Origin of the sequence: Mesorhizobium sp. M1307 (assembly GCF_040318155.1) — a bacterium.
Taxonomy (GTDB): domain Bacteria; phylum Pseudomonadota; class Alphaproteobacteria; order Rhizobiales; family Rhizobiaceae; genus Mesorhizobium.
Genome location: NZ_JAMYLR010000006.1, coordinates 170,445 through 224,369, shown reverse-complemented (window position 1 = coordinate 224,369; position 53,925 = coordinate 170,445). Strand labels below are relative to the sequence as shown.

Below are 53,925 nucleotides of genomic sequence, written 5' to 3'. Positions count from 1 at the left end.
CTGGTATCCTTGCCGAGCACGACGCGGTGGCGGTGGCTGCCGCGCTGGAACGAGAGGCCGGCGGCCATGCCGACCCGCATGGCGACCTCCGCCGTCATTGGAAACTTGTTGGCGCGCCCACGAATGCCGTCCGTACCGAAATAATGTCCTGCCATGTTCGCCAGCTTCCCGATGGTTCTTTCCGAGCATCTCATGCCATAAAATGGCCCAAGCCCCGTCATCACATTGTATGATTATGGACGACCAATCCTTAGAAAATTGTTGTTTTGTGTGTTTTACGTCACGCTAGTGTGTTGATTTTCAAGTTCCGAGCCCTTGTTGCGGCAGCAGCATCAGAAACATCAACTCAAACCTCATCTGGATCCTTTGGGCTGTGGCAGTGTGGCCTTGAACCCGAATCCGCATCGTGCTGCTCCAGACAGCGGTGGCTCAGGTCCGCCGCAGCCGCCGATTTGACTGGCTGTCATTCGACGCAGTGTCCTCGCTGGGAACCAGCCATAGGCGCGCGCTCCGTGCAATGCACCCGGACGAACTTGGCGGGGAGACGGTCCCGGCAACGAATTCATCACCTTAAAGAAAAGAATGCACTTCTAAATTTGTCTCTACGCTACTTAGCATCTGGCGCAACCAGCCGTTGAGCGCTATTGCTGCACTGGGACATATCATGAACCGCCGCAGGGAGAAAACGCATGCTCATCCACCGACTTGCCACTTTGACGGGTCTTGCCGTCGCGACTTTATTCCTGGCGGCGCCTGCCAGCGCGCTGACCATGGCCGAGTGCAGCACCAAGTATAACACGGCCAAGGACGCGGGAACGCTTGGCGGGCAGAACTGGAACCAGTTCCGCAAGGCCCAATGCGGCACCGATGCTTCCGCCGCTACAACCGAACCCGCGCCAGCCAAAGCCACGGCCAAGGCTGCCGACACGACCAAGGCAGCCGCCGCCGACGATGCGGCGCCGGGCCTGACGGCGAAGGAGTGCAGCACCAAATACCAGGCCGCCAAGGCTGCCGGCACGCTCAACGGCATGAAGTGGAACGATTTCCGCAAGACCCAGTGCGCCGCCGGCGCGACGGCAGCCGCACAACCCGCCGCCAAGACCAAAGCAGCGGCGGCCAGCAGCGATGACGCAGCGCCTGGGCTGACGGCCAAGGAATGCAGCACCAAATACCAGGCCGCCAAGGCTGCCGGCACGCTCAACGGCATGAAATGGAACGACTTCCGCAAGAGTGAATGCGCCGCCGGCGGAACTGCAGCCGCACAGCCTGCCGCGGCACCTGCCAAGGCGACGACAGCCGCCGCGACCGATACCGGCAAAGGCCTCAGCATGGCGGATTGCAGCGCCAAATATCAGGCTGCCAAGGCCGGCAACACGCTGAATGGCATGAAGTGGAACGACTTCCGCAAGAGCCAATGCGGCGCCGGCGCAGCCGACGACGACACCCTGCCGGCTCCCGACGCCAAGTACACCGGCGATCCGCAACCGCCGACCATCACCGCCCCCCAGGGCGTGAAATTCCCGACGGCGATCTCCAAGAAGTATGCAACCGAGACCCCGGCCAAGGGCCGCATGCACACCTGCCTCGACCTCTACTACGCCAACAAGGACGCCAACACGCTGGGCGGCCTCAGGTGGATCCAGAAAGGCGGCGGCTTCTACAGCCTCTGCAACGCCAAGCTGAAGAGCTGACCGGCGCCACCATCCGACGACATGAGCCCGCGAGCCGCAAGGTTCGCGGGCTTTTTTGTTGCTGCCGAACACGTGCGAAGAGCGCCATCCGCGCGCAAGCGGCGCCGCTGCCAATCGGCCCTCGTGGGGGAGATGTCCGGCAGGACAGAGGGCACTGTCCAGGGGACTGTCCCGCCGACATCGATGGTCGCCAGCACGCGCGACGCTTGGTCGAAAAGGAGCCTGAAATAAAAAACCCCGCCTCAGCGGGCGGGTCGTCAGCGCCAATTGGCACTATACCCAAATTAATAGCATAGCTGCCGGCACAAAGCAAGAACAAAATGTGGCGCCACCGGCAAAAAAATGCGAGCTTCATTCTCCGGCGCGCTTTGTCGATCTTCCCGAAATCGTCAACGAGGACGATAGAAGGCCCCATTCCTTCGCGCCCCTCTCTGTCCTGCCGGACATCTCCCCCACGAGGGGGAGATTGGCCGTCATCGTCACTTTCGCCAATTTCCAGCGATGCAGGAAGGGTCGCATTCCCCAAGAGAAAACGCCGCGGTTAGAGCCGCGGCGTTTCGAAGTCGATCTGTCCTGGACCGGAGCCTAGCTTGATGGCTGGGGTTCCATGCCGCCTTCGGGCTCGGGGCCTTTCTTGCGGCGGCCGGACTTCGGCACGGCCGAGCCGCGGCTCGGCGGCGTATCGTCGCCAAGGTCGCGCGCGGGCTTATTGCCGGCGATCAGCTGCTTGATCTCCTCGCCGGACAGCGTCTCGTATTCGAGAAGGCCCTGCGCCAGCGCGATCCATTCCTTCTTTTTCTTGGTCAGGATGGACCTTGCCGTCGAATAGGCCTCGTCGATCAGCCGGCGCACTTCGGCGTCGATGATCTGCGCCGTCTCTTCCGAGATGTTCTGCGTGCGCGCCACCGAATGGCCGAGGAACACCTCCTCCTGGTTGTCGCCATAGGCGACATGGCCGAGCTTGTCCGAGAAGCCCCAGCGCGTCACCATGGCACGCGCCAGCTTGGTCGCCTGCTCGATATCGGAGGAGGCGCCGGAGGTGATGTTCTCCTTGCCGAATTTGAACTCCTCGGCGACACGGCCGCCCATCATGATGGCGAGGCGCGAGATCATGTATTTGTAGCTCATCGAATAGCGGTCGCCTTCCGGCAGCTGCATGACCATGCCGAGTGCCCGGCCGCGCGGGATGATGGTCGCCTTGTGCAGCGGATCGGCCGACGGCACGTTGAGCGCTAGGATGGCATGACCGGCCTCGTGATAGGCGGTCAGCTCCTTCTCGGCCTGTGTCATCGCCGACGAGCGGCGCTCGGCGCCCATCATGATCTTGTCCTTGGCGTCCTCGAATTCGGCCATGGTGACGAGGCGCTTGTTGCGCCGCGCCGCCATCAGGGCGGATTCGTTGACCAGGTTCATCAGGTCGGCGCCGGAAAAGCCCGGCGTGCCGCGCGCGATCACCTTGAGGTCGACATTGGGCGCCAGCGGCACGTTGCGCACATGCACTTTCAGGATCTTCTCGCGGCCGACGATATCGGGGTTCGGCACCACCACCTGGCGGTCGAAGCGGCCCGGCCTCAGCAGCGCCGGATCGAGCACGTCTGGCCGATTGGTGGCGGCGATCAGGATGATGCTTTCGTTGGATTCGAAGCCATCCATCTCGACCAGCAGCTGGTTCAGCGTCTGCTCGCGTTCATCATTGCCGCCGCCGAGGCCGGCGCCGCGATGGCGGCCGACCGCGTCGATTTCGTCGATGAAGATGATGCAAGGCGCGTTCTTCTTGGCCTGGTCGAACATGTCGCGGACGCGGCTTGCGCCGACGCCGACGAACATCTCGACGAAGTCCGAGCCCGAAATGGTGAAGAACGGCACGTTGGCTTCACCCGCGACCGAGCGGGCGAGCAGCGTCTTGCCGGTTCCGGGAGGACCGACGAGCAGCACGCCGCGCGGGATCTTGCCGCCGAGCCGCTGGAATTTCTGCGGGTCGCGCAGGAATTCGACGATCTCTTCCAGATCTTCCTTGGCTTCGTCGACGCCGGCGACGTCCTGGAAGGTGACGCGGCCATGTGCTTCGGTCAAAAGCTTGGCCTTCGACTTGCCGAAGCCCATGGCGCGGCCGGAACCGGACTGCATCTGGCGCATGAAGAATATCCAGACGCCGAGGATGAGGATCATCGGCAGCCAGGAGATCAGGGTGCCGAACAGCGAATTGGAGCCGTCGGATTCAGGACGCGCATTGATGGTGACGTTCTTGTCCTGCAGCCGCGAAACCAGCGACGGATCCCCAGGCGAATAGGTCTGGAAGCCGTTGGAACTGTCAGTGTAGTTGCCGGAGATACGGGCGCCGGCGATGGTCACCGACTTGATCCGTCCCGCCGCGACTTCCTGCAGGAACTGCGAATAGGGAACATCGCTCGAGGCTCCACGCGTCTGCGGCGTCTGGAAAAGATTGAAGAGAGCGATGAGCAGGACCGCTATGATCGCCCAGAGCGCGAGGTTGCGATAATTCGGATTCATCAATTGTCCCGTTGGCGCCGCTGGGCGGACACGCGTCGTGAGAGGAAACTTGGCCCTAACATAGGGAGAGCGTTCCCCCTTGCCAAGCATAACAGCAGGTCTCGGTTAAGCATTTGCCCGTGGTAGGCCGGCACTGTGGCCACCGAATGGCGAGGCTGGAACCGGCGCCGCGCCAAGCAAGGCGGCGACGGCATCGGCCGGCGCCAGATCGAAGGACGGCAGGAAACGGGCGAAGGGCGCGACTGCCGGATATGCGGCGACAGCCGCCGGCATCGGGCCTTCCCCGAGCAAACCAAGGCATTCGCCGTCCCGCCAGAGCGCCGGCTCGGCGGCCAAGGCGGCACGTACAAGGCTTGCCGGCGTGCCATGCCCTTCAATTGCCCGCTTTGCGGCAAGAGCCGCCCCGAGCGGTGCTACCAACAGCGGCGCGATCAACAATGCACCTGAACTGTCGCCCAATGTGATCCGTCTGCGGCAGTCCCAAAGCGCATTGCCGGAAACCGCAACAGCGGGCGGCAGATCCCGCAATTCGCGGTGCAGAAAGATGCCCGTACGCCGGGCATCGATCACGGTCCGCGACAATGTGGCACAAAGCGGCCCGGTGCGGAACCGGCCGAAAAGGGCTTCGCTGCGGGCCTGGTCGGGAAGGAAGGCGGTGCCGCCGGTCGCCGCCAGCAGGATGCGCAGCGCATAAATGGCCGCCCGGCTGTCGGCGGCCGTCGCAAAATCCTGATCGAGGCGGACGAGGCCGGCGGCCGGCCTGGAGGCCAAGCTGCGGATCAGCATGGCCGCGCGATGTCCCAGCTGCTCACGCTCGACCGCCGCCTTTCTGGCCAGCGCTATCGCTTCAGCCACGCGAGGCGCACCATCGCCTTCGGCAAGTGCTGCGCGGACGCGCGGCCGCTCGAAAGCGGTATCGGCATTGGTCGGATCATCGATCCAGGCAACCTGTTCACGCCGCAGGAATTCGCGCAGCTGAGCACGCCTTATGCCGAGCAGCGGCCGCACGATCCAGTGCCGCCACTCGTAGAGGGTTGCCGGCGCCATGCCGGCAAGGCCCCGCCCTTCGTCGCGCGATCCATCGTCGCTTTGCCCTGCATCACTTGGCCCTCCATCACTTGGCCGCTCGTCACGCGCCCACTCGTCACGTGCTTGCCGCATCAGCACGGTCTCGGCCTGGTCGTCGGCGGTGTGGCCGGTCAGGATCAGGCCGATGCCTGCCGCTTCGGCGGCCTCGGCGAGCAGCCGATAGCGCGCCTCGCGCGCGGCGGCAGGCAGGCCGGTCGATGGTTTGTGCCCCGACCAGGCGAGGACGCGATGGGCAATGCCGCGCGCCGCGCACAGCCTGGCCACGGCTTGCGCTTCCGCTGCCGCTTGCGGCCGCAATTGATGATCGATCGTTACCGCCAGCAATTTCGTTGCCGGGGCGTTACGGTCGAGATGGGCTTTGAGGAGGAGGAGAAGGGCGGTCGAGTCGCTGCCGCCGGACACGGCCGCAACAGCGCCGTTGGAAAAGTCGATCTGCGAAAAATCCGAAAGGTCAGGCTCGGTGTCGAGCGTCATGCATGTCGTCCAAAAGTGGACCCGGTTTTGGGGCTACGACATGCAACAGAAAAACTAGCACGCCGCGAGCGCCCTTTCCTGCTTGACCCGCTCCTTGAGCGCGCCGGAAATATCGGGGTAGCGCTTGCCGATCTCGCTGAAGGTGGCACAGGCCACGTCGCGCTGCTTCAGCCCGACAAGTGAAACGCCGAGCTTCAGCAGCATGTCTGGCGCTTTCTTGGCCTTGGGATAGTCCTTGCTGGCAGCGAGGAAAGTCTCGGCCGCATCGCGGTATTTCTGCTGGCCGAGCAGCGATTCACCAAGCCAGTAATGCGCGTCCGCCGCTTTGGCGTCCTTGGGAAAACGGGCGATATGGTCGCGGAAGCCCTGTTCGGCGGTGCTGTAGTCGCCCGACAGGATGAACTGGTAAGAATTGCGGTAAAGCTCTTCCGGATCGTTGGTCGACGGGAGTGCCGCGACCACCGTATCATCGGATTTACCGGCCTTGTTGCCGGCTGCGCTGGCGCCGTTGGCTGGGGCCGTATTCTGCTGCGGCGCATTCGCTTGGGCATTGCCGTCGGCTTCGACGACATTGCCGTTTTTGTCGACGGTGATGGTGCCGAACGTCTTGGGCGGCGCGCCGGGGATCAGCTTGCCGGGATCGCCGTTGGGCGATTCGACGATGACGTCCTCGACGCTCTTGTCGCCGTCTGCGGCCTTGCCCGCATCGGCCGGAGCCGGCGTCCCCGGCGCCTCCGCCACGTTACTGTCGCCGTTGGGGCTGTCGCTGCTAGGCGCCGCCTCGGACTTCTTCTGCTCGGCCGGCTGCTGCGCGCCTTGCGGACCGCCTTCCAACTGCTGGAAGCGGAATTCGTTGTCTTCCTGCTGCTTGCGGATCTGCTCCTGCATCTGCAGGACCTGGAAATTGAGTTCCTCGATCTTGCCATTCATCTGCCGGAGCTGTTCCTCCAGCGCCGGAGTGCCGGTGCCATCCTGTTGCGCGAATTGAACCTGATCCGGCTTTTTCTTTTCGCCGAAAATGCCGGGCAGTTTGATCGTCGGCAGGTGGAAGGAAAAACCGCTTTCCGATGACGGCCCGGTGCCGTTTGCCCCGTCAGCAAGTGCCGCGATACTTGATACGAGCAGCAGCGCAAGCGTGCCGCTCAAGACCGATCTGAAATGCATGTGCCTCTCGCCGTGAAACCATTGTTGCGCGCCTCTCATTCGAAGTAGACCAGTCAACTGGGGACTAGCCAGACGCTCTCGGCTCTTAACAGGACGTGAGACTTCGGCCAAATTTTGTTTGGAGCGAGCAGATATGAAAAAGGCGGCCTTTTGGCCGCCTTTCACACCAAGTGTTGCATTTATGCCGATCAAGAACCGGCGCCGCCCAGCGTGGTTACGGCGCGGCGGTTCTGCGACCAGCAGGAGATGTCGTCGCAAACCGCGACCGGACGCTCCTTGCCGTAGGAAATGGTCTTCAGGCGCTGCGCCGAAACACCCTTGGCGACCAGGAAGTCGCGTGTGGCGGCAGCACGGCGGGCGCCGAGCGCCAGATTGTATTCGCGCGTCCCGCGCTCGTCGGCATGGCCTTCGATGACGATGGCATACTGCTTGTACTGGTTCAGCCACTGCGCCTGGCGCGACAGCGTCGTCTGCGCATCGGCGCGGATCGAGGACGAATCGGTATCGAAGAAGATGCGGTCGCCGATATTGACGGTAAAGTCCTGGGCCGACCCTGGCGTTGCCGCGCCGGCGCCGTTGAGGCCAAGATCGGCGGCGCTGTTCGGCGTCTTCTTCGAGGCGCAACCGGTGATCGCGAGCATAGCGACCAGCGCGATCATGACCGGGTTTGTGGTAAGTGCTGCGATACGGCCCATGCCGCCTCTCCTTCGCAATTCGAGTGATTTCATTGATCGTCCAGTAACCACGTTTGGGTTAACCGACGCTCAAGAAACACGGTTAAAATTTGGTTTTCGGCTGCCGTCCGCAACCGTTCTGCCGAGGGGCGAGAATGAGCGCGGACCGTAGGCGGAAATGCGGCCAAAACATGAAAAAGAGGGAATTGAGGAACTGAAGAACTGAGGAATTGAGGAAAGAGATCACCTCAGCTTCTCTCTGAGATTGACCAGCATTCCGTAGATGCGGGCATAGGATTGCAACCAATCGTCGCGTTGCGCCTGTGTGATGTACTCGAGGTCGAACGCATACGAAATCCAGGTCTCCACCTCACTGCATGATCCTATGGCCATCGAAATGAAGCGTGCGAATTCGGGCTTGGAGTGAGTCTGTTTGGCAAAGCCTTCGGCCAAATTGGCGCAGATCGCCTTGCTGGAACGACGTAGTTGATCGGCGAGCGCGTATTGCTCCATTTTCGGAAAAGCAAGCGTGGCTCTGTGTACCCCAAGGGAAACCGCATAGGCACGCTTATAGACTTCTAAATCCCTCGCGTGCTCGATGTAGACCCCTGCCTTCTCCATTCTTCAGTTCTTCAACTCTTCAGTTCTTCAACTCCTCAGTTCTTCAGTTCTTCAATTCCTCAGTTCTTCTTCCATCACTCCAGCAGCGGCGACCAGGCCGGATCCGAGGCGAAGTTCGCCGTCGGGATCGACTGTTCGTTGCGGCCGGTGAGATCGACCGAAACAAGTTTTGGTCCGCCATTGGAATCGCGGAAGAACATCAGCACCCGGCCGTTGGGCGCCCAGGTCGGCCCTTCCTGCTGAAAGCCGGTGGACAGGATGCGCTCACCCGAACCGTCGGTGCGCATGACGCCGATCTGGAATTCGCCGCCGGTCTGCTTGGTGAAGGCGATGAGATCGCCGCGCGGCGACCACACCGGCGTCGAATAGACGCCGTCGCCAAACGAGATGCGGGTCTGGCCCGAGCCGTCGGCGCCCATCACATAGATCTGCGCGCGGCCGCCGCGATCCGAGGTGAACACCACCTTGCTGCCGTCAGGCGAGTAGGACGGTGAGGTATCGATGGCGGTCGAGTTGGTGAGCCTGGTCGTCGAGCGACTTCTCAGATCCATGGCGAAGATGTTGGAATTGCCGTCATCGCGCAGCAGGCTCATGATTACCTTCTGGCCGTCCGGCGAAAAGCGCGGCGCAAACGTCATGCCGGGGAAATTGCCGACCAGTTCGCGCTGCCCCGTCTCGATCTGCAAAAGGTAAACCCGCGGCTGGCCGCTCTCGTAGGACATGTAGGTGATTTCCTGCCGGTTCGGCGAGAAGCGCGGCGTCAGCACGATCGATTTGCCGTTCGACAGATAGCGGACGTTGGCGCCGTCCTGGTCCATGATGGCAAGCCGCTTCTTGCGCGCATTCTTGGCACCGGATTCGTCGATGAAGACGACGCGCGTGTCGAAATAGCCCTTCTCGCCGGTCAGCCGCTCGTAGATCGCATCGGCGATGATATGGGCGACGCGCCTGGTATTGGCGTCGTTGGCGAAGAACTGCTCGCCCGACATCTGCTGGCCGGCAAACGTGTCCCACAACCGGTACTGGGCGCGAATGCGGCCGTCAGCCTCCTTGCCGACACTGCCGGTGACCAGCGCCTGCGCATTGATCACCTTCCAGTCTTCGAAGCGCGGCGTGGCATCCGGGTTCGAGATCTTTTCAATGAAAGCGCTTTTGTCGATCGGCGCAAACAGGCCGGAGCGTTTCAGGTCGGCACTGACGATGCCGGAAATCTCGGCGCCGAGCGCATCGCCGCCCTCGAAGTCCGTGATGGCGATCGGCAACGGCTCGACATTGCCCTTATTGACGTTGAGCTCAACGAGCGCCCGCGCCGGCAGGGTGACAGCAACAGTCATACCCAGCGCCATCGCTGCGATCGTCAGGAGCGGCTTGAGGATGGATTTCATGTCTTCTCGCTTCTCTTCGCTGATTCTGTGGGAGCCGGGCCTAAAGACCGAGCATCTCCCTGGGGTCAAAAGTGACCCGAACGTCGGACCAGATGTCTTGCTTGCCCGCCGGAACCTGCAAGCCGGCCACATCGCATTTCTGAACCGCGCGCACTGCACTTTCGTCAAACGGGCGGTTTCCGCTCGACTTTTCAACGCTCGGCCGGCCATCCAGCTTGCCGGAGGCGTCCAGATTAAACCGGACCACGACGACGAAATTCTCCGAACCCTCGAGCCCTGCCGGAAGCGTCCAGCAACCACCAAGCTGGGCCTCCAATGCCCCCTGCTCCGATTTCGAAAGCTTCTGGCCCTGGTCCTTCTCGCCGCCGAGCGATGCCTGCTGGGTCGAGCGCTTGGCGCCGCCGCCGGACGGCTTCCGTTTGTCGAGCAGCGCCGAGATCTCGTCGGCATTGAATTGCTTGTCGTCCGATTTCGGCTTGGACGAGGCTTCCTTGACCGGCTTGTCGGCGTCCTTGCGCTCCGGCGCCTTCGCGCTTTCAGCCTGGGCCGGCTGCGGCTTCGGCCGAGCCTCAGGCGCCGGCGCCGAGTCCGGAAGCTGCGCCTCCTCGGTCGGCGGTTGCTTGGCAATCGCCTCGGCGACGGCATCCGGCTTGACCTCGGGCTGCGGATCGATTGCGGCAGTCTTGTCCTGCGGCGGCGTGGGCGTCGGCTCCTTGGCCGGCGTCGGCTTGGGCTCGGTCTGCTTGACAGGTTCGGGCTTGACCTCTTCCTTCGGCTGCGGCACCGGCGCCACCTCCGTAGCGGGAATAGGCTTCGGCTTTTCCTTCGGCTTCGGCACGTCCTCAGGCTTGGGCTTTTCGACCGGCGTCGGCGCGGGTGGCGGAGCCGCCGTCATGTCGACCGGCTGGGGCTTGGGCTCAGGTGTCGGCTGCTTGTCGGTGTCGACGCTGTTATCGCCGACTTTCTGGGCATCGGGAACGATGTCGGGACGCTGCGTCGGTAGCGGCGCCGGCTTGTCGTGCATTACAGCCTTCTTGTCGCCTTGCAGGACCTGTGCCGTCGCTTCCATCGGCACGATCTCGACCGACACCGATTCCGCATCGGACGCAGGCATCGCGGGCGGCGCCGACAGCGTGAACAGCCCGAAGGCGATCGCCACCGTATGCAAGATCACCGATGTGGTGAGGCCGGTCCTCATCTCGCGTTTATTGATCCTGTTTCGGCAGTGTAATCAGGCCGAGGTTCTTGTAGCCTGCGTCCTGGATGAGACCCATCACCACCATCGCGTCGCCATAATTGGTGGTCTTGTCGCCCTTGACGTAAATGCGCTCTTCGTAGCCGGTCTTAGAAATCGCCTTCAGCTTGGCGATCAGCTCCTCCTGCGGGATTTCGGTCTCCTGCACGAAGATCTTGCCTGTGCCGTCGATCGTAATCGTAATCGGCTGGGTATCGGTGTTCATCGCCTTGGCCTTCGTCTCCGGCAGGGTGACCGGCACGCCGACCGTCAACATGGGTGCGGCGACCATGAAGATGATCAGCAGCACCAGCATCACGTCGACCATCGGCGTGACATTGATTTCCGATATCATCGCGTGATGGCGGCCGCGCCGCCTGTGGCCTCGACCACCGCGTCCTCCGCCACCTGCGCTTACAGACATTCCCATGATCGTTCCTCAAGCCTTCTGCGCGACTTTTTCATCGATTTGGCGCGAGAGTATGGCGGAGAACTCATCCGCGAACCCTTCCATGCGCACCGCGATCTTGCTCGCATCCGACGACAGCTTGTTGTAGGCGATGACGGCCGGGATGGCGGCGAGCAGGCCGATGGCCGTCGCCAGCAGCGCTTCGGCGATGCCGGGCGCGACCACCGACAGGCTGGTGTTCTTCGAGGCTGCAATCGCCTGGAACGAGGTCATGATGCCGATCACGGTGCCGAACAGGCCGATGAAGGGCGCCGCCGAGCCGGTGGTGGCGAGGAAGCCGAGCCGCCCTTCAAGTTTTTCCATCTCGCGGGTCAGCGCCAGATCCATAGCCTTGTCGATGCGGGTCTGCAGGCCGAGCGGCGATTTCGCGCCCTTCTCGAAGCTTTTCTTCCATTCGCGCATGGCGGCGACGAAGATCGCGCTCATGCCGGTCGTCTTGCGGTCGGCGAGCGTGCGGTAAAGCTCTTCCAGCGACTGCCCCGACCAGAACACCTGTTCGAAGCGATTGAGCGCCAGCCGCATGCGGGCATAGGCGACGAGCTTGTCGACGATGATCGCCCAGGTCCAGATCGAGGCACCAAGCAGCCCGATCATGACCAGCTTGACCACCCAACCGGCCTGCATGAACAAGGCCCAAATCGATAAATGCGCGCCCGGTTCGGCGAGAGCGATGTTTTCCATGTTACGTCCTTAAAGATTTTCGGGGCGTGGCTGGCGGCTGGCCCATGGGCATCCCTTGTGGTCCGTTCGCGTTAGGCTTGCGGAATAACCCCAAATGCACCGTTGGCGGCCTTTTCGGGGCAAATATTGGTGAAAGGAAGGCGCTTGGATTCTCCCAATCTTAACCAATCCCTTCATGGACCGTTATGGTTAAGGATGGGTTAGGACGTACAGCGCGGCGCATTGCCGCGCCCTGATAGGCCGCCTCGCGATTCTGGCCTGGACCGGGAGCTCCGGGATCGTCCGCCTCTGAACCTTTATTTGCGCGTTCTGGGCATGAAGGCTGCGATCCAGTCCTTGGGAAAGCGCCGCGGCCGCCCGTTCTCGCCGACGATCGCCGCTTCGACACGCGCCGCGACCAGCACTTCGCTGCCGCGCTTCAATTGCTGCGCCATGACGATGCGCGCACCGGAAATCTCGTCGGTGCGCGTGTCGATGGTCAGGATGTCATCCATGCGGGCCGAACCGCGGAAATCGATCTCCATGCGCCGCACCACCCAGACTATTTTCTCGCCATGCTTGCCGTCGGCAAGCTCGGTGTGGTGGACGCCGGCCAGCCGCAGATAGTCGGAACGGCCGCGCTCGAAGAATTCGAGATAGCGTGCGTGGTAGACGACGCCGGAAAAATCGGTATCGGCATAATAGACCCGCGCCATCAATCGATGGCCGAATTCCGTCAGCGCGCCGGAAAGTCCTGCGGACAATGCCGATTCACCGTGATCGTCCATTGCGCTGTCCTTTTGGCCCGACAGGCCCTGTTTCAAGCAACACCTGTTTTGCGCATAGACCGGCGATGATCAAGACCTGGAGGGCTGGGCCGGGGAACTGCCAGCACCGAAGCCATAAGCAGCGGAACTTAGGGTTCTTCCTGGAACAGGCTGATCTGCTGCTGCGCCAGGTCCTTTGGCGCGTCGAGGCCGAGATGCCGCCAGGCATTGGCCGCCAGCACGCGGCCGCGCGGGGTACGCATGATGAAGCCTTGCTGGATCAGAAAGGGTTCGATGATGTCCTCGATGGCATCGCGTGGCTCGGAAAGCCCGGCAGCGATTGTCTCGATGCCGACCGGCCCGCCGCCGAAATTCCGGGCGATCATCGACAGATAACGGCGGTCGAGCGCGTCGAGGCCGAGCCCGTCGACCTCCAGCCGCGTCAGCGCCTCGTCGGCGACCTTGCGGTCGACATGACCGTCGCCGGCAACGCTGGCGAAGTCGCGCACCCGGCGCAACAGCCGGCCGGCGATGCGCGGCGTGCCGCGCGCCCGCCGGGCGATCTCCAAGGCACCGTCGTCGCCGAGCGGCATGGCAAGGATGCGGGCGCCGCGCCGCACGATCTGCTCGAGTTCCTCGACCGAGTAGAAATTGAGCCGCACCGGAATGCCGAAGCGGTCGCGCAGCGGGTTGGTCAAAAGACCGAGCCGGGTGGTGGCGGCGACAAGCGTGAAGCGGGCCAGGTCGATCTTGACCGAGCGCGCCGCCGGCCCCTCGCCGATGATCAGGTCGAGCTGGAAATCCTCCATCGCCGGATAGAGGATTTCCTCGACCGCCGGGTTGAGCCGGTGGATCTCGTCGATGAACAGCACGTCGCGGTCTTCGAGGTTGGTGAGCAGCGCCGCGAGATCACCGGCCTTGGCGATGACCGGACCCGAGGTCGAGCGGAAATTCACGCCAAGCTCGCGCGCCATGATCTGCGCCAGCGTCGTTTTGCCGAGGCCGGGCGGGCCGACGAACAGCACATGGTCGAGCGCTTCGCTACGGCCCTTGGCGGCTTCGATGAACACTTTGAGATTGGCCCGCACCGCCGCCTGGCCGACGAAGTCGCCGAGCGTCTGCGGCCGCAAGGTCTGCTCGGCGTCCTCGCCGCGTCTGTCGGGAGCAATGAGGCGTGGCGAAAGGCTCATGCGAGCAGTTCCATACCGGCAATGGACCTTGCAGCCCGCTGGTCGAACGTGACCGTATGCGAGCAACCGAAATTTCGATTGTGCTCGGCTATCAGCGCATCAGCAAAGTCGACCTGGCTCGAATTCGATCGTTCGAGCGCGATCACGATGGCATCGAAATCCTCAAACACCAGCATCTTGATCTTGAGCAATCTCTGGATCGCGGCCAGTATTTGCTCCTTTGGCTGCCGGTAACGCGAAAGCAGTGACCAACTGAATTCCACCAGCACAATTAAACTCACAAAGCCGAGCTTGTCGCCGCTGAGGCTCTTACCGAAGGCGAGAGCCTTGGCCTGTTGCTCGGCATCATCGTTCAGCACCATTCGAAGCAGAACGTTGGTATCGATACCTATCGACGTCACGCGTCGCCCTCTTTTCCGCCCTGTGGCTTGTCACCAACAACGTGCTGGCCTACGGCCTCCCTCACAGCCGCATCGATCTCTTCCAGGGAAGCGGGACCGCCGGGTGGATCGCCGAGAAATCCGGCTAGGTCGGCGAAGTCGAGATTGCGCGGCGTCCCGACCAAATAGCCATCCATCACCGTCCAGGCGATCGTGTCGCCCGTCTTGAGCGACAAGGCGTCGCGGACGTCCTTTGGAATCGTGAGCTGTCCCTTGGAGGTCAGACTGGCATATGCGCCCATATTCTTACTCCTGCAAAAAATTCTTACCGATCAGATAGTAGTTGGAATTTCACTTTCCAGCAACGTCTCACCGTGCCAGCTCCTTCAGCCCGAAGCGGATCAGCTTCGACGCGTCCGCCTCTTCGCCTGCCGTCTTCAGCGCCGCCGCCACCGCATTGGCGGCGGTGTCGCGCGAATAGCCGAGATTGACCAGCGCCGAGACGGCGTCGGTGATCGGCGCCGAGGCGACGCGCTCGCCGAGCTCCTGCTTCAGGCCGATGGTGCCGGAGGCAGTGCCCGCATAGGCCGGCGCCTTGTTCTTCAATTCGGTGACGATGCGCTCGGCGACCTTCTTGCCGACGCCAGGCGCGCGGCTGACCATGGCGATATCGCGCAGCGCAATCGCATTGGCGAGGTCGGCCGGCGCCAGCGTCGACAGGATGGCCAGCGCCACCTTGGCGCCGACGCCTTGCACATTGTTCATCAACAGCCGGAACCATTCGCGCTCCAGCACCGACTGGAACCCATAGAGCCGCAGCATGTCCTCGCGCACATAGGTCTCGATGAACAGCACCACCGCCTCGCCGGGCGGCGGCAACGCGGCAAGCGTACGCGCCGAGCAATAGGCAACGTAGCCGACGCCATGCACGTCGACGATGCAGAAATCCTCGTCGATCTCGTCCAGCGTGCCTTTTAGCTTGCCGATCATTTGAGCTTGCCGATCATGCCGGGTGGGTTTCCGGAGAGATGATATCGAGGTCCGGGAAATAGCTGCGATAGCGCGCGGCATCGCGCGTCAGCAGGCGATGCCCGGCGACAACCGCATGGGCTCCAATAAAGAAATCCGGCAGCGTTCGTTCGCTGAGGCCGCCGGCGCGGCGATAGCGCGAGTGCGTGACACCAGCGAGGAAGGCTGCTTCCCACGGCAGAAATTCGCGATCCATCTTGAGCATGTCGGCTGCTTGACGAAGAGCCTGTTCGGTCGCAATCAACGGCGCGAGCTCGGACCAGACGATTGCATTGATTACGAGTGCGCCGTCGCGCCGGCATGCGGTAATCGCGGATGCCGACCATTTCGTCTCCCGTCCGGCAGGACCCCAAACGTCGATCAAGACATTTGTGTCAATCAATGTCGAGATCTTCACGTGGGCCCCTCAGCCATTCCACATATTCATCCGCCGTCATGCCTCCCAGATCCAGCGTACCGGCCATACGATCGAGTATCTGGCTGAATCTGCGCGAGGCTTCCTCCTCCGACATGTTTTCGTCGACGGCTATGACACGAGCGCCGTCCTCGGTGGGGACGAACTCCACCTCCGAGCCCGGGCCGATACCGAGATGATCCCGTATTTCCTTCGGGATGGTCACTTGGCCCTTGGTGGTAACGCGCATGGTAATACCTCGTTGGTATTACCTATTGCCCACTGGAGAACAAGTCAAGAACATACTTATCCGGCCAGCGCCGCCATCCTGTAGGCGATGCTCTGCCGGTGATGCGCGTGACAGATGGCGATGGCCAGCGCATCGGCGGCGTCGTCGGTGTCGAAAGTCGCCTTCGGCATCAGCACCTTGACCATCATGTGGATCTGCTTCTTGTCGCCATGGCCGACGCCGATCACCGCCTTTTTGACGGCGTTTGGCGCATATTCGGCAACGACAAGGCCGGCACGCGCCGGCACCAGCATGGCGATGCCGCGTGCCTGGCCGAGTTTCAGCGTCGCCGCCGCGTCCTTGTTGACGAAAGTTTGCTCGACCGCCGCCTCGTGCGGCATCGCGGCATGCAGGATCTCGGCGAGCCCGTCATGCAATTGGCAAAGACGCACCGCCAGCGCGGCCTTGTCGTCGGACCGCACCGTGCCGGAAGCGACGAAGCGCAGCGAATTGCCGAGGCTTTCGACTATGCCCCAGCCGGTGCGCCTCAGCCCTGGATCGATGCCGATGATGCGAATCGCTTCCCCCATCCGTCAACTTTAACCCCGGCGAGCAGCGATGCCAGCGAAATGTGAACAAACCAGAAACAGCAACCGAGTCTGGTTTAGAGAATGTTTGAGAATTCGCTCTGGCAGACAGATAGCGTGGTTTTCGAGAACCGGAGCGGAGCGTACATAAGTACGCGAGCACCGGAAGCGCAGAAAGCTGCGCTAGTCTAGTCGTTTGAATAACTGTTGGCGCGAGCGACAGACGGTCCTCTGATCCTTTGGCGGATGTGACAGCCGTCTCGGTTTCAACCGCGCAATGCTGCCGCAACGACGCTCTCCAGTGGCGTTGTCGGTCGACCGATCAGCCGGCTCATGGCGCCGCCGTCATCGAACAACGCTCCGCGTGAGGCTGCAATGTCGGCATCGGCCAGGATAGCGGCGAGATCGGCGGGCAGCCCGGCGCCTGTCAACACACCCTCATAGGCCGCCCCGGCAAGATCGTTGTAGGCGATCGCCTTGCCCGATTGCCGCGAGACCTTCGCCGCAAGCTCGGCGAGCGTGAAGGCTTGGTCCGCGGCGAGCTCGTAAGTCCTCCCTGCTTGATCCTCGCTCGTCAGCACCACGGCCGCGGCCTCGGCATAATCCTGCCGCGCCGCGGACGAGAAGCGCCCCTCATTTGCGGCGCCGATGAAGGCGCCGTGCTCCAGAGCCGCCGGGAGCGCCATCAGATGGTTCTCGGTGTACCAGCCGTTGCGCAGGATGACGGCGGGTAGGCCGGAGGCCGCGATGACCTCCTCCGTCTGCCGATGTTCGACCGCGAGCCTCGCGGGAGACGTGTCCGCATGCAGCATGCTTGTGTAAGCGATCAGCGAAACCCCCACCCGTTGGGCGGCCTTGATCACCGACCGATGCTGCGGCAAGCGGCCGCTGACTTCGGTCGAGGAAATCAGCAGCAGTCTATCGATGCCGGCCAGCGCCATCGGGAGCGTGTCGGGACGATTATAGTCCGCCTCCCGCACGACTACGCCGCGTTGGACAAGATCGCGGGCCTTTGCCGGATCACGAACCGCCGCAACGATCCGGCTGGCCGGAACTGTCTTCAGCAGTGCGTCGATCACGAGACGGCCAAGCTGTCCTGTTGCTCCAGTTATTGCGTACATCGTTCTGTCCATTTCGTGGTTGGATGGATTGAGAGCCTCAGATAGCGGCTCTCGTTACCCTCGGAAACCACGTATCTTGTAGTTACCATCATTTTCCGATAACCAACTGGAAACTCTCATGGAAGATGCGCGATGGTCCTCAGGATGCGAACGAAGGTGAAGGCGCTTCCCGGCTGCCCCATGTCGAGGTGCATGGCGCTGCTTGGCGGGTGCTGGACACCCGAGGTGCTCTGGTCCTTGAGCGACGGCCCGCGCCGGTTCTCCGAATTGCGCCGCGATATCCCAGCCATTTCGGCGAAGGTGCTGACCGCCAGGTTGCGCGATCTCGAGGAGCGTGGCGTCCTCGCACGCCACGTGATGCCGACATCGCCGCCGACCGTGGAGTATGAGCTGACGTCATTGGGACAGGAGCTGCTCCCAGCGATCAGGTCTATCGTGGAGGTCGGATCGCGCCTGCTGCTGCGTGATTCTCCCCGCCTGATGATCGCGAGCCCATCCCTTCGCGGTTAGTCTAGATGGCCGCCGGAGTAGAATTATGAAACGGTCTCTCAGCCGCGGGCGAAAGCCGTGTTGAGCAGCGTGATCTGGTCGGAGACCGGATTGAGGCGACGGCTCGACGGCGGCACCTCGGCAAGGCCGCCATAGATCTCCTCGTCCATCCGGCGCACCAGCGCCTGCAGCCGCAGCGAACGGTTGACGAGGTCGATGAAATCCTTCGGCAGCTCGGCCCAGCCGGGCGCCTCATCATGCGCCGAGGCAGTGTCGAGACGCACCTTGGATTTTTCTGAGGCCACCTGATCGCGGGTCATCTCGCCGGAATTCGCCGCCCGCTGCAAAAGCAGCCACGAGGCGACCTGCATCAGCCTGGTGGTCAGCCGCATCGATTCGGCCGCATAAAGCGTCGCCGCCAGCCTCGACAGCTTCTTGGCCTCGGCGCGGCCCTTGCCGTCGAGATATTCGGCCGCCTGCTCGACCAGGCCCATGCCTTCCTGATAGAGCGGCTTGAAGGATTGGGAGAAAACCCGGCGCTCCGCCAGCTTGATGGTTTTCGCGCTCGCCTTCGAAGGCTCGTTCATCGCTACGCCCCTGCACTTGCCTGACAGCCGGCCGATTCGGCTCTTGGCCGCCATATCCGGCAGCCTAAACGACTGAAGCTTGAAAATGCGCTTCGCTGCCAGCGAAGGCAAGCACATGTTTAACAAACGGTTAACGGCCGCATTTAGCCGGAAGGACGCCCATGCCGGCGGACAAAAAAAGAGCCGCGGATAAGGCGGCTCTCAGGAGTTTAACAGGGAGGCGTCAAACAAAGTGGCTCCAACCACTCGGTAAGAATCCAGATCACTGGATGGACATAGTAAACGCCTGTAAAGCTTAACGAAGCCTTAACGCAGGGCATATTTTTCGATCAAGCGCCCAGCATCTGTGCCGTAACAGCACAGCTGACTGGCCACGGCACCCGTTCCCACTACCGGCTGGAAAGTCGGGGCGACGCGCTTGCGCCATGTTTCCTCCAGATCGTGACCGACATATCGAAACAGATCCGCTCGCCGCGCGACATCGTTCCGAAACAGGCGCCGCGGTAAACGCCCGCTCCTCGCAACGAGGCGGAGCAAACCTTGCGCTCCGGCAAATCATCAAATCTCTCAAGGAGCGAATAATGGACTGGTACTCGGCCGTTAAATTTCTGCATATCGTCTCGGCGATCCTCTGGGTCGGCGGCGGCTTCACGCTGATGCTGCTCGCGGTACGCGCCGACCGCGCTGGAAACGTCGAAGGCATGCTGCAGGCGATGCGCGCCACCGGCGAGCTCGGCAACCGGTTCTTCGCGCCGATGTCGATGCTGACATTGCTTTTCGGCCTCATCATGTGCGGCTTCTGGGTCGGCTTTTCCGATCTGTGGGTGCTGATCGGCCTTGCCGGTTATGCGACGACCTTCTGCATCGGCATGTTCATCTTCAAGCCGACTGCCGACCGCATGGCAGGCATGATCGCCAAGGAGGGCGTGACGCCGGCAGTGCTTGCCCAGGGCCAGCGCGTCCTCAGCGCCGCGCGCTTCGACTATTCGGTGATGCTGGTGATCATCGCGGACATGGTGCTGAAGCCGACGCTGCACGACATCACCATTCTGGGCTGCATGGCGTTCGTACTGGCAACCGGCGCCGCGCTCGCGCTTGGCAGGACGCGGCAGCTGCTGCCGAGTGCCGCCTGAGGTGTAAGGAACCGGCGGCGGCCGAATGGGGCCGCCGTCTTACAGGAGGCCGGCGATGCCGTCCCACAGAAGCTTGACCGCGACGACCGCCACGGTCGCATAGGTGAAGGGATAGAACAGCTCCGGCCGCATCCGCCGCACCAGCCAGGCGCCGGCGATTGTCGACAGCGGCGCCAGCGGCATCAGCACCGCCGACGCAGTCAAATTGGTGGTATCGAACTGGCCGAGCGCGAAATAAGGGATGAGCTTCAGCGCATTGGTGACGGCGAAGAAGATCGCCGCGGTGCCCGACAGCACCTTCGGATCGAGCCTGATGGGCAGCGCATAGACCTGAAAAGGCGGGCCGCCGACATGGGCGACGAAGCTGGTGAACCCGGCAACAGTACCCCAGAAGCCCGCGGCGACGCGGTTGGGCTCCGCCGCGTGGCCGGCACCGTGGCGGAGCTGCAAATAGAGCCAGCGCAGCACGAAGATCAGGGCAACCGCGCCGACGATCAGCCGCACCATCTCTTCGGTTACAAGTGCCGCCGTCAGCCAGCCAAGGGCAATGCCGATCACGGCGCCCGGCATCATGTCGGCCAGCATCTTGCGGTCGAAGATACCCCACCACGTCCACACCGAGACAATGTCCATCAGGCACAGAATTGGCAGAAGAATTGCGGCAGCCTGAACCGGCGGCATGGTCAGCGCCATCAACGGCACGCCGACAAAACCGACGGCGCCGCCGAAGCCGCCTTTCGACAGGCCGACGAGGATGACGGCCGGAATGGCCGCGGCATAGAACCAGGGATCGACGAGCAGGCCTGACATGGGAAGGGACGCTGGAGGGAAAGTTGAACTCTGGAATAGACCAGAAATGGTCAGGCCGCGACCGCAAATATGTGGGCCACGCCACCGAAACCCGTCACATGTTTGGCATGTCGAGCGGCGGCGGGCGTCTCCGGATCGGCTGCGCCTTGATGATGGCGGTGCTGGTTTCGGCCTTGTCGGCGATGCGGTCGAGAATCCCGTCGAGCTCGCCGATCGAGCGGACGAACAGCCGGGCAACGAAGCAGTCATCGCCCGTCACCTTGTCGCATTCGCCGAATTCCGGGATTTCCTCGATCAGCTTCTGGACGATGTGCAGCTTGCCCGGCAATGGCCGGATGCGAACGATCGCCTGCAAGGCGTAGCCGAGCGCCTGCGGATCGATGTCGATGGTGAACGCGCGGATGACGCCGCGATCCTCTAGCCGCCGAAGCCGCTCCGAAACGCTTGGTGACGACAGCCCGACCTGCAGCGCCAGTTCCTTCAGCGAGGTCCGTGAATCCTTGACCAGGATATCGAGGAGCTTTCTATCGAGCTCGTCCAGCATTTTACAATTCCAAGAAAAAGCCGATGTTTACCTAATTTAATGAGGTTCGTCCTGCATATCACCGGCTAGAAGTCATGGAAAGACCCGATCCGCTGTGGGATTATAAAATCTCAACGGGTTTCAGGAGCATCCATGGACAACACGGTACGCGGCACGATCGAAATGACGGCGGCGATGGCGATCCTCGGCACGATCGGCTGGTTCGTCGTCCTTTCCGGCCAGCCCATCATGGACGTGGTGTTCTGGCGCTGTGCTTTCGGGGCGGTAACGCTGCTGATCATCTGCGCGGCGCTGGGACTGCTGCGTGGCAGGCTGTCGCTTCGCATCGTCGCGATCGCGGCTCTCGGCGGTGCTGCCATCGTTATCAACTGGCTGTTGCTGTTCAGCGCGTTTTCCCGCGCGTCGATCTCGATCGCCACGGCCGTTTACAACACGCAGCCCTTCATGCTGGTGGGTTTTGGCGCGCTCTTCTTCTCCGAACGGCTGACGGTGACCAAGCTGACCTGGCTCGGCATCGCCTTCGCCGGCATGCTGCTGATCGTGCAGGCCGCGCCCGATGCAGGCGATCATGGTACGGATTACTTTACCGGCATTGCGATGGCGCTGGCCGCGGCTTTCTTCTGGGCCGTTGCGGCTATCGTCACCAAGAAGCTCAAAGGCACGCCGCCGCACCTGATCGCCCTGATCCAGGTCTGCGTCGGCGTTCTCATGCTGGCACCCTTCGCCAATCTCACCCACCTTCCCGCCGATGCGCGGAGCTGGGTCATGCTGGCGACACTCGGCATCGTCCATACCGGCCTGATGTACATCCTCATGTACGGTGCCATCCAGAAGCTGCCGACGCATCTGCAGGGGTCGCTGTCCTTCATCTACCCAGTCGTCGCCATCCTCGTCGATGTCGTCGCCTTCGGCCATCGGCTGCAGCCGGCGCAGATCGTCGGCGCCGCCGCCATCCTGGTCGCCGCCGCCGGCATGAATCTCGGCTGGTCGCTGTGGAAATCGAAGGTGCCTGCGTAGGGGCCGCAAGCGACCGGCGGGGAGAATTTCGGCCAACGGCAGCCATGCGCCGAGCCCCATAAAATCGTTGACGGCAAACGTGATCCCCCTGCCGCCTGTTCAACTCCCGCACTTTGCTCTATGCCGCAATGCAACCATCTTCGCCCGGCATAGGCGATAACCGGGACCGAACACCAATGAATGACGCAACGCCGCCCAACCGCTGCCGCATCGTGCTGATCGCGCCGCCGAACGTGCCGGCCGAGCGCATCGCCGCGGCCTTCGACGGCGGTGACGTCGCCTCGCTTATCCTGCCGGAAAACGGTATGGACGAGGCCTCTTTCCAAGCCTTTGCCGAGCAGATCGTGCCGGTGGCGCAAGCGGCCGGCATTGCGGTCATCATTGCCGGCGACACCCGCATCGCCGGCCGCGTCCAGGCCGACGGCATTCATGTCGAGGTCGGCAAGGACGAGCTCGCCGAAACGATCGAACACTTCCAGGCCAGGATGATGGTCGGCACCGGCGGCGCCAAGACCCGCGACGATGCGCTGGAACTCGGCGAGGTCAGGCCTGATTACATTTTCTTCGGCCGTTTCGGTTACGACAACAAGCCTGAGCCGCACCCCCGCAACCTGTCGCTCGGGCAATGGTGGGCGGACGTCATCCATATCCCCTGCATCGTCATGGCCGGATCGGATCTTGCCTCGGTGGAAGCGGTCGCCGCCACCGGCGCTGAATTCGTGGCACTGTCCAGCGCCGTTTTCGCCGACGGCGTCGATCCGAAGATGGCGGTCGCCGCCGCCAACGCGCTGCTCGACGAAACCGCGCCGCGCTTCGAGGACTGACGTGCTCTCGCGGAAAATCCTTTTCAGCGCCTTTCTTGCAACGGCCGTGACGCAGGCGATAGCGGCGGAACCCGTTCCGCTGCCGCAGCCCAGGCCGGATTCCAGCGAACCTGCCGACAAGCCGATCGCCGCACAATTGCCGCAGCCCGCCACCACCACCCCGTTGCCGTCGGCCGACACCATCAACCCCGACCGCTTCGGCGCAAAGCCGTCCGATGCTGCCTACGGCGCCTTTCAGCGCGGGCTCTACAAGACGGCCTACAACCTTGCGCTTTCGCGCGCTCAAAACGGCGATCCGGCGGCACAGACGCTGGTGGCCGAGATATTGTCGCGCGGCCTCGGCGTGCCGGTCGACGCGGCAGGGGCGGCGAAGTGGTATGCGCTTGCCGCCGAGCAGGGCGTCCCGGAATCGCAATTCCAGTATGCGCTGATGCTGCTCGACGGCCGCTACGTCAAAAAGGACGAGAAGGAGGCCTATGCGCTGATGCAGGCCGCCGCCGAGGCCGGCAACCGCCTGGCGCAGTTCAATTTTGCGCAGCTGATGGTCGAACAGGAGCCCGGCGATTCCGGTATTGCCAAAGCCGTATCCTATTACGAGCGCGCTGCCGCGACCGGGCTCGCCGACGCACAATATGCGATGGCACAGGTCTACGCCAATGGCGCCGGCGGCAAGCCGCGCGACGATGTCCGCGCCCGCGGCCTGCTGGCACAGGCCGCGCGGCAGAACTACGACACCGCACAGATCGATCTCGCAACCTGGATGATCGAGGGGCGCGGGGGGGCCCGCGACCTGAAATCCGGCTTCAACTGGATGAAGCAGGCCGCCGAGGGCGGCAATGTCGCCGCCCAGAACCGTCTCGCCAAGCTCTACATGAACGGCATCGGCACCGACCCGGATCTGATCCTCGCCGGTGCCTGGTATGTTGTCGCCCGCCGCGCCGGGCTCATCGACCAAGAGATGGACGATTTCCTGCAGGGCCTGACCGACGAGCAGACGCAGCAGGCGCTACAACGGGCCAACCGCCTGCCCTGACCGCGGTCTCGCGACTCATTGCACCAGGCTCATCAGGCGGACTCATTGGGTATGATCGAGCACGACCTTGCCGAAGGGAGAGCCGTGTTCAAGGTACCGAAAGGCTTCGGCGGCCCGGCTCCATGGCACGACCCGGTCGATCACCGGTTTCAAACGGTTGACGGCGATAGCGCGGTTCATCTCTTCAAAGGATTCGCGTGAGCCCACCGGTATGCCTCGCGCCCTGACCTGCCGGCGGAAGATGTCGAGCGGGTTGATGGCGCCGTCACTGCCGCCGAGATAGCCGATGACGTTGATCTGGGCGCCGCGCGCCGCTGCCCTCAGCGATTGTGCAAAACTCTGCGGTCCGCCAACCTCGATGATATGGTCGGCGCCGCGGCCATCCGTCAATCCCAGCACGGCCGATGCCCAATCGGGGACGCTGCGATAGTTCACGCCATCCTGCGCGCCAAGTTGCTTTGCCCGCGCAAGCTTCTCGTCGCTGCTCGACGTCACGATGACGCGCGCCCCGGCAGCGGCGGCGAACTGCACCGCAAACAGCGAAACGCCGCCGGTGCCGAGGCAAAGCACGGTGTCGCCGGGTTTGACGCTGCCCTCCGTAAACAGCGCATGCCATGCCGTCACGCCGGCGCATGGCAGCGTCGCCGCCTCGAGGTCGCTCAGATTGGCCGGCGCCAGCACCGCCGCCTGTTCGTCGAGCCGGGCAAATTCGCTGAGCAGCCCGTCGATCGGGCCGCCACGTTGATAGGATGGCTCGGCCATGGCGAAACTGCCGCCGACCCAGCGATGCCAGAACGTGCCGCAGACCCGGTCGCCGATCTTGAACCGGCTGACCTCGGCGCCGATGGCAACGACTTCGCCGACGCCGTCCGACAGCGGCACCAGCGGCAATGCAAACTTCGTGTGATGGCTGCCGCGAACGATCTCGGCATCGCGGTAGTTCAGCGCCGTCGCCTTGACCTTCACAATCATCTCCTGGCGCCCCGGTTCAGGCATCGGCCGCTCGACCATTCTGAGGTTCTCGAGGCCGCCCGGGCTCTGCAATTCGATCGCTTTCATCGTCGTTCCTTTTCAGCTGGGTCCTGCCAGAGGAAAATCGCTTGCCATCCACCGGATTTCAAATTCATAATGTTCAGGATAATTATGCTTCTGTGACATGTTCGGGTGTGTCGTGCTTGAAGAACTGAAAACACTGGCCCTCTTTGCCGAGGAGGGTTCGATTCAGAAGGTGGCTCGACGCCTGCCGTTGACGCAGCCGGCCGTCACCCGCCAGATCCAGCGGCTGGAGGAGATGCTCGGCACGGAATTGCTCGACCGCCGGCTAAAGCCGTCCCGACTGACCCCGGCCGGCGTAGAGGTGCTGGCACGCGGCAAGGACATTCTCGCCGCCGTCGACGCGCTGAGATCATTCGCCAAGGGCGACGAGCCGGAGGGCCTGCTGCGGCTCGGCCTCGCGCATGGACTTTGCGACAAAGCCGTGGCCGCCGCCATTGCTGATGCCGTGGCGCGGTTTCCGAAGGTTTCGCTGCGTCTGAAGAGCGGCTGGAGTCTTGAGCTGGCCGACCAGCACAAGCGCGGACAGCTCGACCTCGCCTTCATCCTGGACGGCAGCAATTCCAAAACTGGAGACGGCGTTGTCGGAACCGAGCCCCTCGGCATCATCGCTGCCGAAAACACCAGCCGGCAAGCCGACGTCAAGACCACGCCCTGGGTCCTCAGCCCTGAACCCTGCGACGCGCGCCGGCGGCTGGCGGCTGCGCTGGCCGAGGGCGGCCACAGGTTGATGGTCGGCGCCGAGATTCAGGACAGCGCGCTGCAGATCGACTGGGTTCGTCGAGGCCAAGGCCTTGGCCTGCTGCCCAGGCGGCTGATGCGGGAAAAGCTGCCTGAGGGCATTGCCCTGGTCGACGCTCCCGGCCTCGAGCTGTCGCTGCGAATTGTCGTGCTGCGTTCGCCGCACCTGCATCTTTTGAGAGAGGTCGCCGACGCGGTGACCGAGGCCGTCACCGCGACTGTCAGGGCGGACTGAGGCCACCACGCCGCGCTGCCGGGCCAGCTTCGTTCCCGCTTCATCGGAAGGCGCTCCTTGCCTCTGCTGGCGATTTGTGGTCTTGGAGGCGCCAAATTGCCCTTTGCGGCGATCATCTCATTTCCGGATCACCTCACCATGGCCAAGATCAATGGCAACGAAATCCGTCCCGGCAACGTCATCGAGCATGATGGCGGCCTTTGGGTGGCGGTCAGGACCAACACCGTCAAGCCCGGCAAGGGCGGCGCCTACAACCAGGTCGAACTCAAGAACCTGATCAACGGCACCAAGCTCAACGAGCGCTTCCGTTCGGCCGAGACGGTCGAGCAGATCCGGCTCGATCTGAAGGATTTTTCCTTCCTCTACGAGCAGGGCGACGCGCTGGTGTTCATGGACACCGAAAGCTACGAGCAGCTCGAATTGCAAAAGGAGTTCGTCGGCGATCGCGCCGCCTTCCTGCAGGACGGCATGATGGTGACGGTCCAGCTCTATGACGAAAGGCCGATCGGTATTTCGCTGCCCGACCAGGTGACGCTGACCATCACCGAGGCCGACCCGGTGGTGAGGGGCCAGACGGCAGCCTCGTCCTACAAGCCGGCGATACTCGAAAACGGCATCCGCGTGCTGGTGCCGCCGTTCATCGGCTCGGGCGAGCGCATCATCGTCGATACCAACGAAATCACTTACGTGCGCCGCGCCGACTGAGGCGTGATCCCAAAGAGTTGCAGACTTTTTGGATAAGATCATGCGTCAAGGCAGATAGGCGCAGCGACAGGAAGAACAGCAATGGCGCGTTCCGCGATCCTCAATGTCATGGTCCAGGCCGCAATGAAGGCCGGCCGCTCGCTGTCGCGTGACTTCGGCGAAGTGCAGAACCTGCAGGTCTCGATGAAGGGGCCGGGCGACTATGTCAGCCAGGCCGACCGCAAGGCCGAAGACATCGTCTTTGCCGAACTCTCCAAGGCGCGGCCCGGCTACGCCTTCCTGATGGAGGAACGCGGCGTGATCGAGGGCGACGACGGCCAGCACCGCTGGATCGTCGACCCGCTCGACGGCACCACCAATTTCCTGCACGGCATTCCGCTCTTTGCCGTTTCGATCGCGCTGGAGCGCCAGGGCCAGATCGTCGCCGGCGTCGTCTACAATCCGGCGATGGATGAGCTCTATACCGCCGAGCGCGGCGGCGGCGCTTTCATGAACGACCGCCGGCTGCGCGTCGCCGGCCGCACCAAGCTGGTCGATGCGGTGATCGGCTGCGGCATGCCGCATCTCGGGCGTGGCCAGCACGGCAATTTCCTCATCGAGTTGCGCAATGTCATGGCCGAGGTCTCTGGCGTCCGCCGTCTCGGCTCCGCCTCGCTCGATCTCGCCTACGTCGCCGCCGGCCGCATGGACGGGTTCTGGGAAACCGGCCTGTCGGCCTGGGATGTCGCCGCCGGCATTTTGCTGATCCGCGAGGCGGGCGGTTTCGTCTCCGATTTCGCCGGGGGACAGGATGTGCTGAACGCCGGTTCACTCGTCGCCGGCAACGAACTCATCCAGCGCGCGCTGTTGAAGACTATCAAAAGGCCACTCTCAGCCGGCTGATAGAGGCACACCGCGCTGAACCGCCGCAGTCGCAAAACCGCAACCAAAGCTTGAAATACTGTCCCGCGGCCGCCCAGATAAGGTGGCGCAGGATCATCGATGACGAACAGCCGGCCCCAACCCCAGAGCGAACTCTCCCAGCTCGACATTCCCTTCATGGGGCGCTGGCATTACTCGCGCGCCGAGATCATCGCCGACGGCATTGTCCACGCCGTGGGCATCGTGCTGGCGATCGCTGCCGGCTCGACGCTGCTGGCACTGGCCGCCTATCGAACCGGCCCCGGCGAATACGTCGCCGCCGCCTTCTATGTAGTATCGCTGCTCACCGTGCTGTCGGTTTCGCTGGCCTACAATGTCTGGCCGGTGTCGTCGCCGGCAAAATGGATATTGCGGCGCTTCGACCATGCCGCGATCTATCTGCTGATCGCTGCCACCTACACGCCTTTCCTGGCGCAGCTCGGCGGCTCGCCGCTGGCCGTTTCCATGATCGTCCTGGTCTGGACCGCCGCGGCGGTCGGCATCGCCATCAAGGTCTTTCTTCCCGGCCGTTTCGACCGGCTGGCGATCGTCTTCTACCTAGCCATCGGCTGGAGCGGTATCGTTCTGGTGGAGCCGCTCGTGCGGACGCTGCCGGCGACATCGATCGCGCTCATCGTTGCCGGCGGCATCGTCTACTCCTGTGGCGTGATCTTCTTCGCCTGGAAGGGCCTGCGTTTCCACAATGCGCTGTGGCATGGCTTTGTCGTCACCGGCGCCGGCCTGCATCTGGCCGCCATGGTCGACTGCTTGGTCATCCACCGGCTTTGACCTCCGGTCGCGGACAGTGGCAATATTGCCAAGCGCCATTCAATTTCGTCACAATTCCGTTTAGAGTCGCAAACACAAATTGATCGGCGGCGACGGCATCGGAAACGGGGCACGGATGACTCTTCTCAGATCCTTCGGCATGGGCAGGCGCTCCGACGTTCTGATCTACGACCCGCACAAATTGTCGAGCCCGCAGGTGTTTCTGCTGACCATGGTGATCTTTCTGTTCATCGTGGCCTTCATCGCCGCCATCCTGACGCGCCAGATCTCGACCGCCTTCGTCACCAATCCCGGTCTCAACGGCCTGATCATCGGCGTGCTGGCGGTCGGCATCCTGCTGGCCTTCGTCCAGGTCGGCCGGCTGTTCCGCGAGGTGCGCTGGGTCAACTCGTTCCGCGCCGGTTCCGAAACCACCGAACCGGTGCTGCTGGCGCCGATGAAGGCGATGATCGGCCGCTCCTCGACGATTGCCTTCTCGACCAGTTCGATGCGCACCATGCTGGATTCGATCGCCACCCGGCTCGACGAAAGCCGCGACACGTCGCGCTACCTTGTCGGACTGCTGGTGTTCCTCGGCCTGCTCGGCACCTTCTGGGGCCTGCTCAACACGATCGGCTCGATCCGCGAAACCATCGAGTCGCTCGATCCCGGCACCGGCGATGCCGCGGCCGTGCTCGAATCCCTGAAGCAGGGGCTTTCCGCTCCGTTGGCCGGCATGGGCACCGCCTTCTCGTCCTCGCTGTTCGGCCTCTCCGGCTCGCTGGTGCTCGGCTTCCTCGACCTGCAGGCCGGCCGCGCCCAGACGCGCTTCTATACCGAACTCGAAAACTGGCTGTCCTCGGTCACCGACCTGTCCTCCGACATCGTCGTTGCCGACGCGGCCAAGACCGAACCTTCCGAGGAAATCCGGCTGTTGTCGGAAAAGCTGCGCACTCTGCAGGAGAATGGCGGCGGCTCCAATCCGCGCGTCGCCACCGCCATGGCCAATCTCGCCGACGGCATTTCCGGCCTGGTCAAGAACATGCGCTCGGAACAGCAGATCATGCGCGACTGGGTCGAGGCCCAGTCCGACGAGCAGAAGGCGATGCGCAACACCCTGGAGAAGATCGCCGACGCCTTGAAGAAGCCTGGAGTGCATTGACGTGGCGTTGGCACGAGGCCGGCGCTCCGACCGCCGCATCGATTACTGGCCGGGCTTCGTCGATGCGCTGTCGACGCTGCTGTTGGCGATCATGTTCCTGCTGACTGTTTTCGTGCTGGCGCAGTTCCTGCTCGGCCGCGAGATCTCCGGCAAGGACACGGTGCTCAACCGCCTCAATTCGCAGATCAACGAGTTGACCCAGCTTCTGGCGCTGGAACGCTCGACGACGCAGGACAAGGAGGACACCCTTGCCAATTTGCAGGCATCGCTGTCTGCATCGGAGGCGGAGAAGAGCCGGCTCGAGCAATTGCTGGCGCAAGGCGCCGGTGCCGGCGATGCCGCCAACCAGCGCGCGACGGCACTTTCCGGCGAGCTCGACAGCCAGCGCCAGATCAGCCAGCAGGCGCTGAGCCAGGTCGAGATCCTCAACCAGCAGATTTCGGCGCTGCGCAGGCAGATCGCAGCGCTCGAACAAGCGCTCGACGTGTCCGAAACGCGCGACCGCGAATCCAACACCAAGATCGCCGATCTCGGCCGCCGCCTCAACGTCGCACTGGCGCAACGCGTGCAGGAGCTAAACCGCTACCGCTCCGATTTCTTCGGCCGCTTACGTGAAATTCTTGCCGACCGCGAGAACATCCGCATCGTCGGCGACCGCTTCGTCTTCCAGTCGGAAGTGCTTTTCCCGACCGGCTCCGAGGTGATCAACGATGCCGGCAAGGTCGAGATGAAGAAGCTCGCCGATGCCATCATCGAATTGCAAAAGGAAATCCCGCCGGAGATCAACTGGGTGCTGCGCGTCGATGGCCACACCGACAACAAGCCGCTCTCCGGCACCGGCCGCTACCGCGACAATTGGGAATTGTCGACGGCGCGCTCGACATCGGTGGTCAAGTTCCTGATCGAGAACGGCGTGCCGGCCAACCGGCTGGTCGCGGCCGGCTTCGGCGAATTCCAGCCGCTCGACCCCGCCGATACCGAAGAGGCGCGCAACAAGAACCGCCGCATCGAGTTGAAGTTGACCGAGCGGTGATCTGCAGGCCTTTGGCTTGTATCATGCGCCAGGTCGGGCCAGGTCGAGCCGGCTCGAGCCGGCTCAAGTCGGCGGCATTTAGGGCATTGGTGCGGCAGCGGCAAGAGCTGAAAAAATTACCTTTTTTTAATTACACTTTGCCGCCATGGCCTTTTAGCCTTGGTCATGGGCCGAGAACCGCCGGCGGTGGAACCGCTCATCGCGACGCGACGGAACCTGACGGCCCCGCGGCCGGAAGGCAGGACCCTCCCAACCACCGCCTTCCCCAGTAAAGGAGACGCAACCATGCGCTTCTTCGCTCCCACGAATCTCAGGACTGCTACGCTCGCCACACTGCTCCTCGCCGTTCCGTTTGCTGGCGCTTACGCCGGCCCGCGTGCGACGGCCTTGATCAATCAGATCCAGAGTGTGGAGACGGGTATCCAGGGCGCCATCCGGGCGAACAAGCTCGAGCCGGGCGAGGCGCGCGACTTGCGCACGCAGGTCGCTCAACTCGATCGGGCCGCCCAGAGGGCCGCACGCGATGGAACCATGCCGAGCACGCAATATCAGCAGTTGCTGGCGCAGCTCGACGATGTCAGCCAAAAGCTGCGCGCTGACACCGGCAGTGCCTTCCTCATCGGCAACGGCGCCGATGGCGGATACTATCCCAACGGCTACGGCCCAACTTATCCAGGCGGCTGAAATCGGCCGCAGTGCCCGGCAGTGTGGCAATGGATTTTGCGCATGATCCTTTTCCAGCTTTCGGTTCGGGGATCATGCGGCTAGCCAACGCCAGTGCAATCAGCGCCAGCACTGCCGGCACTGTCTCGATGAACAGGATTTTGCGGCCCGCCGTTGCCGCCGTAAAGGCCGGCGACGGCGACGCAGAGCAAGAAGAAGACTACTGAAAACCGGCTTCGCCGAGGTAAAGCCCCCAGGTCAGGCCGGCTGCGAGAAAGCCGTTGTAAAGCCCCTGATTGGCAGCAAGCACTTTCGAGGCCCTGGCGAATTCCGGCGTCAGCCTGAATACCATATGGCCGCGCGGCGTGTCCTACAGCACCATCTCCAGGTAGACGATGCAGAGGTGGATCACGGCTACCAGCCCGACCAGCACGTTGGCGATCATTTTTCGTCTCCCCCATCGCGGTCTGCCGCCGCCGGACGACATTGATCACGCACGCCACCGCTTTCACAAGATGCTTTTCGGCTGTTGCAGCCGGCAGTCAATGCGTCGATCGCGGACGGCTTCGGGGTTGCCAACGCTTTTGCATTGGTATCTTTTCCCGCCGTCAAATCAGCGGAACCCACAATGTCCTTTCAAAAACTCGACGACCTCGGTCACAAGCTCGAAGCGCTGGAACACGCCCTCGCCATCCTCGGCGCCGACGAGGCGACCCATATGGCGGTCGGCGGCGGCGAGAAGCGCGCAGAGGCAATGTCGGCGCTTGCCGGCATGCACCATGCCCGGGCGACTGCGCCGGAGATTGCCGACTGGATCGCGGCGGCCGAGCAGGAGGCGCTGAACGAAGAGCAGCAGGCCGCGGTCGGGGAATTCCGCCGGCAATACACCAACCTGACCTGCCTGCCGGTCGAGTTCGTCGAGCGCCAGACGACCGCGCGCATGCGCTCCGAGCAGCTCTGGCGCGACCTGCGCGCCAAGAACGACTGGGCGGGTTTCCTACCGGCGCTCGAAGGCGTCGTGGCGCTGGTCCGCGAGGAGGCGGCCCTTCGCGCCGAGGTGCTCGGGCTCGAGCCTTACGACGCGCTGATGGAGCAATATGACCCGGGCAATCGCGCCGCCGACATCACGCCTGTGTTTGTCGAGTTGAAGACCTTCCTGAAAGGCTTCGTGCCGGAGGCACTGGCCGTGCAGGAAGAGCGGCTGGCGAAACATCCGCTGAAGCCGCTTTCCGGCAGATACCCCTTGGACAAGCAGCGCGAGCTTGGCCTCGCCATGATGGCGGCGGTCGGCTTCGACCTCACCCACGGCTCGCTGTCGGTTTCGCACCATCCCTTCTGCGGCGGCGTGCCGAGCGACGTGCGCATCACCACCCGCTACAAGACTTCGGATTTCCTGTCGGCGCTGATGGGCGTGCTGCACGAGACCGGCCATGCGCTGTACGAGCAGAACCTGCCGAAGGTGTGGGCGCACTGGCCTCTGGGCAGAGCGCGCGGCATGGCGGTGCATGAAAGCCAGAGCCTGTTCGTCGAAAAGCAGATCGGCCGCAATCCAGAATTCTGGCGCTGGGCGCTGCCGGTGGTCGAAAGACACCTCGGCGAGCGCTGGGCGATCGACGACATCCTGCCGCATGTGCACCGGGTCGAGCGCGGCCTGATCCGCGTCGATGCCGACGAGGTCACCTATCCGCTGCACGTCATCCTGCGCTACGAGCTGGAGCAGGAGCTTGTCTCGGGACGGCTGGAAGCAGCCGACCTGCCCGAAGCCTGGGATGCCAAGATGCGCGATTATCTCGGCCTGTCGACATCAGACAATCCGGCTGACGGTCCGATGCAGGACGTCCACTGGCCGGGTGCCGCCTTCGGCTATTTCCCCTCCTACACGCTCGGCGCCATGATGGCGGCGCAGCAATGGGCGGCGCTGACCAGGGATCATCCTTCAGCCGACGAAGACCTCGCCAAGGGAGATTTCGCGGCGATCAACGACTGGCGCCGCAAAAGGATCTGGTCGCAAGGCTCGCGCTGGTCGACACCGGAACTGCTCGAACGCGCTACCGGCGAAAAGCTCGATGCCGCACATTTCACTGACCATCTGAAGAAGCGGTACGGGAACTGAGCCGCTTCGTCTATTCCAGGTTCTTGCCGCGGTGACTGCAGAAATCCGCGAAACTGGCCTTTACTTTGGTGGGAAAGCCTCTGAAAAAGGAGTTCTTCCAAGTTGGGCGAGCGTAGATGTCTGTCTGTTACAGTTTTCATAGGATGAAGTCTTTCTGGCTCCGCTTGGTATTTTTCATCTTATTGATCGGCCTGAGTTCTCCGGCCATGTCCGACGACATGGTTCTCAAGGGTCCGGCAGAAAGCTGGGTAAAGCAGCTTGATATTCCGGCTGCCGATCCCACCCGATCGGATCAAATCAAGAATGGCGTTTCATGGCTGCTCTCGGACGACCAGATCAAGCATCGCGCCGGCGGCTATGTCGAGTACTCGCGCACCGTCTATAAAATCGTCGACCGTCCCGGCCTGGATCGTGGCGCGAGTATCGATCTGCAGTTCGATCCGTCCCGGCACAAGGTCACGCTCAACCATCTTCACATCATCCGCGATGGTGCCGTTTTGGACCGGCTGGAAGGCGTCGAATTCGACATCTTCCGCAGGGAAAGAGACGCCGAGAAAGGCGTCTTCGACGGCTGGCTGACAGCACATGTCAACATCGATGACGTGCGTGCCGGCGACATCGTCGACTACGGGTCGACCTATGAGATAACGCCGCTGGTCGGCAAGGACCTTTTCTTCAAGAATTTCTCCACCGAATGGGAAGAGCCGGTAGCGCTTATCCGCACAAGCATCATTTGGCCTTCGGGCCAGCCGCTCCAGATCAAGACAAGGGGAACCCGACTTAAGCCGTCAATCTCCCCGACTGGGCCGGACACCACCTATCTATGGGAAGTTCCAAACCCGAAACCGGTCAATGTCGAGGACAACCTGCCCGTGACCTATCCAGGCTGGGGCTCCATCGATGTCGCGTCTACCGCGAATTGGCAAAGTGTGGTCGATGCCGTTGCGCCCTATTACAAGCCAGCGACCGTTTTTCCCCCGGCTTTTGCCGCAAAGCTCGACGACATCGCTCTGCGGCATCCGGTGCCCGAAGACCGGATGGTCGAGGCAATGCGGTTGGTGCAGGACCAGATCCGCTATGTAAGCCTGTCGATGGGTGCCGGTTCCTACGTTCCGCGTGATCCCGCGACGGTTATCCTGAGCGGGTTCGGTGACTGCAAGGACAAGGCCCTGCTGCTGGTTTCGTCGCTTGTGCGGCTTGGCATTGCTGCCGAGGTCGCCTTGGCCGATCTCGACGAGGGGCGGGCTCTGGACCAGCATCTGCCGGCGCTTCGCGATTTCGACCATGCCATCGTCAAGGCAAGGATCGGAGCAAAGACATATTGGCTGGACGCCACGAACTATCTTCAGGGCGGCAGGGCGCACAATCTCGCACAGCCGGACTACGGCTTCGCGCTGCCGCTTTCCAGCACCGGCGGGTTGGAGAAGATGCCGAGCCCTGTGCTTACCAGCCCATCGATCCAGATCGCCGAGGAATTCGACTTTCCGCGGAAACCGGGCGATCCCCTCGTGCTGACGGTCTTCTCGACATATGAGGACGCCGATGCCGATTGGATGCGCGGCAATTTCGCCAGCAGGTCGCTGAGCGAGGTGTCGGACGCCTACCTGAAATACTACAACAAGCAATATCCGGGCATCCAAACCATCGCCAAGCCGGAAATCGTGGATCGGCGCGACGGCAACATAGTGAGCGTGAAGGAAAGTTATCGCTTGCCGGCGGAGGCGCTGACGGCCAACGATCTGGCAAAGAATTTCCCGATCCGCGCGGCCGATCTCGGCAACAACTCTCTTCCAACCCCGACAATCGTCGACCGAACCGGGCCCGTCTCCCTCGGCCCCCAGTTCTACCGCCGCCACAAGGTGACCGTGCGCAACCTCAAGGCGAGGTTTTCCGGCGAGTCGATGAAAAACGTCGTGACGCCCTATCTGTCTCTCAAGGCATCCTGGTCCAACACGCCCACCGAATTTCAAGTTGAATGGAACTTTCAGACGCTGGCGACTGAAGTACCGGCCAAGGCGATTGCCGATTATCTGAAAACCGTCGATGACCTCGCAGACCAAATTCGCTGGCAGTACGATTTTACCTATGAAGAGCCGCCTGCCGATGTGCAGCTCAGCGATCCGGCAAAGGAGCAGCGACAGACCGTCGCCAGCATGCTTTTGTTATCGTTGCTTGTCGGCGTTCCCCTGTTCATCGCCTATCGACGAGGCAAACGCCGAGCTTTCGGTAGCTGAAGAATCTCGGCCGCCGCTGGGTACCATGATCCCGAAAAGTGGATGCCGGTTTTCGGAAAAGATCATGGTCAAACAAGAAGATGGAGCCTCATCCCGATTTCATCGGGATGGAGCAATGCTACTCGGCCGCACCCCTGAAAGCATTCGCCCCGGTATCGAACTGCAGCTTGGCCAGCCGCGCATAGATGCCGCCCTTGGCGACCAGGCTCTGATGCGTGCCTTCCTCGACGATGCGGCCGCCATCCATGACCAGGATGCGATCGGCCTTCAGCACGGTTGCCAGCCGATGGGCGATGACGATCGTGGTGCGGCCCTTCATCAGCCGGTCCAGCGCCGTTTGCACCAGCGTCTCGCTTTCGGCATCTAGCGCCGAGGTCGCCTCGTCGAGCAGCAGGATGGGCGCATCGCGCAAAATGGCGCGGGCGATCGCCACGCGCTGGCGCTGGCCGCCCGACAGCGTCACGCCGCGCTCGCCGACCTGGCTGTCATAGCCCTTTTCGAGTTTCAGGATGAACTCGTCGGCAAGCGCGTCCTTCGCCGCCGCCTCGATCTCGGCCTGGCTGGCGCCAGGCCGGCCAAAGCCGATATTGTCGCGCGCGCTTGCGGCAAAGATGGTGACGTCCTGCGGCACGATGGCGATGCGCGCGCGGATCGCCGCCGGATCGGCCTCGCGCAGATCGACCCCGTCGATGACGATCCTGCCGGCCTCCGGATCGTAGAAGCGCAGAAGCAGCGAAAACACCGTGCTCTTGCCGGCGCCGGATGGCCCGACGATCGCCACCGTCTCACCGGGTTTGACCTGAAAGCTCAGGCCATGAACGGCGGCGCGGTCGGGCCGGGCCGGATAGGAGAAGGAGACATCGTCGAAGCTGATCGCGCCTCTCGCCTTTGCCGGCAGCGGCTTCGGATCGGCGGGCGCCTGGATCGCGGGTTTCTCGGCCAGGATCTCGGTCAGCCGTTCGGCAGCGCCCGCTGCCTGGGACAGTTCGCCCCAGACCTCCGACAGGGCGCCGAGCGCGCCGGCGGCGAACACCGAATAGAGCAGGAATTGACCGAGCGTGCCCGGCGACAGCGTGCCGTCGAGCACGTCGCGCGAACCGAACCACAGCACCGCCACGACCGAGGAAAAGATCATGAAGATGGCGACGAAGGTGAGAAAGGAGCGGGCAAAGATCGAGGTCCGCGCCGCTTCGAACGCTGCTTCCACGGCGGACGAAAAATACCCGGTCACAAGCTTCTCGTTGGTGAAGGCCTGCAGGGTGCGCACCGCGCCGATCTGCTCGCTGGCGTAGGCGGTGGCATTGGCCAGAGTATCCTGCGCCAGCCGTGACTTGCGCCGCACCGAGCGGCCGAAGGCGACCAGCGGCAGCACGATCAGCGGAATGGCCGCGATGACCAGGCCGGACAGTTTTGGGCTGGTGAAGACCATCATCGCCACGGCGCCCAGGCCGAGGATGACGTTGCGCAAAGCCACCGAGGCGGTGGCACCGACGGCCGATTTGACCTGTGTCGTGTCGGCGGCGAGCCGCGAGACGATCTCGCCCGACTGGGCCGTGTCGAAAAAGGATGGCGACAGCGTTGTGACGTGGGCAAAGACATCGCGGCGGATATCGGCAACGACGCGCTCGCCGAGTGTGATGACGAAATAGTAGCGGCTGGCCGACGCCGCCGCCAGAACGGCGGCCATCACCACCAGCATGGCGAAATATTCGGCAATGAAGCTGGAATCGGAAGCGGAAAAACCGTGGTCGATCATCCGCCGCACGGCCAGCGGCAGCGCCAGCGTCGTCGCCGCCGCGACGGCCAGCGAGACGATCGCGCCGATGACCATTTTGCGGTAATGCGTAATGTAGGGAAACAGGCGCTGCAGCGGCCTCAGCGAGCGCCTGCGCTCGTCTGCATCGCCGCTGATGTTCGCCATGACCGTTTCCTTTGGCCCTATGAGGCTTGCGCCATCAATATGCGCTTGCCGCGGCCTTGTGATTCAATTCCGGCTGATGTATAGGCTCGCCGACCGTTTTAGAAGCCGTGGCTCCTCAATAGCTGCGGCTTCGAGTTTTAAAAAGGGGCGCATCGACGCAGGCTTTAGCCCGTCGGCAGCACCCGGCAAGCCAGGAACAGACCCATGAAGAACGATATTCATCCCGACTACCACACCATCAAGGTCGTCATGACCGACGGCACCGAATACATGACCCGTTCGACCTGGGGCAAGGAAGGCGATACGATGAACCTCGATATCGACCCCACCACCCATCCGGCCTGGACTGGCGGCCAGCAGACCCTGCTCGACCGCGGTGGCCGCCTGTCGAAGTTCAAGAAGCGTTTCGAAGGTTTCGGCCTCTAAGCCGCATTGGCGTTTCGCAGATCGAGAAACCCGCCTTCGTGGCGGGTTTTTTATTGCGAAAATACGGCCCTATTCGCCGACCAGCTCGCGCAGCGCCATCCGCTTGTAGGCGGCAACCAGCCGGTCGCCCTCTTGCCGCCCGACCGAGATCGCCAGCCGCATTGCGGCCTCGCCCATCTGCCAGATGAGAAACGCCGTCGTTTCCAGCGCTTCCGGATCGGCGGATGGCCGCAGCCGTTTCAGCACGGCTGTAAGGAATTCGGCGTTGGCCCGGCTATCGGCAAGCTCGAGTTCGCGTAGCGCCTTGTCGGCCTGCGTGCCCGACCAGATGTCGCGTATCACCGGCTCCGCCAGGAACATTCCGTAGTAGATATTCACCAGTTCCGAAAATGCCCGGCGCAGGCCGTCGGCGTCACTGACCTCCGCCAGTGCCGCGGCAATGCAGGCCTGGCTTTCGGCGGTGTAGCGTTCGGCCAGCGCCCAGATGAGCGCCCGCTTGTCGGGGAAGAACTGGTAGAGCGAGCCGATCGACACGCCGGCCCTCTCGGCCACCTCGCCCATGCGCATGGCGTCGCTGCCTTGCTCGGCGATCAGCGCCGAGGCGGTGGCCAGCATCCGCTCGACCCGCTCGCGGCTGCGCTGCTGGCTCGGCGCCCGGCGCGGCGATGCGGCCTGCTCATTGCGGGAACCCGGTGCAGCGGTGCCTTCCATGACTGTCTCCAGAAAAATGGCTTGACTGACAAAATACGAGGGTTTATCACGTTTTGCAAATATGAGGATCGCTCACATTTTCTAAACGCCACGCCAATCAAATTGCTCGAACCCCGAAACCGGAGCAACTGACATGATCATGAAACTGCTTCCCACCCTCACCTTCGTCGCTGCCATTGGCTCAGGCGTTGTCGGCGGCGTTTTCTTCGCCTTCTCCAACTTTATCATGCCGGCGCTCGCCCGCTTGCCTGCCGCAGGCGGCATCGCCGCCATGAATTCGATCAACATCACCGTGATCACGCCGGCATTCATGACCGCACTTTTCGGCACCGGGCTGGTCTGTCTTGTCCTCGCCGCCGGCGCTCTTATCGGCTGGAGCCAACCGGGTTCGTTCTGGCTTCTCGCCGGCGCCCTGATCTATGTCGTCGGCAATCCGATCGTGACGATGATGTTCAACGTGCCGCTCAACAACGCCCTGGCTGCGGTCGATCCGGCAAGCGCCAACGGCGCCGCCGTGTGGGCCACCTATCTCAAGGACTGGGTGATGTGGAATCATGTCCGCACCATCTCCGCCATCGTGGCGCTGGGCTGCCTCATCTTCGCATGGCGGTGAATGCAGGACGGAAGCGTAAAAGGCCTTCAGGCAGGATCTTTTGGCTTATGGCCCTTGCGATCGGCATGGCCGAGATCGCGATCCGGATCGATGACGTCGCGAACCAGCTGCTTGAGCTTTGCGGCGTCGGGAAAACCGCCGTCACGCTTGCGGTCCCAGACCAGCGTGTCATTGCAGGAAATGGTGAAGATGCCGCCGGTGCCGGGCACCAGCGTCACCTCGCCGAGATCGGTACCGAAGGTGGACAGCAGCTCCTGCGCCATCCAGCCGGCCCTGAGCAGCCACAGGCACTGGGTGCAATAGGTGATGCGGACGGTGGGCAGCGTGTCTTGGATCATGCCGCGCTGAGCTTCGCCAAGGTCTCCTCGTCGACCTCGAAATTGGCGTAGACGCTCTGCACGTCGTCGTCGTCCTCGAGCGTCGCAACTAGCTTCATCAGCGATTGCGCCCGCTCCTCGTCGACCGCGATATTGGTCTGAGGCTTCCAGATCGGCTTCACCGATTCAGCCTCGCCAAGCGCGCCTTCCAGCGCCTTCGACACTTCGCCGAGATTCTCGAAAGCGCAGTAGATCGTGTGGCCTTCCTCGTCCGACTGGACGTCGTCGGCACCGGCCTCGATCGCCGCGTCCATCACCTTCTCGGCGCTGCCGGCCGATGCCGGATAGTAGATCTCGCCGACGCGGTCCCACATGAACGATACCGAGCCGGTCTCGCCCATCGCCCCGCCGGCTTTGGTGAAGGCAGCGCGCACATTCGACGCCGAGCGGTTGCGGTTGTCGGTCAGCGCCTCGACGATCAGCGCGACACCGCCTGGCCCGTATCCCTCGTAGCGCACGGCTTCGTAGGTCTCGGCATCACCCATCGACGCCTTGTTGATGGCGCGCTGGATATTGTCCTTCGGCATCGACACCGCCTTGGCGTTCTGCACCGCAAGGCGCAGGCGCGGGTTCATCGATGGATCGGGCGTGCCGCTCTTGGCGGCGACGGTGATTTCGCGCGCCAACTTGGAAAACATTTTCGACCGCACCGCATCCTGGCGGCCCTTGCGGTGCATGATGTTCTTGAACTGTGAATGGCCAGCCATGGCACCCCTGTCATCTTCTCGGCTAGAGCATCTGCCGCCTGGTGAACCACCCGGCATCTTGCAAAATGCTCGAATTCAAAATTTCAGAACGTCCTGCTGCGTCCCTGACGGACGGACGGCGCTCGCTGTCGGAATGGCCGGCTTATAGATAAATCGGCTCAATTCGTCCAGCCGCGCCATTGCTGCCGGCACGCAAGGGTTTCAAGATCCGAAAATCGGCAGGCTTCGGCAAACCTTTCATCCCTCAAGATCGGATTTCAGCCGGTCGAGGATGCTGATCGCGTGCGTGGCATATTGACTGATCCAGCGGTCGTGGATGTGCTTGATCGGCAGCGCGTTGAGATGGTTCCAGCGTTCGCGCCCCTCGCGCCGCGCCACGACCAGGTCGGCCTCCTCCAGCACCTTCAGGTGCAGCATGACCGTGCAGCGGTCCATGTCGGGGAAGGCATCGCACAACATGCCGGTGGTCTGCGGCGCATCCTTCAGCCGGTCCAGCAACGCACGCCGGCGCGGATGCGCCAGCGCCTTGAAAACATTGTCGTCTCGCGATTGGCTTGACATGTTATATTTCTATAACATATCCTTGAGCCATTCAAGGAAGGAGCTGTGGATATGTCTCTTGGATTCAGGGTTTCTGGCCGCATCGGCAAACCCGTCGCCGAAGTCTTCGATGCGGTCGTCAATCCGAAGAAACTCAGCGGCTACTTCACCACGATCGGCGGCGCCAGCGCACTGCTGGAGGCGGGCGCCACCGTCATCTGGTGGGGCAAGGTTCCGGTCGAGGTCGACGAGGTGAAGAAAGACAGCCGCATCGTGCTGCGCTGGGATGCCACCGACGCCGACGGCAAGCCGACCTACAAGACCCGCATCGAAATGAATTTCGAACCGCTCGACGATGGCGGCACCTTTGTCACCATCGCCGAAACCGGCTGGCACGAGGACGCGGTCGGCCTGAAGAAGTCCTACCTCAATTGCGAGGGCTGGTCGCAGATGCTGGCCTGCATGAAGGCCTATGTCGAATACGGCATCAATCTGCGCGACGGCTATTACCGCAGCGAGATGAAGGGCGAGCCGGCCAACGAGAACAACATCTGAAAAGCCACCAAGATGACGGAGGCCTGCGATGAAGCAAGTGACGCCATTTCTGATGTTCGAGGGCAAGGCCGAAGAGGCAATGACCTTCTATTGCGAGACGATCCCCGACAGCAGCGTCCTTGACATCACACGTTACGGCTCCGGCGAAGACGGCCCGGAAGGAATGGTCAAGCTGGCGCGCGTGTCCATAAGCGGTCTGGAAGTGATGGTCTACAACAGCCCCGTGCACCATGCCTTCACGTTCACGCCGTCGGTCTCGCTGTATGTGAATTGCTCCACGGAGGCAGAGCTGAACGACATTGTCGAGGCTCTGGCCAAGGACGGCAAATTTCTGATGGCGCTGGACAATTATGGTTTCAGCCGCCGGTTTGCATGGCTCAACGACAGGTTCGGAGTCTCCTGGCAAATCAATTTGGCATAGCGAGTTCTGGACCGAACCGGCCAATCGAACCTGAACACGGCAATGGAGTCAGCAAATGACCGCGAAGATCACCGGCGGCATCAACATCGCCATGAAGGTCCCGCCGCATCAATACCAGGCAACGATCGCCTTCTATCGCGACGTCATCGGCCTGAAGCCATTCACGGCCAAATCGCCGGCCGTCGGGTTCGAACTCGGTCCCAATCGACTGTGGATCGACGAGGCGCCGATGATGAGCCAGGCCGAGATCTGGCTGGAACTGTTCACCGATGATTTTCCGGCCGCTGCGGAGGATCTCGCCGAGGCCGGCGTCGTGCGCTGCGATGCCATCGAGGCACTGGGTGAAGGCTTTCGCGGCGGCTGGATCACCAATCCGGCCAACATCATTCACCTCGTACGCGAACCCGATGCCTGGTGAACAGGGCGGCGCCGTGGAAAGGAGGACGCTATGAAAATCCGTGAAACACCGACCGCCGAAGCCGGCATGCTGATAAGGCGGCCGGTCGCCGACGTATTCGAAGCCTTCGTCGATCCGGCGATCACGACGAAATTCTGGTTCACCCATGGCAGCGACAGGTTGGACAGCGGCAAGGAAATCAGTTGGGAATGGCGCATGTATGGCGTCTCGACGACGGTCAATGTCAGTGAGATCGTCGATAACAAGAAGATCGTCATGCAATGGAGCGATCCGCCGACCACGGTGGTGTTGACATTTACCGAGATGCCGGGCGGCACGACCTTTGTCGAGGTCCGCAATTTCGGCTTTGTCGGTAGCCCCGATGAGCAGGTCAAGCAGGCGATCGGCTCGACCGGCGGTTTTGCGCTGGTGCTCGCCGGCGCCAAGGCGTGGCTGGAGCAAGGCGTGATGCTCGGCCTGATCGGCGACCGTCATCCGAAGGGCGTTCCAGCAAATTAAGCAACGGCGAGCCAAGATCGGCTGGCAACAGACCGCGAATGCTCAGGAACGCCGCTTTTCCTGCTCTAGCACATGACGGCGGAGCACGCGGTTGATCTCCGTTTGATAGCCACCGCCTTCGACATGCTCCTTGAACCAGGACAGCACATCAGCGTCAAGCCGAATGGTCACCGGCTGCTTTAGTGGCCGGTAGAGGTGCCCTCGGCGAGCATGAACCCAATTCTCGGCCGAAGTTTCCGGAATGTCGGACGTGTCAATTTCGCTGTCAGGCAAATCTGCCAAATTGGCGAGCTGGTTGCGCTGATCTTGGCTAAGTTCCTTCCTGCTCATAGCGCCTCCTTTCATGCGGCGTTGCTTTCCGGGCACCGACAATCCGAATTCGTTCCTCATCTTCGAGATCGGGATAAGTGTGAACAACGAGCAGTACCACCAGCCCTTGGATCATCCCGATCGCATGCCACCTTTGCTCGCCATCTTCAAACCGGTCAGGCACAATCAGATGAAGCGGATCCTTGAAGACATCTTTGGCGAGATCGAACTCAACACCATGCTTGGCACGGTTGCGCTTGGCCTTCTCGGGATCCCATTCAAATCGCAATATGGCGGCACCGTTATTTACAAAATTGTACGCACAATTCTGTAAGAGTCAAGTCAATGCCCGCCCCCGCCCTTTGCCTTCTTCCGCCGCCGCGCCAGCATGTTGAGCCCTTCGACCAGTGCCGAAAAACCCATGGCGGCGTAGATGTAGCCTTTCGGCACGTGGTAACCCATGCCGTCGGCGATCAGCGTCGTGCCGATCATCAGCAGGAAGCCGAGGGCCAGCATGACGATGCTGGGGTTCCTGGCGATGAAATCGGCCAGCGGCCCGGCCGCCAGCATCATCACGCTCACCGCCACGATCACCGCGATGTACATGATCGCGATTTCGTCGGTCATGCCGACGGCGGTGATGATCGAGTCGATCGAGAAGACGAGGTCGAGCAGCAATATCTGGAAAATCGCGCCGGCCAGCGACAGCTGCAATGTCTCGCCCATCATGGTGTCCTGGTGATCATCGAGATCGACCGTGTGGTGGATCTCCTTGGTCGCCTTCCAGACGAGAAACAGGCCGCCGGCGATCAGGATCAGGTCGCGCCATGAAAACCCGTGGCCGAAGGCGGTGAATATCGGCGTCGTCAGTTGGACGATGATCGAGATGGTGGCCAGCAGGATCAGCCGCATCACCAGCGCGGCCGAGATGCCGAGCCGCCGGGCGCGGGCCCGCTGCGCTACCGGCAATTTGTTGGTCAGGATCGAGATGAAGATCAGATTATCGATGCCGAGCACGACCTCCAGCACGATCAGCGTCAGCAGCGCGACCCATGCCGTCGGGTCGGAGACAAAGGCGAAATGCGGCGCCAGGAATTCGACTAGCTGCATGGAGGTCGTCCCCTCTACGATCTAGAGCAGTTTCGCCGGCAATTGGGTATTGCAAGCGTCTATATCAATGTCACGACCAGAAGGATGGAGCCGTTTCCTCCAGCCGCGGGCCGCGGCGAAACGGCGCGATCCGTTCGGTCAGGCCGCTACGGTCGGAAATGTCGACGCCGACGCCGCACAATGTCGCCGGTCCGGTCGATGCCTCGAAGCGGCCTTTCGGCACCTTGGACAAGAACCGGTTGAGCGGCTCCTCCTTGTCCATGCCGAGCGAGGAATCGTAATCGCCGCACATGCCGGCATCGGAAATATAACCGGTGCCGCCATTGAGGATCTGGTGATCGCCGGTCGGCTGATGCGTATGGGTGCCGACCACAAGGCTGGCCCGGCCGTCGACGAAATGAGCGAAGCACATTTTTTCCGAGGTCGCCTCGGCATGGAAATCGATGACGATCGCATCGGCCTGCTCGCCAAGCGGGCAAGCGGCAAGTTCGCGCTCGCCGGCCTGGAACGGATCGTCGAGCTCGGGATGCATGAACACCCGGCCCATGATGTTGGCGACCAGCACGCGCGCGCCGTTCCTGGCGATGTAGACGCCTGAGCCGCGCCCCGGCGTACCCTTGGGGAAATTGGACGGACGCAGGAAGCGCTCTTCGCGCGGCGCGAAAATCAGCGCATCGCGCTGGTCCCAGACATGGTTGCCGGTGGTGACGACATCGGCGCCGGCCGAGATCGTCTCGCGAAAAATCTCCTCGGTGATGCCGAAGCCGCCGGCGGCGTTCTCGCCATTGACGATGACGAAGTCGAGCTTGAAATCCGAGATCAGGCCAGGCAGTTGTTCCCACACCGCCGTACGTCCTGTCTTGCCGACCATGTCGCCGAGGAAGAGAAGTCTCATATAAGCGTGATCCCGAACCGAAGGTCAGCGAAGCAAAAAGCTGCATGACTTTCGCAAAAGACCATGCGTCCAGGAACTTATCTACAATTTCGGCGCGAAGCGGCGCAACCCGCTCTCGGTGAGTATTTCCGGAATGATCACGTCATGCGGCTCGTCCGGCACCAGGGCCACCTCCTGGCAGTCGAAGGCAATGCCGATCAGCCGCGGCTGCTGTCCCTTGTCGGCCAGCCGCACGATCGCCCGGTCGTAATAGCCGGCGCCGTAACCGATGCGGTGGCCGCGCGCGTCGAAGGCGGCGAGCGGCACCAGCATGAGCTGGGGGTCGAGTACCTCGGCTTCCTCGTGCGGCCCGACGGTGCCGAACCCCATGTCGATCATCGGCGCGCCACGCACCAGCTCGCGAAAGACGATGGTGGTCTTGTCCAGAATGGCCGGCAGGCAGAGTCTTGCCCCCTTCTCGCGCAAGGCAAACATCAGCGGCCGGACGTCGACTTCCGAGCGCATCGGCCAGAAGCCTGAGACGATCTGGCCCGGCTCGACCGTGATCCGGTCGCGCGCCGTCTCGGCCATTTCGAGTGCTGCCTCCACCCGCCAGAAAGGATCGAGCGCGTCGCGGCGCCCGAGGGCTTGGTTGCGGAGATTTTTTTTCAGGTCTTTTGGGGATGTCATGCGCCGACGTTAGAAAAGGTCAGATTTGGATGGAGTTTTACGAGCGACGTTTTGGAGGAGCGGGGCGAACTTTTCGTTCGTGAGAGCACCCCACAAAGCGGCGCGACGACAAGATCCGCCAGAGATGGTCTTTTCGATAGGTGACGATCCACACAACCGGTGGAGAGAGCGATCCCGGGAACCTACAAAGTAGGTGGGCGCCGTATGAGAAAACCCACGGGTCTTCCCAGGGACAGCTCCCTAGGGATCATTAAGGCCCCGGGGAAAATGTTCTCCTGCCGGGAAGCGCAGACCGTCTCCGCCAATATAGGCAGACGGCAGACCAAGCGCCAGAGAGACGACATGTTTCGAGTCTTAAATCGACGCAGAACCGCTCGACGAGGGTCGCGCCGGCAAGATCCCCGCTTTACCAGCAGCGCCTTGCACCGCGAAGGCCGCGTCCTTAGGGTCGCGCGATGAACCCGGGAGCAAAAATGCGTTTCGAAGGCACGGCAGCCTATGTTGCCGACAAGGATCTGATGGTGGCGGTCAACGCGGCGATCGCGCTGGAGCGGCCGTTGCTTCCCGGTACCGGCAAGACCGAACTTGCCCGCCAGGTGGCGGCGGCGCTCGGCCTCGATCTGATCGAATGGCATGTCAAATCGACCACGCGGGCGCAGCAGGGCCTTTATGAATATGATGCCGTCTCGCGGCTGCGCGACAGCCAGCTCGGCGACGAGCGCTTCAACGACATCCGCAATTACCTCAAGCGCGGCAAGCTGTGGGACGCCTTTGCTGCCGGCAAGAAAGTCGTGCTTCTGATCGACGAGATCGACAAGGCCGATATCGAGTTCCCCAACGATCTGTTGCAGGAACTGGATCGGATGGAGTTCTTCGTCTACGAGACCGGCGAGACCATCCGTGCCACCGTCCGGCCGATCGTCATCATCACCTCCAACAACGAAAAAGAGCTGCCGGACGCCTTCCTGCGCCGCTGCTTCTTCCACTACATCCGCTTTCCCGACGTCGAGACGCTGCACAAAATCGTCGACGTGCACTATCCCGGCATCAAGCAGAACCTGGTGCGCGCCGCACTCACGCAATTCTATGAAATCCGTGACGTGCCGGGCCTCAAGAAGAAGCCGTCGACCTCCGAGGCACTCGACTGGATCCGCCTGCTGGTCGCCGACGACATCGCGCCCGAGGACCTGCGCGCCGACCCGAAGAACGCGCTGCCGAAACTGCACGGCGCCTTGCTGAAGAACGAACAGGACGTGCATCTGTTCGAGCGCCTGGCTTTCATGGCGAGACGGCAGGGGTGAGGGGCCGACGAAAGCCGCCGGACAGCGCTTTCCCGTCGCTGGACCGTTGCCGCCAGCGAGGCGTGAAGGCAGCTTCGGGTTGCCGACTTCAGAGGGAAATGAAATGACCGAGATCACCGTCCGCCCATTGGCGCAATCCGACCATGCCGATTGGCGGTGTCTGTGGACCGCCTACCTCACCTTTTACGAAACCAAGCTGCCGGAAGAGGTTTATGCCGTCACCTGGAAGCGGCTGTTCACGGCGGGCGAGTTCGAGCCGAAAGGCTTCATCGCCGCCCTCGACGGCAAGGCCGTCGGCCTGACGCACTATCTCTACCATCGCTCCTGCTGGTCAGAGATAAACAACTGTTATCTGCAGGACCTGTTCGCCGACCCCGATGTGCGCGGCAAGGGCGTCGGCGCCGCCCTGATCGAAGCGGTCAAGCAGGAAGCCGGCAAGATCGGTGTCAAGAACGTCTACTGGATGACCCACGAGACCAACACCACCGCACGCAAGCTCTACGACCACGTGGCGCGCAGGACCGGCTTCATCGAATATGATCTGCTGTAGACGGTGAGATGTTCATCCCCTTCTTCCTCGAATTGAAGGCAGCGCGGGTTCCGGTCTCGCTCCGCGAATATCTGTCGCTGCTGGAGGGGCTGGAAGCCGGGCTGGTCGACTATGATGTCGAGGGCTTTTACTATCTCGCCCGCGCCGCTCTGGTGAAGGACGAGCGCCACATCGACCGCTTCGACCAGGTCTTTTCGCACATCTTCAAAGGTGTCGAGGCGCAGGCTGGCAAAAACCCGGTCGATGTCGCAAACATCCCGGAGGAATGGCTGCGGAGGCTCGCCGAAAAGCACCTGACCGATGAGGAGAAGAAGCTGGTCGAGGCGCTGGGCGGCTTCGGAAAGCTGATGGAGACGCTGAAGAAGCGGTTGGAGGAGCAAAAGGGCCGGCATCAGGGCGGTTCGAAATGGATCGGCACCGGCGGCACCTCGCCCTTCGGCGCCTATGGCTACAATCCCGAAGGCGTGCGCATCGGCCAGCACGAAAGCCGCAACCGCCGCGCGGTAAAAGTCTGGGACAAACGCGAGTTCAGGAATTTCGATGACGCCGTCGAACTCGGCACCCGCAACATCAAGGTCGCGCTGAAGCGCTTGCGCCGCTGGGTGCGCGAAGGCGCCGAACAGGAATTCGACCTGCCCGGCACCGTCCACGCCACCGCCGAGCACGGTTATCTTGACGTTAAGACACAACCCGAACGTCGCAACGCCGTGAAGCTGCTGATGTTCTTCGATGTCGGCGGCTCGATGGACGACCATGTCAGGAGCGTCGAGGAGCTGTTTTCGGCCGCCCGCGCCGAATTCCGCCAGCTCGAATATTTCTACTTCCACAACTGCCTCTACGAAGGCGTGTGGAAGGACAATCGCCGCCGCCATGCCGAGGTGATTCCGACCTTCGATCTCCTCCATAAATATGGCCCCGACTACAAGGTGATCGTCGTCGGCGACGCCTCGATGAGCCCCTATGAGATCGCCCAACCCGGCGGCTCGGTCGAGCATTGGAACAAGGAGGCCGGTGCCGTCTGGCTCGGCAGGCTGCTGCAGCAATGGCCGAACGCCATTTGGCTCAATCCGGAAGACGCGAAGAACTGGGGCTATACCCATTCGATTGCCATGATCCGCGATATCTTTGGCGGCCGAATGTTTCCGCTGACGCTCGCCGGCCTCGAAGCCGCGACGAAGCAACTTTCAAGGAAGCACTGAATGGATCCACGCAAAACAGGACGGTCGACCTGTTTCCTTTGCCTGCAATGCGGTGTCCAGTTCGCGGCGATAGCGACGCCGCCGCGACATTGCCCGATCTGCGAGGACGAGCGGCAATATGTGCGCTGGGAGGGCCAGGCCTGGACCACGCCGGAGGAGCTCGCCGCCGGGCATCGGGTCGTGATCAAGGATGATGCCGGCGTGCTCGCCTTCGGCATCGAGCCGCGCTTTGCTATCGGCCAGCGCGCATTGCTGGCGCAAACGCCGCACGGCAATGTGCTGTGGGACTGCATCTCGATGGTCAGCGACGAGGCGGTGGCCGAGATCAACCGCCGGGGCGGCCTGGCCGCCATCGCCATTTCGCACTGCCATTATTATTCGGCAATGGTCGAGTGGAGCGAGGCGTTTGGCGGCGTGCCGATTTATCTGCACGCCGATGATCGTCAGTGGATCATGCGGCCGCATCCGGCAATCATCAGTTGGGAAGGCGAGATGCGCGCCATAAACCCGTCTCTGACGCTCATCCGCTGCGGCGGCCACTTTGCCGGTGGCCAGGTGCTGCACTGGAACCGCGACGGCGGCAATGCCATCCTGGCCGGCGACATCCTGCAGGTGACGCCGACCCGCCGTCATGTCAGCTTCATGTACAGCTATCCGAATTATATCCCGCTCAACGCGACGAAAGTGCACGGCATCAAGGCCGCGCTGGAGCCTTTCGCGTTCGACCATATCTACGGCGCATGGTGGAACCAGAACGTCATCGGAGATGCAAAGGCGGCATTTTCAGCATCGGTTGCGCGCTATCTCGCGGCCATCGCCTGAGGAATTCTTTGCAACAGGGTTGGAAATACGGGCAAACGCCGTAACAAATGCCTATTTCAGGCGAAGTTGGGAAGGCAACCCAAATAGCGAGATAAGCTAAGAGGAAAAAATGGACAGCCACACCTACCCCGTTACCCGCACCGATGCCGAATGGCGCGCCCGGCTGACGCCCGAGCAATATGCGGTGATGCGCAACCACGGCACCGAGCGGCCGGGAAGCTGCGCCCTGCTGCACGAGAAGCGCGCCGGCACCTTTTCCTGTGTCGGCTGCGACCAGCCCTTGTTTGAATCCAAGCTGAAATTCGAGAGCGGCACCGGTTGGCCAAGCTTCAACGATCCGGTGCCGGGCTCGGTCGAGACCACCGTCGACCGCAGCTACGGCATGGTCCGCACCGAATGCCATTGCGCTCGCTGCGGCAGCCATCTCGGCCACGTCTTCGAGGACGGTCCGCCGCCGACCGGTCTGCGCTATTGCATCAACGGCGTGGCGCTCAAATTCGAGCCGGCCGCCTGATCGTCAGGCCACAACCACCAGGATCAGCCACAACGTGGCGCCAAGCGTCATCAGCGAGGCCATGACGCCACTCGATTTTCCGGCAGTTCGCCAAACGGCAAAGGTCAGGAAGATATTGTGGGGCACCGGCGCGAAATGCACCGCCAGGACGAGCGCAAGCGGCAGCTTCAGCCCGAGCAGAATGAGTGCCGCCACCGACGACGCGACGTTGATCGCTGTGCCGACAACGACCAGGTCGCGCCAGAACAGCCGATCGAGCGGCACGCCGCCGAACCAGCGTGAGCGGAAGAAGGCGGCAACGCGCGACATGATCGTCATCGATCGACCGGCTCCCTCGCTGCTCACCAGAGCAACCCTTCCACAAGGATTGCGTCTGGAAACCCTGCTTTATTCCTGACCCAGAACTTCGGCAATCGCGCGCTCGAAACGTGGGGCTTCCGTCACCAGCCAGTCAGTCATCGCCGGCCAATTGTCCTCGGCAAAACAATTCACCCGCCACATCGAATTGATGCCGAGGCCGTCGCAACTTTGTTCTGGCCTGAGCTTCAGCCTGTCTTCAATGGCCGGCTGGACCGGCTTCAACCGCGACCAGGCTTGCGTGGCACCGAACTTCTCGTTGCGGCCGAAGAAGACGCCGACATGATTCTGCGCAGGCGCGACGTACATGGAAACGACCAATGCGAAATCGGGCAGCCCACGCTGCCAGAACCACGGTCCGCGCCTCGCCAGCAGAGCCCTTTCATCCGGATGCCGTTCCGCGAACAGCGTCCAGAAGCTGCGTTGGCGGAATTCAGAGGCGCGGCGGGCGCCAAAATCGAATTCGCTCATGGCTGGAATCCATGATCAGAACCGCTTCTCCCGCGATCGTCTCCGGCGCCGAGGCCGGCCTTTACACCATGCCGAGCGCGGCCTTGTACAGATCGAGAATGGATTCCTCTTCCTGCCGCTCGGCCTGGTCCTTCTTGCGCAGCCGGATGATCGACCGCATCGCCTTGGTGTCGAAGCCGGTGCCCTTGGCCTCTGCGAACACTTCCTTGATGTCGTCGGCAATCGTCTTTTTCTCTTCCTCGAGCCGCTCGATGCGTTCGATGAAGGCGCGCAGCTGGCCGGCGGCAACAGTCTGGCTGGTCTCGGTGATGTCGTCGGCCATAGTCTTCTCTCCGCGTCGTTTCTCGCCGCGACTCGGGGTGACCCGAGCGGCGAATTGCAGCGGTTCGATGCCCGACCGGGCGCGGCGGGTCAAGGTACTATCGATGCGGCATGAAGGGCTGCTGCCAGGCGCCGACAAGTCTCTCTGACGCCGGCCTATTTCACCCGAACGCGATCAGCAGATCCTTGGCATCGATCTGGTCGCCGGCCTTGACCAGCACCTCGGCTATGGTGCCGTCGCGTTCGGCATGCAACGCCGTTTCCATCTTCATCGCTTCGATCGACAGCAGCACGTCGCCGGCCTTCACCGCCTGGCCGGCAGCGACCGCAAGCGCCGAGACGACGCCAGGCATCGGCGCGCCGACATGCGCCTCATTGCCCGGCTCCGCCTTGCGCCGTGCTTTGGCGGCGGACGCGCCATGCGCCCGGTCCGGCACCTTCACCCGGCGCGGCTGCCCGTTGAGCTCGAAGAACACGGTGACCATGCCCTTTTCGTCGACATCGCCGATGGCAAGGCAGCGCACCACCAGCGTCTTGCCTTTTTCGATGTCGACGAAAATCTCGTCTTCCGGCTTCATGCCGTAGAAATAGGTCGGCGTCGGCAGCACGCTGACCGGCCCGTAGGTCTCCTGCGCGGCGGCAAAATCGGAAAACACCTTCGGATACATCAGCCACGACGCGAACTCGAACTCACTGAGCTTGCGCTCGAGCTTTTCCTCGACCTCCGTGCGACTGGCCTTGAGGTCCGCCGGTTTGAGCAGCGAACCCGGCCGCATCGTGATCGGCTTTTCGCCCTTCAGCACCTTCTTCTGCAATGGCTTTGGCCAGCCGCCCGGCGACTGGCCGAGATCGCCGCGCAACATCGACACCACCGAATCCGGGAAGGCGATGTCCCTCGCCGGATTCTCGACGTCGGCGACGGTCAGGTCCTGGCTCACCATCATCAGCGCCATGTCGCCGACGACCTTGGACGACGGCGTCACCTTGACGATGTCGCCGAACATCAGATTGACGTCGTGATAGGTCTGCGCCACTTCGTGCCAGCGTGTCTCCAGCCCGAGCGAGCGCGCCTGTTCCTTGAGGTTGGTGAACTGACCGCCCGGCATTTCGTGCAGATAGACCTCCGATGCCGGCCCCTTCAGGTCGCTTTCGAAGGCTGAATACTGGTTGCGCACCGCCTCCCAGTAGAACGAGATGTTCCTGATCCACTGCGGGTCGAGGCCCGGATCGCGCTCGGTGCCCTTCAGCGCCTCCACGATCGAACCGAGGCACGGCTGCGAGGTGTTGCCCGACAGCGAATCCATCGCCGCGTCGATGGCGTCGACGCCGCTTTCCACCGCCGCCAGCACGGTTGCCGCCGACAGGCCGGATGTGTCGTGGGTGTGGAAGTGGATCGGCAGGTCCGTCGCCTCGCGCAGTGCCTTGAACAGCACGCGGGCAGCGCTCGGCTTTAGAAGCCCAGCCATGTCCTTGACGGCAATGATATGGGCGCCTGCCGCCTGCAATTCCCTGGCCAGGCCGACATAGTATTTCAGATCGTATTTGGCCCGCGCCGGATCGAGTATGTCGCCGGTATAACAGATCGCCGCTTCGATCAGTCTGCCCTCGGCGCCGACCGCATCCATGGCCACGCGCATGTTCTCGACCCAGTTCAGGCAGTCGAAGACCCGGAACAGGTCGATGCCGCCGGCAGCGGCCTGGCGGACGAAATGCTGGACGACATTGTCGGGATAGTTGGTATAGCCAACGCCGTTGGCACCGCGCAGGAGCATCTGCAGCACAAGGTTGGGTGCTGCCTCGCGCACCAGCGACAGCCGCTCCCATGGGTCTTCGGTGAGAAAGCGCATGGCGACGTCGAATGTGGCGCCGCCCCAGCATTCGAGCGACAGAAGCTGCGGCAGAGCGCGCGCATAGGTGCCGGCGATTCCGGCGATGTCATAGGTGCGCATACGCGTCGCGAGCAGGGATTGATGCCCGTCGCGCATTGTCGTGTCGGTGACCAGCACCTCTTTTTGTTCGCGCATCCACGCGGCGAATTTTTCCGGCCCGAGCACGTCGAGCTTCTGCTTGCTGCCTTGAGGCACATTACCGTTGAGATATGGCACCACCGGTGGCGCCGCATCGGCCTTTGGCTGCGGCCGGCCGCGCGTCTCGGGATGACCATTGACCGAAACGTCGGCAAGGTAGTTGAGCAGCTTGGTCGCGCGGTCCTGCCGCTTCACACTGGCGAACAGTTCCGGCGTCGTGTCGATGAACTTGGTGGTGTAGGAATTGTCGGCGAAGCTCGGGTGATTGATGATCGCCTCGAGGAACGTGAGGTTGGTCGCCACGCCGCGGATGCGGAATTCGCGCAGCGCCCGGTTCATGCGGGCGATGGTCTCGGCCGGCGTCGGCGCCCAAGCCGTTACCTTTTCCAGCAGCGGATCGTAGAAACGGGTGATGACCGCGCCCGAATAGGCGGTGCCGCCATCAAGGCGGATGCCGAAGCCGGTGGCACCGCGATAGGC

Annotated in this window: 63 protein-coding genes, 1 other RNA gene and 1 pseudogene (2 of these 65 running past the window's edge); 26 read left to right on the top strand and 39 right to left on the bottom strand. The window is 62.5% G+C overall.

From position 1 onward, the window contains the following. Positions 1-155 carry the start of a phosphoglucosamine mutase gene (gene glmM, locus NKH16_RS10820; protein WP_352899247.1) on the bottom strand. The gene continues 1,198 nt to the left of window position 1, outside the view, so the window shows 155 of its 1,353 coding nt (coding positions 1-155); it begins with the start codon at positions 153-155; its stop codon lies beyond the left edge, outside the window. A gap of 873 nt (positions 156-1,028) precedes the next feature. Between glmM and NKH16_RS10815 the strand changes: the two genes are divergently transcribed. Next, positions 1,029-1,691 carry a hypothetical protein gene (locus NKH16_RS10815; RefSeq protein WP_502894788.1) on the top strand — a complete coding sequence of 221 codons (663 nt, stop codon included), beginning with the start codon at positions 1,029-1,031 and terminating at the stop codon, positions 1,689-1,691. 585 nt (positions 1,692-2,276) lie between these two features. On the opposite strand, the gene ftsH is transcribed toward NKH16_RS10815, so the two are convergent. The 18 genes from ftsH to NKH16_RS10725 all read right to left on the bottom strand — a co-directional run bounded on the left by ftsH (position 2,277) and on the right by NKH16_RS10725 (position 17,669). Next, entirely contained in the window at positions 2,277-4,202 is a 1,926-nt protein-coding gene (gene ftsH / locus NKH16_RS10810; protein ID WP_023677989.1) for an ATP-dependent zinc metalloprotease FtsH, read from the bottom strand. Between the two features lie 105 nt (positions 4,203-4,307). Continuing rightward, the gene (gene tilS / locus NKH16_RS10805; protein WP_352742990.1) at positions 4,308-5,765 is read right to left on the bottom strand and encodes a tRNA lysidine(34) synthetase TilS; all 1,458 of its coding nucleotides are present in this window, start codon (positions 5,763-5,765) and stop codon (positions 4,308-4,310) included. Between the two features lie 54 nt (positions 5,766-5,819). Then, positions 5,820-6,929 carry a tol-pal system protein YbgF gene (ybgF, locus tag NKH16_RS10800; RefSeq protein WP_352677940.1) on the bottom strand — a complete coding sequence of 370 codons (1,110 nt, stop codon included), beginning with the start codon at positions 6,927-6,929 and terminating at the stop codon, positions 5,820-5,822. A 188-nt stretch (positions 6,930-7,117) separates the two neighbouring features. After that, complete coding sequence (gene pal / locus NKH16_RS10795) at positions 7,118-7,624, bottom strand: peptidoglycan-associated lipoprotein Pal (protein ID WP_023677992.1); 507 nt, start codon at positions 7,622-7,624, stop codon at positions 7,118-7,120. A 222-nt stretch (positions 7,625-7,846) separates the two neighbouring features. Then, the gene (locus NKH16_RS10790; protein ID WP_023677993.1) at positions 7,847-8,224 is read right to left on the bottom strand and encodes a four helix bundle protein; all 378 of its coding nucleotides are present in this window, start codon (positions 8,222-8,224) and stop codon (positions 7,847-7,849) included. 74 nt (positions 8,225-8,298) lie between these two features. After that, the gene (gene tolB / locus NKH16_RS10785) at positions 8,299-9,570 is read right to left on the bottom strand and encodes a Tol-Pal system beta propeller repeat protein TolB (RefSeq protein ID WP_352743011.1); all 1,272 of its coding nucleotides are present in this window, start codon (positions 9,568-9,570) and stop codon (positions 8,299-8,301) included. Positions 9,571-9,649: 79 nt separating this feature from the next. Next, on the bottom strand, positions 9,650-10,807 hold the full coding sequence (gene tolA / locus NKH16_RS10780; RefSeq protein WP_352742988.1) for a cell envelope integrity protein TolA: 1,158 nt from the start codon (positions 10,805-10,807) through the stop codon (positions 9,650-9,652). A 7-nt stretch (positions 10,808-10,814) separates the two neighbouring features. Beyond that, positions 10,815-11,267: a protein TolR gene (gene tolR, locus NKH16_RS10775; protein WP_502894786.1), complete on the bottom strand. Its 453-nt coding sequence runs from the start codon at positions 11,265-11,267 to the stop codon at positions 10,815-10,817. A gap of 15 nt (positions 11,268-11,282) precedes the next feature. After that, complete coding sequence (gene tolQ / locus NKH16_RS10770) at positions 11,283-11,993, bottom strand: protein TolQ (protein WP_023677997.1); 711 nt, start codon at positions 11,991-11,993, stop codon at positions 11,283-11,285. Positions 11,994-12,289: 296 nt separating this feature from the next. Then, positions 12,290-12,760, bottom strand: a complete 471-nt coding sequence (gene ybgC, locus NKH16_RS10765; RefSeq protein WP_352742984.1) for a tol-pal system-associated acyl-CoA thioesterase — start codon at positions 12,758-12,760, stop codon at positions 12,290-12,292. A 128-nt stretch (positions 12,761-12,888) separates the two neighbouring features. Continuing rightward, positions 12,889-13,929, bottom strand: coding sequence for a Holliday junction branch migration DNA helicase RuvB (ruvB, locus tag NKH16_RS10760; RefSeq protein WP_023677999.1), 1,041 nt, complete (start codon positions 13,927-13,929; stop codon positions 12,889-12,891). Beyond that, positions 13,926-14,330, bottom strand: coding sequence for a type II toxin-antitoxin system VapC family toxin (locus tag NKH16_RS10755; RefSeq protein WP_352742982.1), 405 nt, complete (start codon positions 14,328-14,330; stop codon positions 13,926-13,928). Before NKH16_RS10755 ends, ruvB begins: the two co-directional genes overlap by 4 nt. After that, positions 14,327-14,611: an AbrB/MazE/SpoVT family DNA-binding domain-containing protein gene (locus NKH16_RS10750; RefSeq protein ID WP_352569593.1), complete on the bottom strand. Its 285-nt coding sequence runs from the start codon at positions 14,609-14,611 to the stop codon at positions 14,327-14,329. The genes NKH16_RS10755 and NKH16_RS10750 overlap by 4 nt, the downstream gene beginning before the upstream one ends. 67 nt (positions 14,612-14,678) lie before the next feature. Then, complete coding sequence (gene ruvA, locus NKH16_RS10745) at positions 14,679-15,299, bottom strand: Holliday junction branch migration protein RuvA (RefSeq protein WP_352742981.1); 621 nt, start codon at positions 15,297-15,299, stop codon at positions 14,679-14,681. A gap of 13 nt (positions 15,300-15,312) precedes the next feature. Then, positions 15,313-15,735, bottom strand: coding sequence for a type II toxin-antitoxin system VapC family toxin (locus tag NKH16_RS10740; protein WP_352742979.1), 423 nt, complete (start codon positions 15,733-15,735; stop codon positions 15,313-15,315). Further along, entirely contained in the window at positions 15,713-15,982 is a 270-nt protein-coding gene (locus NKH16_RS10735) for an AbrB/MazE/SpoVT family DNA-binding domain-containing protein (protein ID WP_352450829.1), read from the bottom strand. Before NKH16_RS10735 ends, NKH16_RS10740 begins: the two co-directional genes overlap by 23 nt. 56 nt (positions 15,983-16,038) lie before the next feature. Next, the gene (gene ruvC / locus NKH16_RS10730) at positions 16,039-16,551 is read right to left on the bottom strand and encodes a crossover junction endodeoxyribonuclease RuvC (RefSeq protein WP_352450830.1); all 513 of its coding nucleotides are present in this window, start codon (positions 16,549-16,551) and stop codon (positions 16,039-16,041) included. Positions 16,552-16,814: 263 nt separating this feature from the next. Further along, positions 16,815-17,669 carry an SDR family oxidoreductase gene (locus tag NKH16_RS10725; RefSeq protein WP_352450831.1) on the bottom strand — a complete coding sequence of 285 codons (855 nt, stop codon included), beginning with the start codon at positions 17,667-17,669 and terminating at the stop codon, positions 16,815-16,817. Between the two features lie 192 nt (positions 17,670-17,861). On the opposite strand from NKH16_RS10725, the gene NKH16_RS10720 reads away from it, so the two are divergent. Then, positions 17,862-18,179, top strand: coding sequence for a winged helix-turn-helix transcriptional regulator (locus NKH16_RS10720; RefSeq protein WP_352450832.1), 318 nt, complete (start codon positions 17,862-17,864; stop codon positions 18,177-18,179). Positions 18,180-18,217: 38 nt separating this feature from the next. Here NKH16_RS10720 and rcdA read toward each other — a convergent pair whose 3' ends face one another. Continuing rightward, a complete protein-coding gene (rcdA, locus tag NKH16_RS10715; RefSeq protein WP_352450833.1) occupies positions 18,218-18,745 on the bottom strand; it encodes a protease adaptor protein RcdA in 528 nt (175 codons plus the stop codon). Between the two features lie 581 nt (positions 18,746-19,326). Between rcdA and NKH16_RS10710 the strand changes: the two genes are divergently transcribed. Next, a complete protein-coding gene (locus NKH16_RS10710) occupies positions 19,327-19,878 on the top strand; it encodes a DUF2269 family protein (RefSeq protein WP_352450834.1) in 552 nt (183 codons plus the stop codon). 39 nt (positions 19,879-19,917) lie between these two features. Here NKH16_RS10710 and NKH16_RS10705 read toward each other — a convergent pair whose 3' ends face one another. After that, on the bottom strand, positions 19,918-20,688 hold the full coding sequence (locus NKH16_RS10705) for a sulfite exporter TauE/SafE family protein (RefSeq protein ID WP_352450835.1): 771 nt from the start codon (positions 20,686-20,688) through the stop codon (positions 19,918-19,920). A 94-nt stretch (positions 20,689-20,782) separates the two neighbouring features. Further along, positions 20,783-21,232, bottom strand: coding sequence for an Lrp/AsnC family transcriptional regulator (locus tag NKH16_RS10700; protein ID WP_023678010.1), 450 nt, complete (start codon positions 21,230-21,232; stop codon positions 20,783-20,785). 132 nt (positions 21,233-21,364) lie between these two features. On the opposite strand from NKH16_RS10700, the gene NKH16_RS10695 reads away from it, so the two are divergent. The 3 genes from NKH16_RS10695 to NKH16_RS10685 all read left to right on the top strand — a co-directional run bounded on the left by NKH16_RS10695 (position 21,365) and on the right by NKH16_RS10685 (position 24,106). Continuing rightward, entirely contained in the window at positions 21,365-22,249 is an 885-nt protein-coding gene (locus NKH16_RS10695) for a DMT family transporter (RefSeq protein ID WP_352742977.1), read from the top strand. Between the two features lie 176 nt (positions 22,250-22,425). Further along, on the top strand, positions 22,426-23,073 hold the full coding sequence (locus tag NKH16_RS10690) for a thiamine phosphate synthase (RefSeq protein WP_023678012.1): 648 nt from the start codon (positions 22,426-22,428) through the stop codon (positions 23,071-23,073). Position 23,074: 1 nt separating this feature from the next. After that, complete coding sequence (locus tag NKH16_RS10685) at positions 23,075-24,106, top strand: tetratricopeptide repeat protein (protein WP_352742975.1); 1,032 nt, start codon at positions 23,075-23,077, stop codon at positions 24,104-24,106. Between the two features lie 42 nt (positions 24,107-24,148). On the opposite strand, the gene NKH16_RS10680 is transcribed toward NKH16_RS10685, so the two are convergent. Then, a complete protein-coding gene (locus NKH16_RS10680) occupies positions 24,149-25,165 on the bottom strand; it encodes a zinc-dependent alcohol dehydrogenase family protein (RefSeq protein WP_352742973.1) in 1,017 nt (338 codons plus the stop codon). Positions 25,166-25,277: 112 nt separating this feature from the next. Here NKH16_RS10680 and NKH16_RS10675 point away from each other — a divergent pair, with 112 nt between their 5' ends. The 7 genes from NKH16_RS10675 to NKH16_RS10645 all read left to right on the top strand — a co-directional run bounded on the left by NKH16_RS10675 (position 25,278) and on the right by NKH16_RS10645 (position 31,387). After that, on the top strand, positions 25,278-26,135 hold the full coding sequence (locus NKH16_RS10675) for a LysR family transcriptional regulator (protein ID WP_352742972.1): 858 nt from the start codon (positions 25,278-25,280) through the stop codon (positions 26,133-26,135). Positions 26,136-26,273: 138 nt separating this feature from the next. Further along, positions 26,274-26,840, top strand: a complete 567-nt coding sequence (gene efp, locus NKH16_RS10670; RefSeq protein WP_023678016.1) for an elongation factor P — start codon at positions 26,274-26,276, stop codon at positions 26,838-26,840. 81 nt (positions 26,841-26,921) lie between these two features. Beyond that, positions 26,922-27,722, top strand: coding sequence for an inositol monophosphatase family protein (locus NKH16_RS10665; RefSeq protein WP_023678017.1), 801 nt, complete (start codon positions 26,922-26,924; stop codon positions 27,720-27,722). Between the two features lie 99 nt (positions 27,723-27,821). Further along, positions 27,822-28,529 carry a PAQR family membrane homeostasis protein TrhA gene (trhA, locus tag NKH16_RS10660; protein ID WP_352742970.1) on the top strand — a complete coding sequence of 236 codons (708 nt, stop codon included), beginning with the start codon at positions 27,822-27,824 and terminating at the stop codon, positions 28,527-28,529. 115 nt (positions 28,530-28,644) lie between these two features. Then, positions 28,645-29,670: a MotA/TolQ/ExbB proton channel family protein gene (locus NKH16_RS10655; RefSeq protein ID WP_023678019.1), complete on the top strand. Its 1,026-nt coding sequence runs from the start codon at positions 28,645-28,647 to the stop codon at positions 29,668-29,670. A 1-nt stretch (position 29,671) separates the two neighbouring features. Continuing rightward, positions 29,672-30,703 carry a peptidoglycan -binding protein gene (locus tag NKH16_RS10650; protein ID WP_023678020.1) on the top strand — a complete coding sequence of 344 codons (1,032 nt, stop codon included), beginning with the start codon at positions 29,672-29,674 and terminating at the stop codon, positions 30,701-30,703. A 285-nt stretch (positions 30,704-30,988) separates the two neighbouring features. Next, positions 30,989-31,387, top strand: a complete 399-nt coding sequence (locus NKH16_RS10645) for a hypothetical protein (protein WP_352742969.1) — start codon at positions 30,989-30,991, stop codon at positions 31,385-31,387. A gap of 85 nt (positions 31,388-31,472) precedes the next feature. On the opposite strand, the pseudogene NKH16_RS10640 reads toward NKH16_RS10645, so the two are convergent. Continuing rightward, positions 31,473-31,811: pseudogene (locus NKH16_RS10640) on the bottom strand (DUF1304 domain-containing protein); the annotation flags it as partial. 183 nt (positions 31,812-31,994) lie between these two features. Between NKH16_RS10640 and NKH16_RS10635 the strand changes: the two are divergent. Together NKH16_RS10635 and NKH16_RS10630 are read left to right on the top strand one after the other, a co-directional pair. Continuing rightward, the gene (locus tag NKH16_RS10635; RefSeq protein WP_352450842.1) at positions 31,995-33,479 is read left to right on the top strand and encodes a carboxypeptidase M32; all 1,485 of its coding nucleotides are present in this window, start codon (positions 31,995-31,997) and stop codon (positions 33,477-33,479) included. A 206-nt stretch (positions 33,480-33,685) separates the two neighbouring features. Further along, on the top strand, positions 33,686-35,713 hold the full coding sequence (locus NKH16_RS10630; protein ID WP_352742967.1) for a DUF3857 domain-containing protein: 2,028 nt from the start codon (positions 33,686-33,688) through the stop codon (positions 35,711-35,713). A 118-nt stretch (positions 35,714-35,831) separates the two neighbouring features. Here NKH16_RS10630 and NKH16_RS10625 read toward each other — a convergent pair whose 3' ends face one another. Then, entirely contained in the window at positions 35,832-37,634 is a 1,803-nt protein-coding gene (locus NKH16_RS10625; RefSeq protein ID WP_352450844.1) for an ABC transporter transmembrane domain-containing protein, read from the bottom strand. Positions 37,635-37,838: 204 nt separating this feature from the next. Between NKH16_RS10625 and rpmE the strand changes: the two genes are divergently transcribed. Further along, positions 37,839-38,060: a 50S ribosomal protein L31 gene (rpmE, locus tag NKH16_RS10620; RefSeq protein ID WP_352450845.1), complete on the top strand. Its 222-nt coding sequence runs from the start codon at positions 37,839-37,841 to the stop codon at positions 38,058-38,060. Positions 38,061-38,129: 69 nt separating this feature from the next. On the opposite strand, the gene NKH16_RS10615 is transcribed toward rpmE, so the two are convergent. Further along, positions 38,130-38,771, bottom strand: a complete 642-nt coding sequence (locus tag NKH16_RS10615) for a TetR family transcriptional regulator (RefSeq protein WP_352742965.1) — start codon at positions 38,769-38,771, stop codon at positions 38,130-38,132. Between the two features lie 133 nt (positions 38,772-38,904). On the opposite strand from NKH16_RS10615, the gene NKH16_RS10610 reads away from it, so the two are divergent. Then, positions 38,905-39,384 (top strand): anthrone oxygenase family protein, encoded by a 480-nt coding sequence (locus NKH16_RS10610; RefSeq protein ID WP_352874489.1) that lies wholly within the window; start codon positions 38,905-38,907, stop codon positions 39,382-39,384. Positions 39,385-39,410: 26 nt separating this feature from the next. On the opposite strand, the gene NKH16_RS10605 is transcribed toward NKH16_RS10610, so the two are convergent. The 3 genes from NKH16_RS10605 to NKH16_RS10595 all read right to left on the bottom strand — a co-directional run bounded on the left by NKH16_RS10605 (position 39,411) and on the right by NKH16_RS10595 (position 41,029). Continuing rightward, a complete protein-coding gene (locus NKH16_RS10605) occupies positions 39,411-39,722 on the bottom strand; it encodes an Rdx family protein (RefSeq protein ID WP_352450848.1) in 312 nt (103 codons plus the stop codon). Further along, positions 39,719-40,468 carry a YebC/PmpR family DNA-binding transcriptional regulator gene (locus NKH16_RS10600; RefSeq protein ID WP_023678028.1) on the bottom strand — a complete coding sequence of 250 codons (750 nt, stop codon included), beginning with the start codon at positions 40,466-40,468 and terminating at the stop codon, positions 39,719-39,721. The genes NKH16_RS10605 and NKH16_RS10600 overlap by 4 nt, the downstream gene beginning before the upstream one ends. A gap of 237 nt (positions 40,469-40,705) precedes the next feature. Next, complete coding sequence (locus NKH16_RS10595; RefSeq protein WP_023678030.1) at positions 40,706-41,029, bottom strand: ArsR/SmtB family transcription factor; 324 nt, start codon at positions 41,027-41,029, stop codon at positions 40,706-40,708. Positions 41,030-41,080: 51 nt separating this feature from the next. Between NKH16_RS10595 and NKH16_RS10590 the strand changes: the two genes are divergently transcribed. Genes NKH16_RS10590 through NKH16_RS10575 form a run of 4 tightly spaced genes read left to right on the top strand, consistent with a single transcriptional unit; the run spans position 41,081 to position 42,900 of the window. Next, on the top strand, positions 41,081-41,563 hold the full coding sequence (locus NKH16_RS10590) for an SRPBCC domain-containing protein (protein ID WP_352450849.1): 483 nt from the start codon (positions 41,081-41,083) through the stop codon (positions 41,561-41,563). A 28-nt stretch (positions 41,564-41,591) separates the two neighbouring features. Further along, on the top strand, positions 41,592-41,984 hold the full coding sequence (locus NKH16_RS10585; protein ID WP_352742962.1) for a VOC family protein: 393 nt from the start codon (positions 41,592-41,594) through the stop codon (positions 41,982-41,984). 55 nt (positions 41,985-42,039) lie between these two features. Beyond that, positions 42,040-42,402: a VOC family protein gene (locus NKH16_RS10580; RefSeq protein WP_352742960.1), complete on the top strand. Its 363-nt coding sequence runs from the start codon at positions 42,040-42,042 to the stop codon at positions 42,400-42,402. Between the two features lie 30 nt (positions 42,403-42,432). Next, positions 42,433-42,900: an SRPBCC family protein gene (locus NKH16_RS10575; protein ID WP_352450851.1), complete on the top strand. Its 468-nt coding sequence runs from the start codon at positions 42,433-42,435 to the stop codon at positions 42,898-42,900. Between the two features lie 42 nt (positions 42,901-42,942). Here NKH16_RS10575 and NKH16_RS10570 read toward each other — a convergent pair whose 3' ends face one another. From NKH16_RS10570 to ssrS, 6 genes are all read right to left on the bottom strand, one after another. Then, positions 42,943-43,230 carry a BrnA antitoxin family protein gene (locus tag NKH16_RS10570; protein WP_352450852.1) on the bottom strand — a complete coding sequence of 96 codons (288 nt, stop codon included), beginning with the start codon at positions 43,228-43,230 and terminating at the stop codon, positions 42,943-42,945. Beyond that, entirely contained in the window at positions 43,211-43,498 is a 288-nt protein-coding gene (locus NKH16_RS10565; protein ID WP_352450853.1) for a BrnT family toxin, read from the bottom strand. The genes NKH16_RS10570 and NKH16_RS10565 overlap by 20 nt, the downstream gene beginning before the upstream one ends. Before the next feature lie 53 nt (positions 43,499-43,551). Next, a complete protein-coding gene (locus NKH16_RS10560) occupies positions 43,552-44,319 on the bottom strand; it encodes a TerC family protein (RefSeq protein WP_352450854.1) in 768 nt (255 codons plus the stop codon). A gap of 70 nt (positions 44,320-44,389) precedes the next feature. Next, positions 44,390-45,214 carry a TIGR00282 family metallophosphoesterase gene (locus tag NKH16_RS10555; protein ID WP_023678036.1) on the bottom strand — a complete coding sequence of 275 codons (825 nt, stop codon included), beginning with the start codon at positions 45,212-45,214 and terminating at the stop codon, positions 44,390-44,392. Between the two features lie 81 nt (positions 45,215-45,295). After that, a complete protein-coding gene (locus tag NKH16_RS10550) occupies positions 45,296-45,883 on the bottom strand; it encodes a 5-formyltetrahydrofolate cyclo-ligase (RefSeq protein WP_352742958.1) in 588 nt (195 codons plus the stop codon). Positions 45,884-46,024: 141 nt separating this feature from the next. Next, a non-coding RNA gene (ssrS, locus tag NKH16_RS10545) (6S RNA) lies at positions 46,025-46,180 on the bottom strand. A gap of 176 nt (positions 46,181-46,356) precedes the next feature. On the opposite strand from ssrS, the gene NKH16_RS10540 reads away from it, so the two are divergent. The 5 genes from NKH16_RS10540 (at position 46,357) to msrB (ending at position 50,269) form a co-directional block, all read left to right on the top strand. Beyond that, positions 46,357-47,184: an AAA family ATPase gene (locus tag NKH16_RS10540; protein ID WP_352899229.1), complete on the top strand. Its 828-nt coding sequence runs from the start codon at positions 46,357-46,359 to the stop codon at positions 47,182-47,184. A gap of 103 nt (positions 47,185-47,287) precedes the next feature. Further along, positions 47,288-47,734, top strand: a complete 447-nt coding sequence (locus NKH16_RS10535; RefSeq protein WP_352742954.1) for a GNAT family N-acetyltransferase — start codon at positions 47,288-47,290, stop codon at positions 47,732-47,734. A gap of 8 nt (positions 47,735-47,742) precedes the next feature. After that, the gene (locus NKH16_RS10530) at positions 47,743-48,933 is read left to right on the top strand and encodes a vWA domain-containing protein (protein WP_352742952.1); all 1,191 of its coding nucleotides are present in this window, start codon (positions 47,743-47,745) and stop codon (positions 48,931-48,933) included. Next, positions 48,934-49,755: an MBL fold metallo-hydrolase gene (locus tag NKH16_RS10525; RefSeq protein WP_352742950.1), complete on the top strand. Its 822-nt coding sequence runs from the start codon at positions 48,934-48,936 to the stop codon at positions 49,753-49,755. It abuts the gene before it with no gap. Positions 49,756-49,864: 109 nt separating this feature from the next. Then, positions 49,865-50,269: a peptide-methionine (R)-S-oxide reductase MsrB gene (gene msrB, locus NKH16_RS10520; protein ID WP_027152870.1), complete on the top strand. Its 405-nt coding sequence runs from the start codon at positions 49,865-49,867 to the stop codon at positions 50,267-50,269. 3 nt (positions 50,270-50,272) lie between these two features. Here the strand turns inward: msrB and NKH16_RS10515 are convergent, their stop codons facing one another. The 4 genes from NKH16_RS10515 to pyc all read right to left on the bottom strand — a co-directional run. Next, complete coding sequence (locus NKH16_RS10515; protein WP_352742948.1) at positions 50,273-50,587, bottom strand: hypothetical protein; 315 nt, start codon at positions 50,585-50,587, stop codon at positions 50,273-50,275. Positions 50,588-50,656: 69 nt separating this feature from the next. Further along, positions 50,657-51,097: a hypothetical protein gene (locus NKH16_RS10510; RefSeq protein ID WP_352742947.1), complete on the bottom strand. Its 441-nt coding sequence runs from the start codon at positions 51,095-51,097 to the stop codon at positions 50,657-50,659. Positions 51,098-51,158: 61 nt separating this feature from the next. Continuing rightward, positions 51,159-51,419, bottom strand: a complete 261-nt coding sequence (locus NKH16_RS10505) for a DUF2312 domain-containing protein (RefSeq protein WP_023719653.1) — start codon at positions 51,417-51,419, stop codon at positions 51,159-51,161. Between the two features lie 160 nt (positions 51,420-51,579). Next, positions 51,580-53,925, bottom strand: partial view of a pyruvate carboxylase gene (pyc, locus tag NKH16_RS10500; protein ID WP_352742945.1) — the 3' portion only. 1,113 nt of this gene lie beyond the right edge of the window; 2,346 of the gene's 3,459 nt are visible here — the last part of the coding sequence; the start codon falls outside the window, past its right edge; it ends in the stop codon at positions 51,580-51,582.

Excerpts from the sequence above, each read along its gene's own strand:
- NKH16_RS10815 (WP_502894788.1), top strand. The coding sequence starts at position 1,029 with ATGAAGTGGAACGATTTCCGCAAGACCCAGTGCGCCGCCGGCGCGACG.
- ftsH (WP_023677989.1), bottom strand. The coding sequence starts at position 4,202 with ATGAATCCGAATTATCGCAACCTCGCGCTCTGGGCGATCATAGCGGTC.
- tilS (WP_352742990.1), bottom strand. The coding sequence starts at position 5,765 with ATGACGCTCGACACCGAGCCTGACCTTTCGGATTTTTCGCAGATCGAC.
- ybgF (WP_352677940.1), bottom strand. The coding sequence starts at position 6,929 with ATGCATTTCAGATCGGTCTTGAGCGGCACGCTTGCGCTGCTGCTCGTA.
- pal (WP_023677992.1), bottom strand. The coding sequence starts at position 7,624 with ATGGGCCGTATCGCAGCACTTACCACAAACCCGGTCATGATCGCGCTG.
- NKH16_RS10790 (WP_023677993.1), bottom strand. The coding sequence starts at position 8,224 with ATGGAGAAGGCAGGGGTCTACATCGAGCACGCGAGGGATTTAGAAGTC.
- tolB (WP_352743011.1), bottom strand. The coding sequence starts at position 9,570 with ATGGCGCTGGGTATGACTGTTGCTGTCACCCTGCCGGCGCGGGCGCTC.
- tolA (WP_352742988.1), bottom strand. The coding sequence starts at position 10,807 with ATGAGGACCGGCCTCACCACATCGGTGATCTTGCATACGGTGGCGATC.
- tolR (WP_502894786.1), bottom strand. The coding sequence starts at position 11,267 with ATGTCTGTAAGCGCAGGTGGCGGAGGACGCGGTGGTCGAGGCCACAGG.
- tolQ (WP_023677997.1), bottom strand. The coding sequence starts at position 11,993 with ATGGAAAACATCGCTCTCGCCGAACCGGGCGCGCATTTATCGATTTGG.
- ybgC (WP_352742984.1), bottom strand. The coding sequence starts at position 12,760 with ATGGACGATCACGGTGAATCGGCATTGTCCGCAGGACTTTCCGGCGCG.
- ruvB (WP_023677999.1), bottom strand. The coding sequence starts at position 13,929 with ATGAGCCTTTCGCCACGCCTCATTGCTCCCGACAGACGCGGCGAGGAC.
- NKH16_RS10750 (WP_352569593.1), bottom strand. The coding sequence starts at position 14,611 with ATGGGCGCATATGCCAGTCTGACCTCCAAGGGACAGCTCACGATTCCA.
- ruvA (WP_352742981.1), bottom strand. The coding sequence starts at position 15,299 with ATGATCGGCAAGCTAAAAGGCACGCTGGACGAGATCGACGAGGATTTC.
- NKH16_RS10735 (WP_352450829.1), bottom strand. The coding sequence starts at position 15,982 with ATGCGCGTTACCACCAAGGGCCAAGTGACCATCCCGAAGGAAATACGG.
- ruvC (WP_352450830.1), bottom strand. The coding sequence starts at position 16,551 with ATGGGGGAAGCGATTCGCATCATCGGCATCGATCCAGGGCTGAGGCGC.
- NKH16_RS10725 (WP_352450831.1), bottom strand. The coding sequence starts at position 17,669 with ATGTACGCAATAACTGGAGCAACAGGACAGCTTGGCCGTCTCGTGATC.
- NKH16_RS10720 (WP_352450832.1), top strand. The coding sequence starts at position 17,862 with ATGGCGCTGCTTGGCGGGTGCTGGACACCCGAGGTGCTCTGGTCCTTG.
- rcdA (WP_352450833.1), bottom strand. The coding sequence starts at position 18,745 with ATGAACGAGCCTTCGAAGGCGAGCGCGAAAACCATCAAGCTGGCGGAG.
- NKH16_RS10710 (WP_352450834.1), top strand. The coding sequence starts at position 19,327 with ATGGACTGGTACTCGGCCGTTAAATTTCTGCATATCGTCTCGGCGATC.
- NKH16_RS10705 (WP_352450835.1), bottom strand. The coding sequence starts at position 20,688 with ATGTCAGGCCTGCTCGTCGATCCCTGGTTCTATGCCGCGGCCATTCCG.
- NKH16_RS10700 (WP_023678010.1), bottom strand. The coding sequence starts at position 21,232 with ATGCTGGACGAGCTCGATAGAAAGCTCCTCGATATCCTGGTCAAGGAT.
- NKH16_RS10695 (WP_352742977.1), top strand. The coding sequence starts at position 21,365 with ATGGACAACACGGTACGCGGCACGATCGAAATGACGGCGGCGATGGCG.
- NKH16_RS10690 (WP_023678012.1), top strand. The coding sequence starts at position 22,426 with ATGAATGACGCAACGCCGCCCAACCGCTGCCGCATCGTGCTGATCGCG.
- NKH16_RS10680 (WP_352742973.1), bottom strand. The coding sequence starts at position 25,165 with ATGAAAGCGATCGAATTGCAGAGCCCGGGCGGCCTCGAGAACCTCAGA.
- efp (WP_023678016.1), top strand. The coding sequence starts at position 26,274 with ATGGCCAAGATCAATGGCAACGAAATCCGTCCCGGCAACGTCATCGAG.
- NKH16_RS10665 (WP_023678017.1), top strand. The coding sequence starts at position 26,922 with ATGGCGCGTTCCGCGATCCTCAATGTCATGGTCCAGGCCGCAATGAAG.
- trhA (WP_352742970.1), top strand. The coding sequence starts at position 27,822 with ATGACGAACAGCCGGCCCCAACCCCAGAGCGAACTCTCCCAGCTCGAC.
- NKH16_RS10655 (WP_023678019.1), top strand. The coding sequence starts at position 28,645 with ATGACTCTTCTCAGATCCTTCGGCATGGGCAGGCGCTCCGACGTTCTG.
- NKH16_RS10645 (WP_352742969.1), top strand. The coding sequence starts at position 30,989 with ATGCGCTTCTTCGCTCCCACGAATCTCAGGACTGCTACGCTCGCCACA.
- NKH16_RS10635 (WP_352450842.1), top strand. The coding sequence starts at position 31,995 with ATGTCCTTTCAAAAACTCGACGACCTCGGTCACAAGCTCGAAGCGCTG.
- NKH16_RS10630 (WP_352742967.1), top strand. The coding sequence starts at position 33,686 with ATGTCCGACGACATGGTTCTCAAGGGTCCGGCAGAAAGCTGGGTAAAG.
- NKH16_RS10625 (WP_352450844.1), bottom strand. The coding sequence starts at position 37,634 with ATGGCGAACATCAGCGGCGATGCAGACGAGCGCAGGCGCTCGCTGAGG.
- rpmE (WP_352450845.1), top strand. The coding sequence starts at position 37,839 with ATGAAGAACGATATTCATCCCGACTACCACACCATCAAGGTCGTCATG.
- NKH16_RS10615 (WP_352742965.1), bottom strand. The coding sequence starts at position 38,771 with ATGGAAGGCACCGCTGCACCGGGTTCCCGCAATGAGCAGGCCGCATCG.
- NKH16_RS10610 (WP_352874489.1), top strand. The coding sequence starts at position 38,905 with ATGATCATGAAACTGCTTCCCACCCTCACCTTCGTCGCTGCCATTGGC.
- NKH16_RS10605 (WP_352450848.1), bottom strand. The coding sequence starts at position 39,722 with ATGATCCAAGACACGCTGCCCACCGTCCGCATCACCTATTGCACCCAG.
- NKH16_RS10600 (WP_023678028.1), bottom strand. The coding sequence starts at position 40,468 with ATGGCTGGCCATTCACAGTTCAAGAACATCATGCACCGCAAGGGCCGC.
- NKH16_RS10595 (WP_023678030.1), bottom strand. The coding sequence starts at position 41,029 with ATGTCAAGCCAATCGCGAGACGACAATGTTTTCAAGGCGCTGGCGCAT.
- NKH16_RS10590 (WP_352450849.1), top strand. The coding sequence starts at position 41,081 with ATGTCTCTTGGATTCAGGGTTTCTGGCCGCATCGGCAAACCCGTCGCC.
- NKH16_RS10585 (WP_352742962.1), top strand. The coding sequence starts at position 41,592 with ATGAAGCAAGTGACGCCATTTCTGATGTTCGAGGGCAAGGCCGAAGAG.
- NKH16_RS10580 (WP_352742960.1), top strand. The coding sequence starts at position 42,040 with ATGACCGCGAAGATCACCGGCGGCATCAACATCGCCATGAAGGTCCCG.
- NKH16_RS10575 (WP_352450851.1), top strand. The coding sequence starts at position 42,433 with ATGAAAATCCGTGAAACACCGACCGCCGAAGCCGGCATGCTGATAAGG.
- NKH16_RS10570 (WP_352450852.1), bottom strand. The coding sequence starts at position 43,230 with ATGAGCAGGAAGGAACTTAGCCAAGATCAGCGCAACCAGCTCGCCAAT.
- NKH16_RS10560 (WP_352450854.1), bottom strand. The coding sequence starts at position 44,319 with ATGCAGCTAGTCGAATTCCTGGCGCCGCATTTCGCCTTTGTCTCCGAC.
- NKH16_RS10555 (WP_023678036.1), bottom strand. The coding sequence starts at position 45,214 with ATGAGACTTCTCTTCCTCGGCGACATGGTCGGCAAGACAGGACGTACG.
- NKH16_RS10550 (WP_352742958.1), bottom strand. The coding sequence starts at position 45,883 with ATGACATCCCCAAAAGACCTGAAAAAAAATCTCCGCAACCAAGCCCTC.
- NKH16_RS10540 (WP_352899229.1), top strand. The coding sequence starts at position 46,357 with ATGCGTTTCGAAGGCACGGCAGCCTATGTTGCCGACAAGGATCTGATG.
- NKH16_RS10535 (WP_352742954.1), top strand. The coding sequence starts at position 47,288 with ATGACCGAGATCACCGTCCGCCCATTGGCGCAATCCGACCATGCCGAT.
- NKH16_RS10530 (WP_352742952.1), top strand. The coding sequence starts at position 47,743 with ATGTTCATCCCCTTCTTCCTCGAATTGAAGGCAGCGCGGGTTCCGGTC.
- NKH16_RS10525 (WP_352742950.1), top strand. The coding sequence starts at position 48,934 with ATGGATCCACGCAAAACAGGACGGTCGACCTGTTTCCTTTGCCTGCAA.
- msrB (WP_027152870.1), top strand. The coding sequence starts at position 49,865 with ATGGACAGCCACACCTACCCCGTTACCCGCACCGATGCCGAATGGCGC.
- NKH16_RS10515 (WP_352742948.1), bottom strand. The coding sequence starts at position 50,587 with ATGACGATCATGTCGCGCGTTGCCGCCTTCTTCCGCTCACGCTGGTTC.
- NKH16_RS10510 (WP_352742947.1), bottom strand. The coding sequence starts at position 51,097 with ATGAGCGAATTCGATTTTGGCGCCCGCCGCGCCTCTGAATTCCGCCAA.
- NKH16_RS10505 (WP_023719653.1), bottom strand. The coding sequence starts at position 51,419 with ATGGCCGACGACATCACCGAGACCAGCCAGACTGTTGCCGCCGGCCAG.